This window comes from Brevibacillus halotolerans (genome assembly GCF_026891775.1).
In the GTDB taxonomy this organism is placed as follows: domain Bacteria; phylum Bacillota; class Bacilli; order Brevibacillales; family Brevibacillaceae; genus Brevibacillus_B; species Brevibacillus_B halotolerans.
The window spans coordinates 1-56,518 of sequence record NZ_JAPTNK010000002.1 but is presented as its reverse complement, the minus strand read 5'-3'; the positions used below and the strand labels follow the sequence as shown (position 1 = coordinate 56,518).

At 40.3% G+C, this 56,518-nt stretch carries 64 protein-coding genes, 1 rRNA gene and 1 riboswitch (1 of these 66 cut by a window edge); of the genes, 19 read left to right on the top strand and 46 right to left on the bottom strand.

Annotated features, from left to right (window positions below):
* Positions 1-964, top strand: partial view of a coiled-coil domain-containing protein gene (locus O0550_RS03125; protein WP_258425613.1) — the 3' portion only. The gene continues 14 nt to the left of window position 1, outside the view; the window shows 964 of its 978 coding nt (coding positions 15-978); the start codon falls outside the window, past its left edge; it ends in the stop codon at positions 962-964.
* A gap of 83 nt (positions 965-1,047) precedes the next feature.
* Here the strand turns inward: O0550_RS03125 and O0550_RS03120 are convergent, their stop codons facing one another.
* Positions 1,048-1,683, bottom strand: coding sequence for an MBL fold metallo-hydrolase (locus O0550_RS03120; RefSeq protein ID WP_003336655.1), 636 nt, complete (start codon positions 1,681-1,683; stop codon positions 1,048-1,050).
* A gap of 94 nt (positions 1,684-1,777) precedes the next feature.
* On the opposite strand from O0550_RS03120, the gene O0550_RS03115 reads away from it, so the two are divergent.
* Positions 1,778-2,281 (top strand): hypothetical protein, encoded by a 504-nt coding sequence (locus tag O0550_RS03115; RefSeq protein WP_258425612.1) that lies wholly within the window; start codon positions 1,778-1,780, stop codon positions 2,279-2,281.
* 73 nt (positions 2,282-2,354) lie between these two features.
* On the opposite strand, the gene O0550_RS03110 is transcribed toward O0550_RS03115, so the two are convergent.
* From O0550_RS03110 to O0550_RS03100, 3 genes are all read right to left on the bottom strand, one after another.
* Positions 2,355-2,930 carry a hypothetical protein gene (locus O0550_RS03110; RefSeq protein ID WP_003342592.1) on the bottom strand — a complete coding sequence of 192 codons (576 nt, stop codon included), beginning with the start codon at positions 2,928-2,930 and terminating at the stop codon, positions 2,355-2,357.
* A 116-nt stretch (positions 2,931-3,046) separates the two neighbouring features.
* Complete coding sequence (locus O0550_RS03105; RefSeq protein ID WP_003336651.1) at positions 3,047-3,484, bottom strand: hypothetical protein; 438 nt, start codon at positions 3,482-3,484, stop codon at positions 3,047-3,049.
* 433 nt (positions 3,485-3,917) lie between these two features.
* Positions 3,918-5,252, bottom strand: a complete 1,335-nt coding sequence (locus O0550_RS03100) for a PhoH family protein (protein ID WP_003342585.1) — start codon at positions 5,250-5,252, stop codon at positions 3,918-3,920.
* 266 nt (positions 5,253-5,518) lie between these two features.
* Here O0550_RS03100 and O0550_RS03095 point away from each other — a divergent pair, with 266 nt between their 5' ends.
* The 4 genes from O0550_RS03095 to O0550_RS03080 all read left to right on the top strand — a co-directional run bounded on the left by O0550_RS03095 (position 5,519) and on the right by O0550_RS03080 (position 10,517).
* Complete coding sequence (locus O0550_RS03095; RefSeq protein WP_003342581.1) at positions 5,519-6,187, top strand: YhcN/YlaJ family sporulation lipoprotein; 669 nt, start codon at positions 5,519-5,521, stop codon at positions 6,185-6,187.
* 203 nt (positions 6,188-6,390) lie between these two features.
* Positions 6,391-7,434: an aldo/keto reductase gene (locus O0550_RS03090; protein ID WP_003336646.1), complete on the top strand. Its 1,044-nt coding sequence runs from the start codon at positions 6,391-6,393 to the stop codon at positions 7,432-7,434.
* A 302-nt stretch (positions 7,435-7,736) separates the two neighbouring features.
* Positions 7,737-8,993, top strand: a complete 1,257-nt coding sequence (locus O0550_RS24480) for a tetratricopeptide repeat protein (RefSeq protein WP_003342579.1) — start codon at positions 7,737-7,739, stop codon at positions 8,991-8,993.
* 255 nt (positions 8,994-9,248) lie between these two features.
* Positions 9,249-10,517: a helix-turn-helix domain-containing protein gene (locus tag O0550_RS03080; RefSeq protein WP_003345507.1), complete on the top strand. Its 1,269-nt coding sequence runs from the start codon at positions 9,249-9,251 to the stop codon at positions 10,515-10,517.
* 203 nt (positions 10,518-10,720) lie between these two features.
* Here the strand turns inward: O0550_RS03080 and O0550_RS03075 are convergent, their stop codons facing one another.
* On the bottom strand, positions 10,721-11,185 hold the full coding sequence (locus O0550_RS03075) for a pyridoxamine 5'-phosphate oxidase family protein (RefSeq protein ID WP_003336643.1): 465 nt from the start codon (positions 11,183-11,185) through the stop codon (positions 10,721-10,723).
* 118 nt (positions 11,186-11,303) lie between these two features.
* Here O0550_RS03075 and O0550_RS03070 point away from each other — a divergent pair, with 118 nt between their 5' ends.
* Positions 11,304-11,642 (top strand): DUF5665 domain-containing protein, encoded by a 339-nt coding sequence (locus O0550_RS03070; protein WP_003345509.1) that lies wholly within the window; start codon positions 11,304-11,306, stop codon positions 11,640-11,642.
* Between the two features lie 69 nt (positions 11,643-11,711).
* Here O0550_RS03070 and O0550_RS03065 read toward each other — a convergent pair whose 3' ends face one another.
* A complete protein-coding gene (locus O0550_RS03065) occupies positions 11,712-13,172 on the bottom strand; it encodes a hypothetical protein (protein WP_258425611.1) in 1,461 nt (486 codons plus the stop codon).
* A gap of 130 nt (positions 13,173-13,302) precedes the next feature.
* Between O0550_RS03065 and O0550_RS03060 the strand changes: the two genes are divergently transcribed.
* On the top strand, positions 13,303-13,476 hold the full coding sequence (locus tag O0550_RS03060; RefSeq protein ID WP_003336640.1) for a hypothetical protein: 174 nt from the start codon (positions 13,303-13,305) through the stop codon (positions 13,474-13,476).
* 130 nt (positions 13,477-13,606) lie between these two features.
* Here the strand turns inward: O0550_RS03060 and O0550_RS03055 are convergent, their stop codons facing one another.
* The 4 genes from O0550_RS03055 to typA all read right to left on the bottom strand — a co-directional run bounded on the left by O0550_RS03055 (position 13,607) and on the right by typA (position 17,048).
* The gene (locus tag O0550_RS03055; RefSeq protein WP_003336639.1) at positions 13,607-13,879 is read right to left on the bottom strand and encodes a hypothetical protein; all 273 of its coding nucleotides are present in this window, start codon (positions 13,877-13,879) and stop codon (positions 13,607-13,609) included.
* Positions 13,876-14,214 carry a YlaH-like family protein gene (locus O0550_RS03050; protein ID WP_003336638.1) on the bottom strand — a complete coding sequence of 113 codons (339 nt, stop codon included), beginning with the start codon at positions 14,212-14,214 and terminating at the stop codon, positions 13,876-13,878. The genes O0550_RS03055 and O0550_RS03050 overlap by 4 nt, the downstream gene beginning before the upstream one ends.
* 21 nt (positions 14,215-14,235) lie before the next feature.
* Entirely contained in the window at positions 14,236-15,066 is an 831-nt protein-coding gene (locus O0550_RS03045) for a deoxyribonuclease IV (protein WP_096885971.1), read from the bottom strand.
* A 155-nt stretch (positions 15,067-15,221) separates the two neighbouring features.
* Positions 15,222-17,048, bottom strand: a complete 1,827-nt coding sequence (gene typA, locus O0550_RS03040; RefSeq protein ID WP_003345512.1) for a translational GTPase TypA — start codon at positions 17,046-17,048, stop codon at positions 15,222-15,224.
* Between the two features lie 194 nt (positions 17,049-17,242).
* Between typA and O0550_RS03035 the strand changes: the two genes are divergently transcribed.
* The 3 genes from O0550_RS03035 (at position 17,243) to O0550_RS03025 (ending at position 20,724) form a co-directional block, all read left to right on the top strand.
* A complete protein-coding gene (locus tag O0550_RS03035; RefSeq protein ID WP_258425610.1) occupies positions 17,243-18,559 on the top strand; it encodes a hypothetical protein in 1,317 nt (438 codons plus the stop codon).
* A 101-nt stretch (positions 18,560-18,660) separates the two neighbouring features.
* On the top strand, positions 18,661-19,848 hold the full coding sequence (locus O0550_RS03030; protein WP_258425609.1) for a hypothetical protein: 1,188 nt from the start codon (positions 18,661-18,663) through the stop codon (positions 19,846-19,848).
* 51 nt (positions 19,849-19,899) lie between these two features.
* Positions 19,900-20,724 (top strand): YhcN/YlaJ family sporulation lipoprotein, encoded by an 825-nt coding sequence (locus O0550_RS03025; RefSeq protein ID WP_258425608.1) that lies wholly within the window; start codon positions 19,900-19,902, stop codon positions 20,722-20,724.
* Positions 20,725-20,839: 115 nt separating this feature from the next.
* Here O0550_RS03025 and speD read toward each other — a convergent pair whose 3' ends face one another.
* The 4 genes from speD to O0550_RS03005 all read right to left on the bottom strand — a co-directional run bounded on the left by speD (position 20,840) and on the right by O0550_RS03005 (position 23,835).
* Entirely contained in the window at positions 20,840-21,244 is a 405-nt protein-coding gene (gene speD, locus O0550_RS03020) for an adenosylmethionine decarboxylase (protein WP_258425607.1), read from the bottom strand.
* A gap of 324 nt (positions 21,245-21,568) precedes the next feature.
* Entirely contained in the window at positions 21,569-22,165 is a 597-nt protein-coding gene (locus O0550_RS03015; protein ID WP_003336631.1) for a hypothetical protein, read from the bottom strand.
* A 342-nt stretch (positions 22,166-22,507) separates the two neighbouring features.
* Positions 22,508-23,014, bottom strand: a complete 507-nt coding sequence (locus tag O0550_RS03010; protein WP_022584266.1) for a DUF4446 family protein — start codon at positions 23,012-23,014, stop codon at positions 22,508-22,510.
* Positions 23,015-23,232: 218 nt separating this feature from the next.
* Entirely contained in the window at positions 23,233-23,835 is a 603-nt protein-coding gene (locus O0550_RS03005) for a hypothetical protein (RefSeq protein ID WP_003345517.1), read from the bottom strand.
* Between the two features lie 405 nt (positions 23,836-24,240).
* On the opposite strand from O0550_RS03005, the gene O0550_RS03000 reads away from it, so the two are divergent.
* Positions 24,241-24,873, top strand: coding sequence for a YktB family protein (locus tag O0550_RS03000; protein WP_003345518.1), 633 nt, complete (start codon positions 24,241-24,243; stop codon positions 24,871-24,873).
* Between the two features lie 104 nt (positions 24,874-24,977).
* Here the strand turns inward: O0550_RS03000 and O0550_RS02995 are convergent, their stop codons facing one another.
* Positions 24,978-25,961 (bottom strand): NAD(P)H-dependent flavin oxidoreductase, encoded by a 984-nt coding sequence (locus O0550_RS02995; RefSeq protein ID WP_003345519.1) that lies wholly within the window; start codon positions 25,959-25,961, stop codon positions 24,978-24,980.
* Between the two features lie 164 nt (positions 25,962-26,125).
* Here O0550_RS02995 and O0550_RS02990 point away from each other — a divergent pair, with 164 nt between their 5' ends.
* Positions 26,126-27,598 (top strand): aminotransferase class I/II-fold pyridoxal phosphate-dependent enzyme, encoded by a 1,473-nt coding sequence (locus O0550_RS02990; protein ID WP_003345521.1) that lies wholly within the window; start codon positions 26,126-26,128, stop codon positions 27,596-27,598.
* Between the two features lie 162 nt (positions 27,599-27,760).
* The gene (locus O0550_RS02985) at positions 27,761-28,282 is read left to right on the top strand and encodes a hypothetical protein (RefSeq protein ID WP_003345523.1); all 522 of its coding nucleotides are present in this window, start codon (positions 27,761-27,763) and stop codon (positions 28,280-28,282) included.
* An 82-nt stretch (positions 28,283-28,364) separates the two neighbouring features.
* On the opposite strand, the gene O0550_RS02980 is transcribed toward O0550_RS02985, so the two are convergent.
* From O0550_RS02980 to O0550_RS02965, 4 genes are all read right to left on the bottom strand, one after another.
* Entirely contained in the window at positions 28,365-30,308 is a 1,944-nt protein-coding gene (locus tag O0550_RS02980) for a TolB family protein (protein ID WP_003336623.1), read from the bottom strand.
* 179 nt (positions 30,309-30,487) lie between these two features.
* Entirely contained in the window at positions 30,488-30,610 is a 123-nt protein-coding gene (locus O0550_RS02975) for a GapA-binding peptide SR1P (protein ID WP_081476759.1), read from the bottom strand.
* Between the two features lie 294 nt (positions 30,611-30,904).
* Positions 30,905-31,201 carry a DUF3055 domain-containing protein gene (locus O0550_RS02970; RefSeq protein WP_003336622.1) on the bottom strand — a complete coding sequence of 99 codons (297 nt, stop codon included), beginning with the start codon at positions 31,199-31,201 and terminating at the stop codon, positions 30,905-30,907.
* A 215-nt stretch (positions 31,202-31,416) separates the two neighbouring features.
* A complete protein-coding gene (locus O0550_RS02965) occupies positions 31,417-31,941 on the bottom strand; it encodes a MarR family winged helix-turn-helix transcriptional regulator (protein WP_003336621.1) in 525 nt (174 codons plus the stop codon).
* Between the two features lie 182 nt (positions 31,942-32,123).
* Between O0550_RS02965 and O0550_RS02960 the strand changes: the two genes are divergently transcribed.
* Together O0550_RS02960 and O0550_RS02955 are read left to right on the top strand one after the other, a co-directional pair.
* Positions 32,124-32,552 (top strand): DUF1885 family protein, encoded by a 429-nt coding sequence (locus tag O0550_RS02960; protein WP_003336620.1) that lies wholly within the window; start codon positions 32,124-32,126, stop codon positions 32,550-32,552.
* A 128-nt stretch (positions 32,553-32,680) separates the two neighbouring features.
* Entirely contained in the window at positions 32,681-33,328 is a 648-nt protein-coding gene (locus O0550_RS02955) for a glycoside hydrolase family 73 protein (protein WP_258425736.1), read from the top strand.
* 48 nt (positions 33,329-33,376) lie between these two features.
* On the opposite strand, the gene O0550_RS02950 is transcribed toward O0550_RS02955, so the two are convergent.
* The 17 genes from O0550_RS02950 to O0550_RS02870 all read right to left on the bottom strand — a co-directional run bounded on the left by O0550_RS02950 (position 33,377) and on the right by O0550_RS02870 (position 46,649).
* A complete protein-coding gene (locus O0550_RS02950; RefSeq protein WP_003345537.1) occupies positions 33,377-33,742 on the bottom strand; it encodes a DUF4912 domain-containing protein in 366 nt (121 codons plus the stop codon).
* A gap of 96 nt (positions 33,743-33,838) precedes the next feature.
* Positions 33,839-34,432, bottom strand: coding sequence for a hypothetical protein (locus O0550_RS02945; protein ID WP_003336617.1), 594 nt, complete (start codon positions 34,430-34,432; stop codon positions 33,839-33,841).
* 334 nt (positions 34,433-34,766) lie between these two features.
* Positions 34,767-35,909: an N-acetyldiaminopimelate deacetylase gene (locus tag O0550_RS02940; protein WP_258425606.1), complete on the bottom strand. Its 1,143-nt coding sequence runs from the start codon at positions 35,907-35,909 to the stop codon at positions 34,767-34,769.
* A complete protein-coding gene (locus tag O0550_RS02935) occupies positions 35,910-37,130 on the bottom strand; it encodes an aspartate aminotransferase family protein (RefSeq protein WP_258425605.1) in 1,221 nt (406 codons plus the stop codon).
* Between the two features lie 74 nt (positions 37,131-37,204).
* Positions 37,205-37,915: a 2,3,4,5-tetrahydropyridine-2,6-dicarboxylate N-acetyltransferase gene (gene dapD, locus O0550_RS02930; protein WP_003336613.1), complete on the bottom strand. Its 711-nt coding sequence runs from the start codon at positions 37,913-37,915 to the stop codon at positions 37,205-37,207.
* Between the two features lie 135 nt (positions 37,916-38,050).
* A riboswitch (Lysine riboswitch) is annotated at positions 38,051-38,235 on the bottom strand.
* Between the two features lie 74 nt (positions 38,236-38,309).
* Entirely contained in the window at positions 38,310-38,576 is a 267-nt protein-coding gene (locus O0550_RS02925; RefSeq protein WP_003336612.1) for a hypothetical protein, read from the bottom strand.
* Between the two features lie 131 nt (positions 38,577-38,707).
* A complete protein-coding gene (locus O0550_RS02920) occupies positions 38,708-38,908 on the bottom strand; it encodes a hypothetical protein (protein WP_003345545.1) in 201 nt (66 codons plus the stop codon).
* Positions 38,909-39,048: 140 nt separating this feature from the next.
* Positions 39,049-40,221 carry a WG repeat-containing protein gene (locus tag O0550_RS02915; RefSeq protein ID WP_003345547.1) on the bottom strand — a complete coding sequence of 391 codons (1,173 nt, stop codon included), beginning with the start codon at positions 40,219-40,221 and terminating at the stop codon, positions 39,049-39,051.
* 316 nt (positions 40,222-40,537) lie between these two features.
* Positions 40,538-41,281: an amino acid ABC transporter ATP-binding protein gene (locus O0550_RS02910; protein ID WP_022584256.1), complete on the bottom strand. Its 744-nt coding sequence runs from the start codon at positions 41,279-41,281 to the stop codon at positions 40,538-40,540.
* Positions 41,282-41,296: 15 nt separating this feature from the next.
* Positions 41,297-41,977 (bottom strand): amino acid ABC transporter permease, encoded by a 681-nt coding sequence (locus tag O0550_RS02905; protein WP_003345549.1) that lies wholly within the window; start codon positions 41,975-41,977, stop codon positions 41,297-41,299.
* Positions 41,978-41,992: 15 nt separating this feature from the next.
* Complete coding sequence (locus O0550_RS02900; protein WP_003336607.1) at positions 41,993-42,820, bottom strand: amino acid ABC transporter substrate-binding protein; 828 nt, start codon at positions 42,818-42,820, stop codon at positions 41,993-41,995.
* Between the two features lie 113 nt (positions 42,821-42,933).
* Positions 42,934-44,172: an MFS transporter gene (locus tag O0550_RS02895; RefSeq protein WP_258425604.1), complete on the bottom strand. Its 1,239-nt coding sequence runs from the start codon at positions 44,170-44,172 to the stop codon at positions 42,934-42,936.
* Between the two features lie 139 nt (positions 44,173-44,311).
* A complete protein-coding gene (locus O0550_RS02890; protein WP_003336605.1) occupies positions 44,312-44,626 on the bottom strand; it encodes a YbjQ family protein in 315 nt (104 codons plus the stop codon).
* Positions 44,627-44,705: 79 nt separating this feature from the next.
* Positions 44,706-44,855 (bottom strand): hypothetical protein, encoded by a 150-nt coding sequence (locus tag O0550_RS02885; protein WP_022584253.1) that lies wholly within the window; start codon positions 44,853-44,855, stop codon positions 44,706-44,708.
* 179 nt (positions 44,856-45,034) lie between these two features.
* Positions 45,035-45,445, bottom strand: coding sequence for a phage holin family protein (locus tag O0550_RS02880; protein WP_003336602.1), 411 nt, complete (start codon positions 45,443-45,445; stop codon positions 45,035-45,037).
* A gap of 64 nt (positions 45,446-45,509) precedes the next feature.
* A complete protein-coding gene (locus O0550_RS02875) occupies positions 45,510-46,286 on the bottom strand; it encodes a HipA family kinase (RefSeq protein WP_003345555.1) in 777 nt (258 codons plus the stop codon).
* Positions 46,287-46,433: 147 nt separating this feature from the next.
* Entirely contained in the window at positions 46,434-46,649 is a 216-nt protein-coding gene (locus O0550_RS02870; RefSeq protein ID WP_035319185.1) for a hypothetical protein, read from the bottom strand.
* 207 nt (positions 46,650-46,856) lie between these two features.
* On the opposite strand from O0550_RS02870, the gene O0550_RS02865 reads away from it, so the two are divergent.
* A complete protein-coding gene (locus tag O0550_RS02865) occupies positions 46,857-47,093 on the top strand; it encodes a hypothetical protein (RefSeq protein ID WP_003345559.1) in 237 nt (78 codons plus the stop codon).
* 70 nt (positions 47,094-47,163) lie between these two features.
* Here O0550_RS02865 and O0550_RS02860 read toward each other — a convergent pair whose 3' ends face one another.
* From O0550_RS02860 to O0550_RS02830, 7 genes are all read right to left on the bottom strand, one after another.
* On the bottom strand, positions 47,164-48,261 hold the full coding sequence (locus O0550_RS02860; RefSeq protein WP_035319186.1) for a glycosyltransferase: 1,098 nt from the start codon (positions 48,259-48,261) through the stop codon (positions 47,164-47,166).
* A gap of 20 nt (positions 48,262-48,281) precedes the next feature.
* A complete protein-coding gene (locus tag O0550_RS02855) occupies positions 48,282-49,103 on the bottom strand; it encodes a glycosyltransferase family 2 protein (RefSeq protein ID WP_096885945.1) in 822 nt (273 codons plus the stop codon).
* On the bottom strand, positions 49,093-49,959 hold the full coding sequence (gene rfbD, locus O0550_RS02850) for a dTDP-4-dehydrorhamnose reductase (protein ID WP_003336596.1): 867 nt from the start codon (positions 49,957-49,959) through the stop codon (positions 49,093-49,095). The genes O0550_RS02855 and rfbD overlap by 11 nt, the downstream gene beginning before the upstream one ends.
* A gap of 27 nt (positions 49,960-49,986) precedes the next feature.
* Positions 49,987-51,042, bottom strand: coding sequence for a dTDP-glucose 4,6-dehydratase (gene rfbB / locus O0550_RS02845; RefSeq protein ID WP_258425603.1), 1,056 nt, complete (start codon positions 51,040-51,042; stop codon positions 49,987-49,989).
* A 14-nt stretch (positions 51,043-51,056) separates the two neighbouring features.
* Complete coding sequence (locus tag O0550_RS02840) at positions 51,057-51,512, bottom strand: dTDP-4-dehydrorhamnose 3,5-epimerase family protein (protein WP_003345570.1); 456 nt, start codon at positions 51,510-51,512, stop codon at positions 51,057-51,059.
* Between the two features lie 23 nt (positions 51,513-51,535).
* Positions 51,536-52,270: a sugar phosphate nucleotidyltransferase gene (locus O0550_RS02835; RefSeq protein ID WP_003345572.1), complete on the bottom strand. Its 735-nt coding sequence runs from the start codon at positions 52,268-52,270 to the stop codon at positions 51,536-51,538.
* A gap of 160 nt (positions 52,271-52,430) precedes the next feature.
* Complete coding sequence (locus tag O0550_RS02830) at positions 52,431-53,387, bottom strand: glycosyltransferase family 2 protein (protein WP_258425602.1); 957 nt, start codon at positions 53,385-53,387, stop codon at positions 52,431-52,433.
* A gap of 262 nt (positions 53,388-53,649) precedes the next feature.
* Here O0550_RS02830 and O0550_RS02825 point away from each other — a divergent pair, with 262 nt between their 5' ends.
* Positions 53,650-54,345, top strand: coding sequence for a glycosyltransferase family protein (locus tag O0550_RS02825; protein WP_003336591.1), 696 nt, complete (start codon positions 53,650-53,652; stop codon positions 54,343-54,345).
* A gap of 142 nt (positions 54,346-54,487) precedes the next feature.
* Here O0550_RS02825 and O0550_RS02820 read toward each other — a convergent pair whose 3' ends face one another.
* The gene (locus tag O0550_RS02820; RefSeq protein ID WP_003345576.1) at positions 54,488-55,186 is read right to left on the bottom strand and encodes a class I SAM-dependent methyltransferase; all 699 of its coding nucleotides are present in this window, start codon (positions 55,184-55,186) and stop codon (positions 54,488-54,490) included.
* Between the two features lie 167 nt (positions 55,187-55,353).
* Here O0550_RS02820 and O0550_RS02815 point away from each other — a divergent pair, with 167 nt between their 5' ends.
* Complete coding sequence (locus O0550_RS02815; protein ID WP_003336588.1) at positions 55,354-55,917, top strand: class I SAM-dependent methyltransferase; 564 nt, start codon at positions 55,354-55,356, stop codon at positions 55,915-55,917.
* A gap of 79 nt (positions 55,918-55,996) precedes the next feature.
* On the opposite strand, the gene O0550_RS02810 is transcribed toward O0550_RS02815, so the two are convergent.
* Entirely contained in the window at positions 55,997-56,119 is a 123-nt protein-coding gene (locus O0550_RS02810; protein ID WP_258425601.1) for a hypothetical protein, read from the bottom strand.
* A gap of 291 nt (positions 56,120-56,410) precedes the next feature.
* Positions 56,411-56,518 (bottom strand): 23S ribosomal RNA (locus tag O0550_RS02805); the annotation flags it as partial.

The following is a 56,518-nucleotide window of genomic DNA, read 5'->3' as shown; positions in this document are numbered from 1 at the left end:
TTTGCAGCAGCATCTAACCCAACTGGAGTTAGAACGTAATCTTCAGCTTTTAAAGCTGGATGAGAGCAAACTCAATCGGGATTTGGCAGAGCTTGAACTAGAAGCAAAGAAGCAAGAACTTACGATCTCATCCAAACGCAAACATGCTGGAAAAGTAGCTAGAGCCTATTACATGGGGAAACGGAATGATTTGTTAACCCTGCTGTTTAGTGCAGACGATTTTAATCAGGTGCTGACAAACGCACGGCTTTTGGAAATCATTTTTACCAGTGACATGAAAAAACTGGAGAGTTTTCAACTAGAGCTAGCTCGCGCCAATGACTTGTCTTTACAAAAGCAAAGTCAACTTAAAAAGATTAGAGAATTACGGCAGATGTATGAAAAACGTCTTGCTGATATGATTGCCATTAAACTGTTGAAGGAGGAGAATCTGCAAAAATTGCCTGATTCCTCTTCTGTGGAAGCATTAATGGAAAATCTAATTAAGGATTGGCGTTCGCGCGGTTTACCTGTGTTCCAAGACTTTTTTGGCGTTCTGGCTAGAGTGATGCAGGATCTTCCTCAACTGATTACTCCGGATCATATTCAGTCCGAAGGCTTGTTCACTCACAAGCTAACGATTACAGAAGAGGAATTTAATAAGTTCTTGCTTTCAAAAGATCCGATCTTCCAGCATGCGTACTTTTCGTTTGACCATAACCAGCTGGAAGTAGTAGGTAACTACAATCAGGTGAATTTGAAAATTATAGGTTCTTACGAAGTAGTCTCGCCCACAGAATTAAGGTTTCATATTAACAAACTAATGTTTGATGGTTATGAGCTTCCAGATAGCACAGCAGAGGAAATGGCAAAGGAATATAACCTCAGCTTTTATCCTGCGTTAATCAACCCAAACATTCACGTTCAAGAAGCCACTTTGGATGAACACAAGCTTCAAATTAAAGTGAAATTCAATATCTTGTAGAAGAATTCAATTTCCATACAAGTAAAAAAGCTAGCACAGGAACCAATATCCTTGCTAGCTTTTTGCTTTTCGAAATAGAACAGTTATCCAAGCGAACCAGAAACATACGGATTAAATGTTTTTTCCCGATCAATTGTAGTCAGTGGTCCATGCCCCGGATAGACAATTGTCTCGTCAGGCAATTCAAAGAGCTTATCTTGGATGCTTCGAATCAATGTATTGTAATCTCCACCTCTTAAATCGGAGCGTCCGATTGAGTTAGCAAATAAAACATCTCCACTAAAACAATGCTGACCGATTACATAAGTAGCACTTCCCGGAGAATGTCCAGGTGTGTGTAACACTTGAATTGACAGACCTGCTAGTTGAAGCTCTTGCCCTTCTTCTACCATGTATTCAGCAGGTTCACAGATAATTGGTGTAAATCCAAAGCGTTGTGAACCATTTAATTCAGGATCAGTCAGCCAGCTCTGCTCGATTGAATGAATGTAGACAGGCGCTTTCGTTTGCTCTCGAAGCTCTGTCAGTCCACCAATATGATCTAAATGAGCATGAGTTAGTAGAATAGCCACTACCTTCTCCGACTTCATTGCTTGCAATAAGGGTCCAGGATTCATACCTGGGTCAACCACGATCGTCTCCCCAGTCTCCACATTTTTAATCATATAAGCATTTGTCTCAAACGGTCCCAATTCAACAGAACGCACTTCTATGTTCATAAAAAACTCCTTCCCTTGCCTTAGCCGTTGTCTTTACATACAATGGCAATAATTGCTACAGTATTATAGTATCAGAGAGATAGGAGGCAAAACAATGGTACCTCTTGTATATGGTGTGGAAATAGAAATGCCCAAAGGAAAGCTCCCTGGATTTTATGCACAATTCGTACATAAGATTGGCGAACAGGTTAAAGTAATCGATCGGGATAAAAAATTAATGATCGTGTCCACCGAAGACGACCAACAGCAATTATTGCAGATCGCTGCCAAATATCAGGCGGAAACCGAATGTTTCTCCATGTGGTTGCTTCCAGAGGGTGTGACATGCCCGAGGCTGGGCGATTATGGTTTTATCAGTTTACATGACCGTCAATATGTCTATGCTAATCTCGGGAGCTTTTTTCGGTTTTCAGACAATCCTCTTACTCTTGATCATCAGGAAGCATATGAACAAATGGAGCAGTATATTCTGGTTTCCTTTACCGCAAAGGATCAAACCATCTATATTGTAGACACTAATCACAAGGAGCTACTAAATCAACTAGCTAGCCGTTATAAGGTTATACTGGATTGGCATCCAGGCATTCCTTCTGCATAAATTCGAATGAACCATACACAAAAGAAAAATAAAAAGCATCTCCGCCAGTAGGAGATGCTTCTTTTCGGTAAAATCAGCTATTCTGAGCCATCATATCGAAGCGATAGCCAATGACCTTACCGTTATTTAGACTAAATGTCACCTGATATTTACTCCCTTTATACGTAAGCTCCTTATCCCCAGCTACTTCTCCATAGCTCTGCTTAACCTTGTCTATACTGTCATACATTGACAATCCTCTGTTGGTTTTAAATTTATCACTTTGCTCCTGTGGTATGCCACCGACCATGATACTGGTTACTACTCCTTTTTGGACTGTTACCAATACCTGCGCCTGATCTGCAAATAAAATGCCCGTAGTAATATTTCCTTCACCTTTTGCTAACTGTTCAACCGTTAGCGATTCTCGGCTAATCATATCCATAAATTCATATTTTTCCGGCTTCAAGGCATCCATGACTTCTTTAATTCCTTCTCCAACATGTGCTCCGCGAATCCCAAACTCCTTGGCATTTTCGGGATCGAATGCAGGAGCAAGGGTTGTGTTTTCTGTAGGAGCTAAAGATGTGGTCCCCGTAGGCTGACAGCCTGTCAACGCTACAACAGATGCAAGTACAGCACTTCCCACAATCATTTTCCAATTTCTCATCTTTTATGTTCCCCTACCTTGGCATTCATCGTATGTTGTTACGTATAATCAAAGCAATATCGATATCTTACCCTAGGGCGAATCAAGTTCGCAAGTTTTTACATAATTTGATTTCGTTACTTCCCACTAATTTTCTGCTTTGGCTTAGGAGGTAAATGGTTGCTAACAGTCTGCTGGTATCCTTGCAGGATTTTTAAGATGGCATGAAAGAATGGCGAACCAAACACAGCCACAATTCCCCATGTCCAAATACGGGCTCCCCAAGCATCAGCTACATAGGCTGTATCTGCTCCCATAAGGATTTGTGCGGGATCTAAACCTAATTCAGCAAAGATACAGCCTGCCGCTACAACAGAGAATACGAGATTAAATAGCTTTTTTAGCTGTTGTTTTTTACAAGCCTTACAATGTGCCTCACAGCTATCATTTTCTGGTACATAATCATACGTAAGAAAAGGAATAGCGCTTTTGGCTATCTCTGTTACCCCAGCGGCAGCACTGGAAACGGCGGTTATATAGATCAAAAAGGAAATGGTTGAATCTAATGTCACCATGGTAAAGTCCCTCCTTGATACATATGTATGTGCAAAGAAAGATGGGCATGTCCACAATATTTTGTTATATTAGCCCATTTTTCCCGCTATTACATAACCTAACAGGAATTACAAAAGCCGCCTCTTTAAAGAGACGGCCTTTGGTCGGGTTGTTTTTACATGCTTAGGCAATCGTCACTCTTCTTTCGTTCATCCACCTTTTAAGAAAGCGATTACTAAAGAAAAATGATCAGCCATTTCATTTGGGGTAATAACGATTTTTGCGTACGACCCTTCGCCTCCTAATTAAAATAGGCACTTCACTAGCAAAGGCTAATGAAATGTCGCCTGATTTCTCTGGAGTGATCCCACACATTCGTTACCAACAACCTCAACAAATATATTTTACCTAAGACACCCTGATCTTATACATTCTTTTACATTGACATACACCTCAGAGAATATCAGCAGCCAATTGAGCTAACACGCTGCGCTCCCCTTTTTCTAGCTTAATATGACCCGCTAGCTTTTGATCCTTAAACATTTCAACCACATAGGTAAGCCCGTTATTACTTTCATCCAAATAAGGGTGGTCAATTTGCTCTGGATCGCCCATTAAGATAATTTTAGAGCCCTCTCCTACTCGGGTTAAGATGGTTTTGACCTCATGCTTTGTCAAATTTTGCGCTTCATCAATAATAATATATTGCCCCGGAATAGACCTCCCCCTGATATAAGTCAGAGCCTCCACCTGAATGCTTCCCATCCCATCTAAAATTTTTTCTAGGTCACCAGATTTCTTTGTGTTAAATAGATACTCCAGATTATCGTAGATTGGCTGCATCCAAGGACGAAGCTTCTCTTCTTTTTCACCGGGAAGGTACCCAATATCTTTTCCCATCGGCACAATCGGTCTTGCAATCAGCAATTTTTTATACTTTTGTAAATCCTCAATTTGCAACAAACCTGCGGCAAGTGCAATCAGGGTTTTGCCCGTTCCCGCTTTCCCTGTCATGGTTACTAAAGGAACATCATCTCGCAATAATAATTCAATAGCCATTTTTTGTTGAGCATTGCGGGCCTTCACACCCCAAATGGAATCATCATTGGAGACAAGGGGCTCATAATATCTCGCTTCTCCATCAATTTTACCAATAGCAGAAATAGATGGATTACATTCGTCCTTTAAAATCAGGAATTGATGGGGATAGAAGTCTTCATTAGGGAAGACTGTCTCCAGACTAAGACGGCGTGTGTTGTAAAACAACTTAATTACATCTGAGGGGACCGTTCGGTTTAGATAGCCAAGATAAATGCTTGAATACTCCCGAACCACTCGATCCGATAAAAAGTCCTCCGCGGTTAACCCTAATGCATCTGCTTTAACTCTCATTAAAGCATCCTTGCTAACCAAAATGACAGGACGTCCTTGGCCAGTGGTCCGTTCTTCCTCTTGTAGATTAAGTGCGACTGCTAGGATTCGATTGTCATTCGTCATCTCATGGAATTGTTTCTGCATGTTTCCCATCGTAGAATGATTTAATTCCACCCGTAGAGTAGCCCCCGTATCCAATTGTATCCCCTGATGCAAATGACCACTGAGTCGCAATCGGTCTAAGAGCCGGGATACATGCCGAGAGTTGCGACCAATTTCATCCATATACCGTTTTTTTGAATCCACCTCTTCTAATACGACTGCCGGAATGACGATATCGTTGTTGTGAAAGGAGTAGATCGCCATTGGATCTTGCAGGAGTACGTTGGTATCAATTACATAGATTTTTTTCAAATCATGATTCGCCTCCCCTTACCCATCTTCCATATTTTATGCACAATTTGTCATCTTGTTTGCTGGATTTCCTTTCTTTCTTCGCTTTTTTTAGGGTAACCTGACCTACAGGAAGAGCTGTAAAAGTTATCTAATAGTCCATATCTATGTAGCAAGAATAAAAGATAGACGAACTCCTTGTCCGTTCGTATAAAAAGCAATAGGGAGCAAACACTAGTGGCATACCTACTCGAAAGTAAGTTCCCGTGGAAAGGATTGGACAAAACATGAGACGACTTATCTATACCCTAGCTTGTTGCTTAGTACTTACAGCTTGCCAAACCAATAATCAAAAACCGCAGACACAAGGAGCAGGAACCCCTAAAGGCGTTCAAAATGTAGCAGGTTCCCAGCAAGGCAGTCATCCAGCTAAACCAAAAACACAGCGGGTAGAACAAACACAGCCTACCCCTCACTATGATCAATCTCCGCAAGCTACAGCCGATCGCTTGGTTAAACTGGCAAACAGAGTAAAAAACGTTAAAAATTCTACAGCCGTTGTATTAGGCAAATATGCCATTGTAGCTATCGATGTAGACGAAAAGCTAGATCGGCCCGAAGTAGGGGTTATTAAATATTCTGTAGCCGAGGCCCTCAAGGAAGATCCGCAGGGTGCTACTGCCTTAGTAACTGCTGATGCGGATTTGCGTCAACGGTTAGTAGAAGTACAAGCTGATATGAAGAGTGGCCGACCTGTAGCAGGCATTCTCGAAGAAATGGCAGATATCACGGGACGTATTATTCCTCAATTCCCAAGTAATGTTAAAAGGAAGAAAGAGCCATATCAAAATGGACAACAGCCAGGTACCAGATCACTGAAGCCCGGAGCTAATAATATGAAGCGACCTGGAAAAGAAACTAAGCAAAAGCCAGGCCAGCCCTATATGAATCAATAAAGCATACCCTACAACCTATCCCTGCCCTAGATCACTGGCTTTGGATAGGTTGTTTTGTTGCTTCCTGCTTTTTGTCAGATTGACAGTACTTGACACCATTCAGTCACATGTAAGTATATAAGAACTTTCAAAGCGTAAAACAATCATGGTAAGATAAGGCATAGTTGATTATTATTCTTATTATTAAGAAGGAGAGATTATCTATGAAATACAGAACTCTTCCCGGCACAGATCTTTCTGTCTCTGAAGTAGGTTTCGGCGTATGGTCTGTAGCAACTAAATGGTGGGGCGTTTCTGATGTAGAAATGGGAAAACGCTTGCTTCGCTCTTCTTATGATGAATATGGGGTAACTTTTTTTGATACAGGCGACGTATATGGAAATGGTTTAGGAGAAACCATCCTAAAAGATGCACTTGGTGATATTCGCGACAAGGTTGTCATTGCTACGAAATTTGGCTATGACATTTATAATATTCCTGGTGAACGAAAAGGGCATTCTGAATTGCCGCAAAACTGGTCTAAAGAAAATATTCGCTATGCTTGTGAGCAAAGCTTAAAACGACTAGGTACTGATTATATCGACTTCTATCAACTACACAATCCACGTATGGAATCCGTACTAAGTGACGAGATTCATGAAACATTGGAGCGTTTGAAAGAAGAAGGAAAAATCCGCCATTACGGAGCAGCAATGGGACCTGATATCGGCTGGGAGGATGAATCCATCGCTGCCTTGAAGCGTCCAGGCTATGCTGCCATTCAAATTATCAACAACATTGTAGAGCAAGACCCTGCACGCAATCTATTCCCAATTGCTGAACAAGAAAAGCGTGCGCTGATCGTTCGCGTGCCTCACGCTTCCGGTTTATTGGATGGTAGCTATGACCCTGATAAACACTTTGATAAGAGCGATCATCGTAGTCATCGCCCTACAGCTTGGATGCAAGCTGGTGTTGAGGTTGTACAGGAAATGAAACAAAAAGGCCTATTTGATGGCAAAGATAGAACCATTGGGCAATTAGCAATCCAGTTCTCTTTATTTAGACCAAGTGTAGTAAGCGTTCTTCCTAACATTACTAGCGATGCAACGTTGAAAGAATTTGCACTAGCTTCTGAAGTAGCGCCACTTACAAAAGAACAATTTGAAATGATTGATGCACTCTGGATAAATGGGTACAACGAACGTCTGAAACAGCATATGTCTAATACTCAAACGAAACCAACACCTATTTTGCATGAAGCATAATTGGCTCCTTGGGTAATTGACTTGAAAACCGTATGCTTTACACAGACTGAAAAAAAGTTCCTCACTAGTAGTGAGGAACTTTTTATTAGATCGAGAGGATCAATAAAATGGCGGTAAAATTAACAATAAAAAATAAGCAATTAGCCCCAAGCGTCGGATCCGAGCTTCTTCATAAAAATGCACCCCCATTGACCTTTTGCAATTTTGCTTACAAATATATCTTATAATAGTAAGAAAAATATGTCAATTTAGTAATTTCTATGTATAATAAAAAATAAAAACGGGAAAAGGTGGATATATTTGTGACACATGTTGGTAAGCGTTTACGTTACTTCCGTAAAAACCTACGTATGACTCAAGAAGAATTGTCTGTTGGTATTTGCAACCGTAGTTATGTTAGTCAAATCGAAAAGGGAAATGTTATACCATCACCTGAAATTCTTGATCAATTGGCTAAGCGTTTACAAACCGATTTAAAAGAACTGTGGACTGAATCGGAATCGCCTATTGGATTTTCTGAGGTAGAAATTCAAAATGCATTGCGGCATGTTGTGAACCGCTTAGAAGCAAATGATATTGAGATTTCGCGCAAGTGGATCTTTAAATTAAAAGGTCAGCAGCTACGAACGGAGGATCAATGCATTTATTTATGGGCCAAAGCAGAATTAGCCTTACATGATCAGCGGTTTGAGGAAGTAGAGGAGCTATTGCTCGAAAGCATCTCTCTTGCTCGCGACGTAGATGATCCTGTTTCCTTAGTGCGTAGTCTTCAATCCCTAGGAGATTACTATGGAATGACTCGTCAGGCGAAAAAAGCGATACCATTCTTAAGCGAAGCATTACAATTGGTGAATCGTTTTGAGATTGGTGGTTTATTACGCATTTCCCTTCTATATACGTCTGCTAAAATGCATGGAAGTTTAGAAGAGTACTATTCAGCCATCGAGCTACTAAACCAAGCAGTCCAATTGAATGATGCGTATGGAACCATGTACAAGAGTACCTCTATTTACATGGGCTTAGCTATTTGTCATCTGCATCTACACCAGCATGAGCAGGCTGAAAAATATAACCTTCTCGCCCTGGATGTACTAAAGCTCGTACCAGATGAAAAGTTAATTGCTAATACCTACAATAACTTAGGCATCTTGTATCGGGTAACGAAATGCTATGAAAAATCCGAAGAGTACTTGTTAAAAGCTATTGATATTTTACAAAAATTAGACCAAAAGCATTGGTTTAACAATGCTACAAACGAGCTAGCTCATCTTTATCGGGATATGGGTTACTACCAACGCGCAAAAGGACTCTGTGAAAGCATCATTCACAATTGCAATAACTCACATTTATTAGCAGAGATCAACCTGAATTATGCTAATATTTTGACCGATTGTGAGCATTATGAGCAAGCACTCTATCATTTAGAACAAGCTATGCAATATTTTACGGCTGAACGATCTACTCAGTATGTGGTACGTTCCTATGAGGTGCTTCTTAGAATCAGTACGCATTCCCAACAACCCGAAAAAATTGCTCGTTTATCTTTGCTACACAATTAAACGGATGAGCACTATAATGAATTTATTATATCAATATACTTTTAACAAACACGAAAAAGAGGCTTTATATCGCCTCTTTTTCGTGTTTGTTTATATTTGCTAATAAAAAAAGACTGCTTACTTAGACTAAAACTTTAATTTTGATACTGTCTTTTTCTTTCACAACCTAAATTTAATTGTTACATTTTGTATAATAAGTTGTATAATGATAATATTCACGAAACAATCAAAATTAATAACAAGGGTGTTTGCTATATGACGCAAGTAGGAAAAAGACTGCGCGAATTCCGCAAAAGGCTAAAGATGACACAAGGAGATTTGGCAGAAGGCATTTGTAATCGCAGCTATGTCAGTCAAATCGAAAAAGGTCAGGTTATTCCTTCGCCTGAAATTTTGGAACAATTGGCAAAACGACTACATACCGAAATTAAAGAATTATGGACTGAAACCGAAAACCCTTCTTTCACGCTTGTCGAAATTCAAAATTCCTTACGCCACATTATTAATCGTATTGATGAACAGGAGTGGGAAATTGCCCGTAAGTGGTTGTTAAAGCTTCAAGGTGCTGTTATTCCACAATCTGAAGAGGGTGTGTATCTCTGGGCAAAAGGAAAGATAGCTGAAGTGGACGGTCGCTTGGAACAAGCAGAAGATCACTATAGCAATAGTATTGTTCTCACCCAAGATTCAGATAACCCTACTGTCCTGATTCGCGCTCTAGACTCCCTCGGTCACTTCTATTGTGAGCACGATCAACCGGAAAAAGCCGTTCATCTGTTGAACGAAGCACTTCAATTATTAAATCGATATGAAATTAGTGGCCTATTGCGTATTTCTGTTTTGTTGCATGTAGGAAGTATGCATAGTAAATTAGGTGAATTTTATTCAGCAATTGAGCACTTACAGCAAGCAAAGGAATTAAACAAAAATTATGGGATCTTATATAAGAGCGGCGATCTTTATTTATCGCTAGGAAATTGTTATCATCAAATTCAACAATATCAAGAAGCAGAATCCTTCTATAGACAAGCCCTATCTATTTTTGAAATCGCCAACAATCCGGTTCGTTTAGCGGAAGTACAATTGAACTTAGGGCTTATGTATAAAGAAACAATGGTGTACGATAAAGCAGAAACCTGTCTGAAACAAGCTCAGAAATTCTTAGCGAATCAACTTGAAGACGAGCTTCTGAATTTTACACGTATCGCTCTAGCTGATGTATATCGTTTACAAAAATGTTTAGACGAAGCAAAAGCCCTTTGTCAATCCGTGATTTCTTCTGATAATGAAAAAATGCTGGCTGAAGCACAATTTATCTTAGCTGAGGTAATGTTGATGCAGGGAGAAGATGATGAAGCTCTCATCCATCTAGAAAATGCAAGAGGTTATTTTACAATCAAGAATATGCAAGCGTTTTTAATTAAAACCTACCAATTATTGGGTCACATCCATTTAAAGAATCAGCGCTTTGAGCAAGCAGCTAAAATGTATGAGCGTTCTATTACTTTTACAGCAGAAGCTTAATGTTTCCTGATTTCTGCGTATGAAGTAATGGACAGAGGGATAACTATCCAGCTTATATGACTAGTTAGCCTTTTTTATTGCCTACGTGATATTTTTTATGTATATAAAACAAAAAGAAAGATGGGATAACCATCTTTCTTTTTTGTAAACAATTATTATTGTTTTTTTAAAAGCTTGCATGAGGCCGAATCTTTTCGCTTATGCTAAGTAATAGCTAATGTTCGAAGAGCTGTCATTACCTGTTGATCTAGCTTAGCCGCTGCATTTTGATCATAGGTCTTTTCATATTGTGGCTCTACACTGATACGAGAACCATAAAACATAATATCTCGTACGCTTTCAATTTTGACTTCTAGCATGCCTAATTTTAGCGGCACGCCTTCCATTTTGTCTGCTATAATCTTAGCGATTCCATTAATCGCATAAGTAGAACCACAGCCAATTAAATTAAGCACTACTTTTGGGTCCTGACTTACATTTGTAAGAATCCGAGAACGACTATCCAGAGCAATTCGAATCGTATGATTATCTAATGCCACTACCCAGGATATCGCACTTAAAACTGGGGCCTTTGTCTCGTAATCAATGCTTCCTACTGTTACATAACGTTCATGTTGTAGATATTCAAACAATTCTTCAGATAATGATTGTGCTACTGTTTCTGCCATATCATCATCCTCCTCTTTTCATTACATATTGTTTATTGTACATGGGCTTACGTGCTCTAGCAATGATGACATATTAAAAAGATACCATTCTTATCACAAACATAAGGAGGAGAGATTTATGAGCACCCCACCCGCTTCCCCCGATCGTCTCGTGCAAGAATTAGAAAAGGCAATAGAGGAATTGCAACAGGTTCGCCAATTGAATGTTACTCTGCACAAAATAGGTCTGTTTTTGGAAGAAATTCGATTGATTGATATCATTATTAATTATACGACCCCGAAACGTTTAATCTGGACGAATTTTGTCGCAGGCTTAGCTAGAGGATTAGGACTAACCATTGGTACGGCCATTGTTCTAGCGTTTTTAGGTTCTCTTTTATCAAAATTTTTGTCCATTCCTATTATTGGAGATTTCATAAGGGAAATTATTGCGTATGTACAATCTTATCGTCCATAAATGTTTCAACTAAGTCAAAAAGCCAGGACATAGCCGTGTCCTGACTTTTTCTATCCATTTTGCTCTACTTTATTTGTCTCGCCAATGACTTTCCCACTTTTCTTTCAAGCTCTTTCGTTTTTCCTGCTCCTTTTCTTTCTTTTTTTGCTCTTTCTCTTGCTTTTTTTGTTCTTTTTGCTGTTCTTTATCATATTGAGGGGTATCAGTTGACTTTACCTTCGCATAGTTTTTAACCTCTACGTCTTGCTCATACAACAAGTTATCCCCATGATAAAAAGCAACATGTACTGCTGTAATCTGATGATTAGAACCCTTGAACGGGAATTTTAACACATACTCATCACGATTCCCCTGTTCAATGATAGCTTCTATTTTTTGTTCATGCTTCTTGCCATCCGGGAAGGTTACTACTACTTTCATTGAATCTAAGGCCTGTTTCGGTAATTTCTCTAATTTTTCCCTTAGCTCATCCCATTTCCCCTTTAAACGAAGCATCTTATCTTTTTTATCGAAAAAGGCATCCCCCTGCCATTGTTTAAACATATCCCAGACTCCATCAACACCCTTCCAGATATTTATGACCTGAATGGTTTGACGATCAATGAGCCTCCCCTTAGAAAAGACCTCCACACTAGCAGAAGATGGGATTGTATCACCTGTTACTGGCAATAGCCATGAGAAGGAACCTACATAGCTCCAGAATTGTTTGATCGGGATTTCTTTAGTTATTCCGTTATACGTAATTTTGACTTGATCAGCGGAGCTCTTTACTTTCCCTTGGAAGGAGATCTCGTTCTTTTGTGAATTATATTTTGCCAGAGAATAAATCAATGCATTTTCGGTACGTACAGGTGCTTCTTTAATTCGCAATTTAGCACTTTCTACTAATTTATTCTGCTGATAAGCCTGTAGTGTTAGCAATTCCCCTGCAGATGCTTGCGGCATGCTTACACGAAACGTCTGCTTTGAAGAGAATTGAAGCACTTCTACCTTATTTCCTTTTTCAGAAGTGATAACCACCCTTGTTATACCTGATTCCACCTTGCCAGCGACTGTCGTTATACCGTTTGTTGTTTCTTCCGAGTAGGAATCAAACCCTTTCTCTAACGCCCGTACAGACAGATAAATATGGTCAAAATCTTCTTTGAAAATACTTTGCCACTCATCTCCATACTCTTCAATAACATCCTTGAGCTTTTTCTCAAAGTTCATATTTGGGTCTTTTACAACAACATATAGACGATCCTTATAATCTTGTAGGAGCATCTGCAAAAACAGCTTATTTTCCTTTTCTAGATTCTCTATGTTATATAAATAATTTTCCCTTACTTGGCCTGCTGGCGTCATATTTTTTGCATGGCTGGATAATAAAGGCGTCTCTTTATCTGTGGAAGCCGTTGTTTTTGTAGCTGAGGTAGCTGTGTTAGATAACTTCATTTCGTTGTCAGCGTTAGCCATCATCGGAACAACAGCAAAAAGTACGCCAGCGGACACAACTCCTACCGATAAAGTCATTACTTTTTTATTCATGAAACCTGCCCCTTTGCAAATGATCTGTTCCCTAGACGGTTCTTGGTCAGGAAAGGTTGCGCAAAGTAAGCCAAAACTTACAGGAGTGGAGAATAATTAGTGTGTCATACTAAGCTCGGAGGTGATTTCGATGCCAAAGGGAATCGTCCCAATCCTGCTTGGTACAATTGTAACTGCTGCTGGACTTAGCTTCGTAAAAACAAAATATAACGATAATGGTTATACGAACCCTTATGCCTGGGGTGTAGCAGGTTTTGGACTAGCCCATATCGTATTAGGTACGATTAATGCATTACGCGATTGATTGTATTACTCAAGACGAGAGGCATTCAACAAACAAAAGCTCTGCCGCTGTTAAGCTGGCAGAGCTTTTAACCTTATTCCTTTACCATGATCGTTTTGCGTTTTAAAAGACTTGCAAGGAATGTCTTCCCTTACTCTGCATATGTAGGTTCATTCTCAATTGCAGTCAACAAAGCGTCTACAGCTTCACGATCAAAAGACATTTCATGCAGCTCGTTATCAATTGTATACGTCACAAGATATCTAGCTTCTTCCATTTGGACCTGAAGTTGATCTACCTTATGATCCTCACGCAAAATCTGCTGAAAAAAAGCCTCTGTATCGCTTGCAGAACGATCGTTATTTCGAAAATCCACGACGACTCGAATTTGCAGCCAGTTAAACAAAGCATCGGCTAGTCTCATGATTTCGCCTCTGTATCACGAGTACGCTTGGTACTCGTACGTAATTTGACAATGGTCAGAATAATAATAGCTACAAATAATCCACCACGCACCGGTAGTTGTGTATCTAGGATGGCAAAAATAACAGAACCGAGCAAGAGTAGGATAATCAATAGAGCCGTTTTTAGTATAGGCATGCGTATCCTTTCCGCAAACCCCAGATAATAAACAAGTAATAAATACACAAAAATGATCCAATAACGTTGTAAATCAGCCCACATAAAAAAATGATCATACCATGTTAATACCTCGGGATTTGCAGGGTCATAAATGGACGCTAGCTCTAATAACTCCATTCTCTACCTCTCCTTTTATTCTTATCCTTTTAGGTCACGAATGTAAATCATTTCCTCTGCGTATTCCTGTTCATCATCGACTGGTGTTTCAAGAACAACAGGCAAATGCTGCAATTTTTCAGAGCGCAAGAATTTTGCTAATGCATCGCTACCAATTTCACCTTTCCCAATCTTTTCGTGTCTGTCTTTTCGACTACCATAAGGAACTTTACTATCATTAAAATGGATGCAAACTAGATGATCCAAATACCCGGTCTGCTCCATGTCCTCCAATAATTTATCAAAGGATTCTTCATCCCATTGTCCTGCAGCAAAAGCATGACATGTATCAAAGCAATATCCAATTTTCTCTGGATATTTAGTTGCTTCGCGAATGGCAACTAATGCCCGAATAGTTAAACCAAGCTCGGTGCCTTGTCCAGCCGTATTTTCCAGTAAAAGCTTCACAGGGCCATTGTATTGCTCAAGAATTAAATCAAGGGTTTCAACCATGCGCTTGGTACCGTATTCCTCGCCTTCTCCCACATGCTTACCGCAATGAACTACAGCGCCAACGGCACCATACGCTTCGGCAATGTGCAAATCCTCAGCGATGGAGCGAATGGTTACTTCCTGTAAATCCTCTTTCGGTGTTGAGAGATTGGTAATATAAGGCGTATGGCACACCAGCGTAATGCCATGCTTGGTCATAATTTCTACGCCTTTGTTTGCATCTTTGTGGTCAATTTTTTTAGGTTTAAGTCCCCGTGGGTTCTTCGTGAACACCTGAAAGGATTCTGCTCCCAGATGAACGGCTTGCATAGCAGCCTTTTCTAATCCTTTTGCAACACTAATATGACATCCAATTTTCAATCTATTTCACCTCGTGGTTTTCTTGTCTATGAGCTTTATGTCTAACATGTCTACTGTAGCAATCTTTGCTTGCCTAGTCAAAAGAAAAGCCGCCTTGGAGTGCTTCCAAAACGGCTGATTTCCCTCATTTATTTGTACGCTAGCAAGACGAATTTTTAATCAAAGCGTCTTGTTTTGTTATAACGTTCACGATCTGACTTATTCAAGTATTTTTTACGTAGTCGAACGGATTGAGGTGTTACTTCACACAGTTCGTCATCGTTTAAGTACTCAAGTGCTTCTTCCAACGATAAGATACGCGGAGTTTTCATTTTAACTGTTTCATCCTTGTTAGCAGAACGAACGTTGGTAGCGTGCTTTTCCTTGATGACATTAACAGTCAAGTCATTATCACGGCTATGTTCTCCAACAATCATACCCTCATATACATCAGTACCTGGGTGGATAAACATGACGCCACGATCTTCTACTGACATTAAGCCATATGTGCTTGCAGTACCAGTATCATTTGAAATCAATACACCTGCACGGCGGCCACCTACGATACCAGGTACAACCGGGCGATAGCTATCAAAGGAGTGATTCAGGATACCGTAACCACGTGTAATGGTCATGAACTCGGTACGATAACCGATCAATCCGCGAGAAGGAATTAGGAATTCCAAACGAACTTGTCCAAAACCATTGTTAATCATGTTCACCATTTCAGCTTTACGAGCTCCCAATGTTTCCATTACAGGACCCGTGTGTTCTTCTGGAACATCAATGATAAGGCGCTCAGTTGGTTCCATTTTCACACCATCAATTTCACGGATGATTACTTCTGGTTTGGAAACTCCTAGCTCGTAGCCTTCACGACGCATGTTTTCAACCAAGATAGACAAGTGCAACTCACCGCGTCCAGAAACAATGAATGCATCTGCTGAATCAGATTCTTCAACACGCAAGGATACATCTGTTTCAAGCTCAGCCATTAAGCGATCGCGTAGTTTACGAGAGGTAACGTGCTTTCCTTCTTTACCAGCAAATGGACTGTTGTTAACCAAGAAGGTCATTTGCAGTGTAGGCTCATCAATTTTCAATAATGGCAATGGATCTGGCTTATCAGCGTTGCAAACCGTTTCCCCTACGTTAATATCCTCTAAACCAGCAACAGCAATAATATCACCTGCACGAGCTGTTTTTTGTTCCACACGGTTCAGACCTTGGAAACCAAATAGCTTCTGTACACGCATTCTCTTAATGCTGCCGTCGCGTTTTACTACGGATACTTGGTCATTTAGATTGATAACGCCACGATAAACGCGACCAATACCAATACGACCTAGGAAGTCGTTATAATCAAGCATCGTTACTTGGAATTGTAGCGGCTCCTCTTCATTTGCTTCAGGAGCTGGAATGCCTTCAATAATTGTATCAAATAATGGTTTTAAGTCTTCTGATAAGTTATCTGGCTCTTTACCAGCAATTCCTTTAATACCAGAAGCATATACGATTGGGAAGTCCAATTGCTCTTCTGTAGCATCTAGATCAATAAATAGATCATAGACTTCATTGATTACTTCTTGTGGGCGAGCGTTATCACGGTCGATCTTGTTCACAACAACGATTGGCGTCACATTTGCTTCTAATGCTTTACGTAAAACGAAACGAGTTTGCGGCATGCAACCTTCAAAAGCATCAACAATCAACAAAACACCATCTACCATGCTCATGATACGCTCTACTTCTCCACCGAAATCGGCGTGTCCAGGCGTGTCTAGGATGTTAATGGTGTAATCCATATATTTTACAGATGTGGTTTTCGCTAGGATTGTAATTCCACGTTCACGTTCTAGATCGTTGGAATCCATCATACGTTCAGCCACATGTTGGTTGCTACGGAATGTACCGGACTGAATTAGAAGTTTGTCAACCAGTGTCGTTTTCCCGTGGTCAACGTGGGCAATAATTGCGATATTACGAATATCAAGGCGTTTCATAAGTTCCTCCTCGTGTTTGCATACACTCCATAATAACAGGTAATAGGCTTATTTTACAATCTATAAAATGTGGAGAAATACCCGATTCTTGTCGAGAACTTTCGCTATTTCCTCCGTCATGCTTTGCCATATCTTGACTGCAGCACATGTTACACTGAACGAAATGGCTCTATAGCACGGAAGGAGGAATTGATATGCCCCATGCCACCGATCCATTTGTCCGACCGCCTACCTTATCATCCATTTGTTCAAGATTATTACGGCTTGCTGATCAATTTGGCTTACTGCTGACTATTCACATCACCGAATGTCAGTCTCAGACCTTCTCCTGGAGCAATGGACTTGCTGACTTTCAACAATCCTGCATGCATAGTATTTTACGCGTAACGCTCTGGTCAACAAAAAAAGAGATGGGACAAGCCACCATCTTTCACCTAACCGAATCCGCTGCAATTGCCGCCTTTCATCAAGCGCGTAATAACCTTGCCTTACATGAGAATAGATGGAAAATCTTCCAAAGGTTTTGCGAACATGAAAAACAGCTCCCGCCCCCAACTACTTTAGAGACGTTAGGTGAATTTTATGATTGGCATTTCCTAATCAGTAAAATGGCCTTAGAGCATAAACGATTTTTCCAAGAAAAATTACCGAACACGTTGCAGTCTAAAATAAAAATACAACAAGAGAAGCATTGGCTCTGTCGTAGTGACGGTTGCTTTTATGAGTCGCAATTTTGGCGAGTGACACTACACGCTACATCTCAAGTAAGACCTCAAGCTAGATTCATGCAATATCAAGATGGTGCCACCTTTTTTGATCAATGGCACCCTACTATGAACTCGCTTATAACAAATTTGTATACCCAACTGGCAAATCGGCTCTCCATTACTCAGATCAATCATAGAGATCAACAGAAAAGAGTAGCCCCATCCCAATTAAATGTCCCCCAGCTTTTCTGGGTTGATACCGAAATTTTTGCAGGTCTTTTGCGACTCTACTTGCAGCAGCCTTCTCATAGACGACAATTATTACACACGGCATCACGATTACAGCTTGCTTCATTGGAAGGCCATAAGGATTATCAACCATTTCATTCCATCGGGACCTTATACCCCTCTATCTCCATATTAGAGGAATCTGCCGTTGATCTGGACGAGCCAGAGGACTTAACAGGGGCCCATTTCCTTTATTCCTTACCAACGCTGTTATCAGAGGACGAAATTCCTTCGCCGCCACTTCTTCACATGGATGAAAAAGTCCCTCCTCTTATATTGAGCGGTTATCAGCATCTATATCACAGCGAACAAATGGACTGTTATTTTTTATTAGTCCGAGACTGCTGTCATCCTACCGGTTTTAAGCAGATGCATACGGGCTGGATTCATGGTCGAATCAGCAAGATTTTTTCTTCCATTATTTGCGGCTGGGGAGCGAATCGTACAGTAACCGAGCCACATTCCACTACATTTTGTGTAACAGCTCCTGCCTATCTGTTAATTGAGCTAGGATAAAAAAGTACATGTTTCACCTACTCATCTTACCGTTTTTTGGTCGTAAATGAAGTGGATTTTCCGTTACATTTGTTTAAAAATTCTGTAAAGGAGGCTTTTATTTGAATAGCTCTCTACTTTTTCATGAAGAAATTGCTACTGATGTAATCAATGCTTTCCAAGAAAAGCTACTGGCTACTTTAGCCGATTCTTCCAAAGGCTTAGCTGCTTTTCGCTTTTATTTGGAAGAAGAGCACCTTCTTCCCTCTATCGTTCACAACCAGTTATCATTTCAGGGAGAGCTTGGCTTGATTTGGCAAGATGGGAGCATTTCCTTACACGCCATTACCCCAACTTTATTGCAGCAGCCAGAACTGCCTTTAGCAAACTGGGCTTCTTACCGTTTTTTTCATTCCGATCATCGATACCTGGTTTCACACAATATAAATTATGGATCTCCCCGTATATTTGACCGCTCCTTAGCAGAGCATATCAGCAACCATTCATTACCTGATCCGCCTGAAGGCTTTACAGCAGCTATCTCTATGCATAAACGTACCTATGCTGATTCAAGGCAGGTCCAAATTTTCGAGCAAGAAACCCGTTTATACCTAAAGCCTTTATTTACGAATCCTTTTTCCTACGAATTTCGTAGGCTGCCCGACAAAGTCGCTTGGGAATATATGCAAACAGAAGCGCTCTGGTTTGCTAGCTTTAATCCTTTGCCGATTTCATTTTTTACCCCAACAAAGCAAACGATTTGCTTGTTAAGTCCTAACGCCTTACAGGATTTGTTACTCCCTTGTTTTTTATCACAGGATTTTCAAATAGCGTATCAGCAGAAAAAATCTCCTTCTCCCAGATTAAAAGCATGGTATGAGCCAAAGCGCCGGTCAGGTATAGGCAGTCTTCGTTTTGATCGAAGGGGCAGTCCTCTTGTTAGGTTTTCTCTTGGTGAACAAAACCCCTATCCACTCCCTGACTTACCAAAACAGGAGATAGCACTTGGTTTAGTAGCACAAACAAATAACCGAGTAAGCTTTCGATCTTGGTTACTGAGCCAGCCAGAAGTGTTGTTTATCCCTACATTAGAGCATCCTGATGATTACCATCCATTGCAGACAGACCAGCTTTTTTGTCCACAAGCTACTCTGTTTTGTTATGGTAAGCCAGTTCTGCAAACCGCCTTGCTACTGTCAGTTTCGTGTCCTAGACTAATTTCATCCAAAAATCTAACTTCTGTTGATAAAGCCCTTTGGGATGTACCTGGACTGGCCTTTCCTGCTCTTTCCTTGGAGTGTACTTCCTAAGTAATTCGGTCGCCTTCTGCTAACACTACCTAATGGAGGTGGCCAATAAACATGAAAAAAATCCTGTATACAGCTTCATGTCTTCTACTGTTAACAGCGGTTACTGCTTGCGGAACTGCTCCAAAACAAGGTGCTCAAACCCAATCTTACAGAACGAGTGGCTATGGAACGTTAGGTACTGGTAACTACAATGGCTATGGCATGAATGGTTATGGTACAAGTGGTTACGGCATGAGTGGTTATGGTACGAGTGGTTACGGCATGAATGGTTATGGTACGAGTGGTTATGGTACGAGTGGTTACGGCATGAATGGTTACGGCATGAATGGTTATGGCACGGGTGGTTATGGTATTAATAATTATGGTGTCAATAACTATGGCTTTAATGGATTCGGTAGAGCAACTTATCCGTATACGGGCTTTTACCAATCTGCAGACACACGTATGCGTGGCTACGCAAACAATGGGTCCCATTCCCTAACCTCTTCCCATCATGTTCATAACCGTGAGCTTGCTGATCGCATTACAGCATCTGCTAAGAAGGTTAAGGGCGTTCAATCGGCTACCACCGTTGTCCATGGAAATGAAGCTGTTGTTGGTATTGAATTGAAGGATCATAAAAACCGCAAGACCATTGAACGCGAGGTAAACCATGCTGTTGTTAAAGCAGCTCCTTATCATCGGGTTTATGTTACATCCGACTCCAAGATGATACCTCGTGTAAAAAGCATCGATAACAGCTATCGCTCATACTCGTCCCACTCTAATATGATGAGTGGACCAAACACAGTAACAGGCAGTCTCAGTAATGTTGGTAGAGATTTTGGAACGCTTGTAACTGATCTTGGACGTACTGTAACTGCTCCATTCCGGTAATGAAGACAAAAACAGGGTGACGTTGTTCGTCTACCCTGTTTTTGTGTAAATAAAAAATGAGACGTCTGCTCCTAGCTAGACGCCTCTGCTTGTTTGTGTTCGATAATGGGTTGTCTTATACGTTAGTTGTTGCGGAAAGCTTCATTTCTGGTTCCACAACTTCTAATTCACCTAAACCACGAATTAGTTTTTTAGCAAAGACTTTCTCCGGTTTTAATACAGAAACCATGTAATCAATGGCAACCTGCGGATCCACTGTCTCCCCGCATGTGTAGCAATCCAAAGCGGCAAATCCGCGCTCTGGGTAGGTGTGGATGGAAAGATGGCTTTCCGACAAAAGAACCAATACAGTTGCTCCTTGAGGTGCAAATTGTTTAGACTGTACACTTAGAACAGTCGCACCGCATGCTTCTGCTGCTTCTACCATTTGTTTTTTCAAGAAATCTGCATCATTTAGTAAATCAAATTGTACTCCCCATGTGTCAATGGCAACGTGTCTTCCGAAAGTAGAATATTCCATTCTTCCGGTTCCCCCTTCCTAGCATGTGTGATAATGAAACATCGCTAGGACCTGCGTCATTCACTAACGGGGGCGGGTCTTTGGTCCACCCTTTGAAGTGAATCCTGGTTCCTATCTAGTTTTTCCAACGAGATTTAAATTATCATGGTTTTGAGAAAAATACAATACTTTTTTAAAAATAAATTTCTGGAAATACCAAATTTTTTCACAAATAATCTCAAACAAATATCAAAAAACCTGAACGAACGAAGCCTATAAGGCAATAGCAGCGATCATTTTTATACAAAAAATGGGCACCAGCAGTGCCCTTTTTTTGATTTACTTTTATGCTTCTAGTACAAACAAACGATGTGAAACAGCAGATAACTTTTGATCAATTACGGAAACCGTGTCTGGCTTGTGTATCCCTACCCAATTACGAAGATCAAGGAGACGATCCGTCTCTTCGCGCAACTTGGTAATTTCCTGTTCACTAGACGTTTGTGCATATAGATGTTGCAATTCCTTGGCGTAGTTTGCGCCGTCCTGCTCAAAGATGATGGATTCTTCGGTGTCATTTACTTCTTCAATCTTTGTCACTGAACCTTCGTCATAATGATAAATAATCGTGAAGTTTTCGTAAATTCTGTGCACAACAGCGTGACCCCTGAAGGCTTTCATCGCTTTTCGCATCACGTTGGCAAGACTGATATCTTTGATTGTATAGGAACTGTCGCAAATAAAGTGGTTTTCAAATCTCTGGAAGGCAAGATGTATTTCGGAACTACCATCCACAATGACGATGTCACGATCCCCATTTTCAAATATCTGTTCCATTAAGAGAACTCTTTCCTTTGCAAAGAGTTGAACAAATTGATTTAATTCCTGCTCTGTCATTGTAAAAAAGGCGTTTGCGTAATTTGTAGCTAAACGCTGTGCCATACAAATCTCCCCAATTCATTGTTTTTCCTAAATACCAATCGGCTACGTATGTGTATCTGGTTGGTTGACTGGTAATGCGGAAAAGGGAGCTAAGTATCCACAAAAGATCGCTGTAGAACCTGACCTTGCCGCCCCGTGAGTTTAAACTCAAAATGGGTAATGAAGGCGGATCACCTACTTTTATCTTTATACACTTCTCTATTCTTTATTATACACAAAACAAAAATAAAAATCCTGCCTAATAAATACAGGATTCTAAAGAAAACAGCGATTTAGAGAGTTTACAGACGTTTTCATGGAAAAACCTCCTATATTATCACTATCTCGCAGATTTATACAATTTTATAGAACGGACACAGAAGAAGTCATCGCTTTTTTAATTACCATCAGCTCTTCTTCTGATAAATGGTAAACAGATGTTCCTTTTTCAATCGGCTTCGCATACGTCCGTGATTCTTCTCGACCATAAATACTGGTAATCACTACCCCGTTTTGTTGTTCATCCAAAAATGCCAAGGAAAAACTTAAATCACTTCCCATTTCTCCAAAGGCATTGTACCGATGCACCGCAACACTCCCCGCTTGTGTCGCCATTTTTTGGGACAATCGATTCACTACAAATTGCTGATCACTGAGCTTTCCTTCCCATGCATCCATATCTACAAGCAAGCGATTTACCATTTCTTCGAGGTTGTCCCCCTCGCCTCGAACAAAGAAGCGATTCATTCTTTTTCGTAAACGATTGATTTTAGTATGTAACACGATAATATACACGAGGCTCAGCACTGTAAATCCGCATAATCCCAGAAGAACATACGGTGACTGAATCGCCAGTAAAACTTGCTGCATAGAAATACTTCCTTTCTCGACCAACTTCATATTACCCCATTTTACCGCCAAGCCATTAAGAGATCAATTGCTTGAAACGGTTTCCAGTAAAAAAGTTACACATTTTATGCTCCATAACAAGAAAAACGGCCTCTCTTCCTAACGAAGAAGCCGTTTTTCATCTAAACGCCGTGTCTTGAAGGTTCATTCTCACCCTGCCCATTCCATCATGATTTCAGCTATACTTCCAGTAATAACATTTCCTTACGCAGTAATCGTAATTGTGCCTTTGAGCGTTGCATCTGTTCCTTATTTCTGTTTTGCATGGCATCGTATAGGGTTGCTAATTCATAGTCAAGCTCTAGACGTAATACAGGAATTCTTTCTTCGGCATCTCTTCTTTTCAGGGCAGCAATCACTTGGTCCATGGTCACATTACATGCTTTTTCATAGATCACTTTTTTCTCAGCTCCTTTAATCTTAACAATTCGTACAGCTTCACCGTATCTGATGTTCTTCACTAGGATTTGGTGCTCGTTAATGATTTTGACCACTGCATGCCCTTTTGCCTGTTCAATAAATTGATACAAGATCATCGCTAACCTGATGTCCCGAACAGCATAATGATATTCCTCCAGCTTGTAACGTTCTCCGCTTTTAACTAAAACGAGCTGATGTCCACCACTAGCTGCTGTAATATCCATTCGAATTGAATGAGTTGCTTCTTTAACTCTGACAGATAATCCATTTTGATGAAGCGTATCCAATAATGAAAGGAAGGTAGTTCGGTCAAACCAGACAATGATATTGCTGTACTCTAACTCGTTATAGGTTTTTTTCATACACTTCATCCCCCAAAAATATACTGAATAATCAGATTATAAATAAGCCCTTGGGAATGGGTTGTATATTCTATTACTGTTTAGCTATTTTTGTTACACTCCCATTCACGTATTTTTGTCTTTTTCAAGAAAAACCAGTGAGAGGTGGAATTTATTTCCTTTCTATTGGATACGAATGGGAATGCTGTTTTATTTCTTACTTACCCCGTTTTTCGTTCAAGAAACCAAACTAGTTACATTTCGGGAAGGTCCCCTATAGTCTGCTTATCGGTGTGGTATGATATCATATGGAGAGAGATTCGCTTTCTTCACGGCTCTTACGCCCTTTTTGTTTTGTGAGAAAGGAAAGAGGCATTTGAAAATACGTAGAACACATCGTGCACTCAATTGAAAGGAGTTTTACATATGACTACTTTTTCTGGCTTTCATTCTGAGGATTTTGAGGTATTTTCCATTGAAGGATTAGACGAAAGAATGGAAGGAATTAAAGATCGAATTCGGCCCAAATTAACCTTTCTGGGAGAACATTTTGCTCCTCATCTTGGACTAGCACTAGGAGATGAAATGTTTTATCATGTCGCTAAGCATGCGCGGCGTACAGTTAATCCACCTAAGGATACATGGGTAGCTTGGGCAAATGACAAGCGCGGATACAAAAAACATCCTCATTTCCAAATTGGATTGTGGGGTACTCATCTGTTTGTTTGGTATGCCCTTATTTATGAGTCTCCGTTTAAACAGGAAATCGGGCATAACATGGAAAAGCATTTGAAAAAAATCATGTCCCTTGTGCCAGGACACTTTCATTGGTCACCGGATCATATGCAACCGCATAGCACTTCACAAAATGAGTTAGGTGAGGAAGGACTATTGCAGCTTATTCAGCGCCTACAGACGGTAAAAAAAGCTGAAATTCTTTGTGGGATCACAATTAATAAGGATGACCCTATTCTAAGAGATGGTGACTTGCTACTAGCTCGCCTAGAGGAAACATTCCAAGTCCTTACTCGTTTGTACATGTTAAATCGCAATGAATAGAAGCGTTTGCTAGGAATTCAAGATGCTTTCTACTATCTATATGCAAAAGAACAGGTCCTTTTTCATGTTATTGTAAAGAACCTGTTCTTCTTTTTAATAAAAAATTAACAACATCGCTGTTGCTTCCCTTGAAATATTTTTTGCATATTTGCTTGAAATGCATTGACATCCTCCATTATTCGATCGAACAATTCCTGAACACTAGGAACATCATGGATTAAGCCGACCACTTGCCCTGCCCAACCAAACCCGTGCTCTGCATCCCCCTCGTAAATAAAACGAAGATTGTTTCGACCACTAATATATTCTTGCAAGCCCTCATATCCTACGCCTTGTTTTTCTAGTTCAGAAATATACGCAGAGCCTTTTGTATTTATCACACGCGCTGGAGTACCTAAAGAACGTTTAATAACGGTGGTATCATGCTCTGTAGCCTGAATAAGTGCCTGCTTGTAGGCAGCATGTGCGTGGAGACACTCCTTTGTAGCTATAAACCTAGTCCCCATCTCCACACCCTCCGCTCCTAATGCAAGCGCTGCCAAAAATCCACGCCCATCACCAATCCCACCACTTGCAAGTACAGGAATACTGACCGAATCAACAACACGCGGAACAAGTACTAGCGTTCCAATATCATCCCGTCCTAAATGTCCTCCTCCCTCCTGACCAACTGCCATCACCGCGTCAGCCCCAGCGGCTTCCGCTTTTTGTGCCTGTCTGACCGTTGACACGAGCACCAAGCGTTTCATATCATGTCCATCCGTTCGGCGAATTAACGGCTCAGGGTTTCCTCCCGTAATACTAATAACGGCAATCCCTTCTTCTATAGCCACATCCAACATTTCTTCAAATGGCCGATCATGTTGACCAATAGCAAAGTTAACGCCAACAGGCTTTGCTGTTAACGAGCGCACCTTTTGAATCTCAGTCCGCAAAGCGTCTGGCGAAGGAAGTGACATAGCTGTTATCTGCCCTAATCCTCCTGCCTCAGAAACTGCGGCTGCTAATTCGGCATACGCCAGATGTGCTAATCCTCCTTGTACAATGGGATATACTATATTAAGTAATGAGGTAATTCTGGTGTTCATTCCAAATCCCTCCTTTCTTTATTCTTAAACTTTCTGCTTATAAAGGGATAAATCCTGCTACTACAGGGATTAAGCAAAAAAATACTTGCTTTCCCCCCTTAATTTGCTATACTCAATTTTGTTGTTTTTCAAACAATTATAAAATAAAGTGAGGCGATACGATAATGAAACAGGATAAAACCCCCTTATTTAGCGGATTGGTGGCACATAAAGAGAGGAATCCCATTCAATTTCATATTCCAGGCCACAAAAAAGGAACGGGAATGAATCCTACGTTCCGAGAATTCATTGGAGAGAACGCGTTATCGATTGATTTAATCAATATCGCCCCACTAGATGACTTGCACCATCCTAAAGCAATGATCAAGGAGGCACAGGATTTGGCTGCAGAAGCCTTTGGTGCGGATCATACTTTTTTCTCTGTACAAGGGACAAGCGGTGCGATCATGGCCATGATCATGGCGACTTGCAATCCTGGAGACAAAATTATTTTGCCCCGAAATGTGCATAAATCTGTGACGGCTGCCATTATTTTCGCTGGTGCCATTCCAGTCTTTATCCATCCAATCATGGATGAACAGCTAGGGATTGCTCATGGTATTACGCCAAAAGCGGTGCGAAAAGCACTAACTGTACACCCTGATGCGGCTGCTCTATTAGTCATCAATCCAACTTACTTTGGCATCGCGGGAGATTTACAACAAATCGTAGAAATAGCCCATGAGTATAACATCCCTGTTTTGGTAGACGAAGCTCATGGCGTTCATATACATTTTCATGATGATATGCCATTATCTGCCATGCAGGCAGGCGCAGATATGGCTGCTACCAGCGTTCACAAGCTGGGTGGCTCTCTTACCCAAAGCTCAATTTTAAACGTAAGAGAAGGGCTTGTAGACGTTGACAGAGTGAAAACCATTCTGAGCATGCTAACAACCACTTCTACTTCTTACATTCTACTGGCTTCTCTAGATATGGCTAGACAGCACTTGGCTATACATGGAAAGCAAATGATCGAAAACTCCATTCGTCTAGCTAACACTGCTAGAGATGCGATTAACAAAATCCCTCGACTACGTTGTGTAGGAAAGGAAATACTCGGTATGCCAGCCGAATACGCAATGGACCCGACTAAATTGCTGATTCATGTGCGCAGTCTCGGTATTACTGGTTGGGAAGTCGAGAATTGGTTGCGCGAAAAATATAATATTGAGGTTGAGATGAGTGACCTCTATAACATTCTTTGCTTTGTAACCGCTGGGGATACAGAAGAAACGATCGGTACACTAGTAGCTGCCCTACAGCATTTAGCTGTTGAATTTGCTCATGCACAGCCAAGTGATTTAATTGAAATTTCACTTCCTGAAATTCCAGTTATCTCTCTGTCTCCTCGTGATGCTTTTTATGCAGAAACGGAAATTGTACCTCTGGAACACGCGGAAGGCCGTATTATTACGGAATTTATCATGGTGTATCCTCCTGGAATTCCAATTTTATTCCCCGGCGAGGTTATTACAGCAGATAACATTCATTACATCAAAGAAAACCTCCGTGTAGGTTTACCTGTTCAAGGTCCTGAGGATGAAACCATTCAAACCATCAAGGTTGTAAAACGCCAAGCGGCCATACATGAATAACAAATAAAATGAAGTCCTCTCCTTGCTACTATTGACAAGGAGAGGGCTTTTTTGACAATCATCTAATAAACTTCGAAACTTTTCTAGACTCTATGACGTATAGTAAATAGATAGATCATACATAAGATACGCCCTACGTCGCCTGAGAAAAGGAGAAATGACATGAACACTACTACCACATCCACATCCACCACCACGAATCCCTATTCCTACCTGTTATGGATTGGATACCTTATCCTTGCTATAGGCGGCTCTGCCTTATATGGAGCTAGTCTCAGTTTACACTTTGAACATTGGTCATTTGATCTCGGTGCGTACTGGGTCATCATATCCGCTAGTTGTAGTTGGATTCTTTTATTTGGAACCACCTACCTGATAGGCTATAAAAAAATCAGTCTGCGTTGGCTAATCCAGATTAGTTTAGAGACTGTCGTATATGGGGTTACTGTACTGATTGCTGCCTCGTTAGTTAACCTAATTGCAAAAGGACTGCATTTTCCAAGTTTACTGATGGTGACTCCCAATATCTTACTCGTCCTCTTCTCCAACATCTTAATGGCCGATCACTATATTGGCGAAATGAAAACGCAGCATTTTTCTCCGCCGCTATCTCTTTTGCTGTGGCTAACCCTGTTAGATGGATTCGGCATTTTCTTTCTATACTTTTTCGGTAAAATGTTTTAGTTTCAAGGATAGCAATTTGCTTACTAGATAGATAAAAAGGCTGATAGGATATCATATCCTACCAGCCTTTTTGAGTTTCATCTTAATCTTTGCCGTAAAAATAATCATAATCATCATCGTAATCATCATCGTCATCGTCGTCATCACTGGAACCAAGTACAGATGTATAGAGACCTTCCTCATCATCACGGTCATCCAACCATACTAAACGATTACCGCCAATTGCGATCTCAGATGGATCAGCGTCACTGCCAAATGGAGCTCTAAAACGGTGTTTATCCCTGTCATACATGACATATTTATCTACTGCGTCTCCGCCTTTTTCTACTTCAGTCTCATAGAAAATGATATTATTTGAAACGATTGGATTCTCTTGATCGCCTTCTTCTTCATAAAGAAGATCCGTACGATTCAGTTTAAAGGAATATACGAAAATGTCCTTGCTCTTTGTATCGCTATTGTAAGCAGACCAAGCTGCAAATTTGTCGCCAAGACCGATTCCTTTAGCACTTTCCGCTTCTTCTTTCATAATGCGGCCGCCATCTACATAATCGTAAATGACAATGTCTTGGTAACGATCGTCCTCTCCATCAATCAACGCCACAGCCTGATTATTGATAGCTACACTGCGAACGCCAAGTTTGGAGTCATGAAGCTCAGAAGTTTTATTCTTTTTCAAATTCGTTAGGTTAACAGTATTCGAACGCTTTCCACCGCTCACCCAAACAAGATGGTCTTTATAAATAGCATACAATCCTTCTACTACGTCAGTTTTCTTCGTCGTAATTTTGGTTGATTCTCCCGTTTCGATATCGTAAGACACCAACGCCCTATCATCATTATCGTAGTAAACGACATAAGAATCACTTACCACTGGATGCTCAGCTTCGTGTTTTTCTGGAGAGATCGTAATCGTTTTGCGATCTTTTACATTATACAGCATTACGCGAGACTCTCTTTTGCCTTCCTTCACGAAAGCTACATAGTTTTTGCTAGCTGCCGGCGAAGCCATATTTTTTATGTTTTCGTCCTTACCTAGCGTTTGGCTCTTCTCTTTTTTCGTATCAAACAATTTCAATGTCAAATTATTCGTTTTACCAGTAGCATAAAGCACGTAACGTCCACTCATCACAGGAGGCAATTTACGATTGAAATCATTGTTGATTTTAACCAAATCATCTTTGTTTGTATCTAAATAATACAATGTGCTACCTGATCCATATACCAGATAACGTCCGTTAAAATCAAACAGCTCTTCGTCTCCTTTTTCATGAGTGAGCACCTTGCTTTTACTACTCTCTACTTGTGTTTTTTCGATATTACCGCTTGCTTCGTTCAAGTAAACGATGTCATCATCAGAAATGATCGGTTTTGCTGTTTTAGCTTTTCCCCAGTACGTTTTAAATTCTTTAGAAGAACCTACTTTATTTTGATACAATTCGGCTCTTCCATTACGCTCATCCTGCCAAACAATTTGGTCGTCATAAATGGAAGGATGGCTTGCTTTTCCGCCTGTAGATATGCGATATTCCTTGTCATTTCTTACTTCAAGTGCATAAATATTCGTTCCACCATCGCGCTTGTCTTTCCAGGCTACAACACCGTCCTTAAAGGCAATCTCTTCAGGATCAGTTACTCTTGCATGCTGGTTTGTAAGAACGCGTTCTTTATTCTTTTTCAGATCGTACGCATATAATTCATAGCCATTTTTCTCTTCTTGAGCCCACACTACCGTGTTTCCTTCAATACGTGGAGCTACTTTCTTAGAACTATTGCTAGAAATTTTCTTCGCTATACTTTCGTCATCTACATCATAAAGCACAACGGAATAATTCTTACCAGATTCCTCTACCCAAACTGCATAATCCCCATCAAAGTCCATGCCATAGGCAGTGGCTGTCGTATCGCCATTTACTGAAATTTTTTCTTCATCATAATTAGCTGCGAAAACGGGGTTCACACTACTAATTAATGTCGTCGCCATGGCAAAAACAGCTATCCATCGCTGAAAGCTCTTCTTCCTCATACTGTAACTCCTCTCGACAAAATATTTCCATTATCTCTATCCTTCTTATTATTTATCAATTAAATGGAGAAGTAAATAAAAATCTTTGAAAGAGGGAATGAAAAAGCAAAAAACACACTCATAAAGAGTGTGCTAAATAATCAAAGAAATTGATATATTCGAAAATACATCTTCAAAATCTATTCATGTTCGTTATCATGCTGATGGCACGGGCAGTCACATAAACCATAAAGCGTTTTCACCTGAGGTGATTCTAAATGTTCAATGATGTCTCCGCATTTCTGACAAACGATTGTCGTCATGATAAGCCCCCTATGAAATAAGTGTACTCACAAAATAATGTGAATCAAATTAATATGTCACATTAGTTCTATAAATGTGTTACATTAATCTTAATACGACATACTTTAACTGTCAATAGGCTAATGAACACAACTTCTATCCTCTAATTCTTTTATAAACTCAATCCAAGTAACCTTGACACCCCAAATTAGTATGTCACAATTATGATAAAGCCATCTTATTCATCTAAAGAAACAGCCCCCTTCACAGAATGAAGGGGGCTGTCATATTGCCAGTTATTAACTGTATCTAGGCTAGTATTGATCCTGAAAAGGCATGGACGGTAAGTTATCACGAAAGAATTGAGAGAGCTCTTTTGCTTGGGTAAGACAAGTCAATTTAAAGATTTGTTGCAAATGTTTAGGATTTATTGTGTCTTCTGAACTTAGTAACGTTGATTGCCCTGTCTGCATACATACCACCAATGGTTTCCCGAAAAAACGATGTGTATACACGATTCCAAAATCATAACGTGTCGTGTCGGTTGTATAGCCCAGAAAGCGAACCTTGGCATCTTCGTTCACGTCATACAACAATTCCATGGCTTCCATCGCGATACCCTCCCATCTTGTATGATTTTTTATCTCTTCATCCAGACTAGTCATAAGCCCTATGATGGCTTAATTAGAATATGAGAAGAAGATAAAAAAATTCCTTTCGATCAAGCCCATTTCTTACATGTAAAAAAAATGCACTTTCAAATGTAACCTTTTTTACATAATTTGAAACTTTTATCTTTATATCCCGTACTTATTACAGAAGATATTCATCCGGCAGAGCTTTGATTCTCAGGAAAGCGCTCTTCACCTTCCTGAATCCATCTCACCTTATCTGCACCGTGCAAGGTTTGAGCAAGGAATAACATGCACTCAAAAAACAGTTCTACTACCACAACGGAGTATCGTTCCTTTAATTTTTCTAAAGCCTCAGTCAAACGGAATAGACTGGGCGTATTTTTCCTACTTTTTTCAATAACCTCACGACCTGCGCTTGTAGGATAAACATGAACAACCCTTCCATCAATATCGGATTTTTCAATGCTTACTAATTGTTTTTCCATCAGCTTTTTTATATGAATGACAATAGATGAGGGATGCCAAAACGTCCAATCAGCAATCTGCGTAACACGTACTCCTTCGTAGCAGCAAATGATCCACAAAATATTTAATTGTACGGATGAATCCAAATTCGCTGCCTTGGCAGCTCTTTCCCAATCGTCTTTGTTTACAACATTGATTGCTCGTAATGTATTTAACGCTTCATGCACCTGTCGTACCGCTGTATCCTTCATTTTCCCATTCCCCCAACTGATTTTTGTCTCTCTACAAGTATAAATTTTCATCATTGTACTATTTTCAGAAAATATAATCAATTGCTTTCCGTATTTTGTGTCCGCTTGCAGAAGCCTAAACTGTAATGCTACACTAAATGTGGAAGAAAATTCGTATTTTTGATATGGGAGTGAACTGATTCGTGAATATGCAATCCGCCTATGTATACCTAGTAGATGGTTCCATCGCCTCCACGGTTACTCTTGAAGATGTCAAAACATTTTTACAAAAATACCGAAAGAAAACCAGTAAAACAGGACAACAATTGGATTGGAACTATACAGATGCCTCCTTTCCCTATCATATCGAAGAACCTGCGGAAGGAAAAGACACATTTTTCATTTTAAAGGGCAAAGATCAGAATCTTTATAAATATGTGATCATTGGCGTAGGCACACGTCTAAAAGACAATCAGGAGCGGGCATTCATTCAGGTTAGTATTCCCGACACAGCTACTCAGAATGATAAAAGTAAAGGCAACGAATACTGTCGTTATTTAGCCCGCGAAGTAAAAGGAGAGCTTCACCTATTCAACGGCAGAATTCAATATTTTCAGCCACGCAAGCCTTAAATTCGGATTTTTCAAACAGATGTCCAAGCAAAATGGCACCCTTCCAATATGATACATAGTGAAGGTGCTTATCTCACTATAAGTACCTTCTTTGACTCCACCATCCGGTTATAAGGAGGTGCTTTTTTATAGAACGCTCTGATTTCATTTCGCTTGTACGTACACCGGCTCAGATCGCCTTTGAAAAGTATAATATTTACGCCTCTATAACCATTGCTCAAGCCATTTTGGAATCTGGATTTGGTAACTTTATTCCAAAGGACACTGCTACAGGTCGGACATCCTATAATCTTTTTGGAATAAAAGGAGTAGGTCCCTCAGGCTCTGTTCATGTAGAAACCAAAGAATATCTTCAAGGCTCCTGGGTTACAAAAACACAAGAATTCAAAGCCTATCATAGCTTTCTTGAATCCATTGAAGACCACTCACAGCTCTTATTACGTCCTCGCTATCAATCCGTTATTCAAGCAACTACTCCTTATCAAGCAGCCCAACAGCTAGAACAAGCCGGATATGCTACCGACCCAGACTATGCGGAAAAGCTACAAAATATAATCAAAACCTATAATTTAATTCAGTATGATCAAAAAAAGTCCCCCTCTGAGAATTTTGTAGCTACTTGGAAGCTAGAAATAGGTAAGCGTGCCCTCGCAGAAGGAATTATCACGTCTCCAGAATGGTTGCATGACTTAGATAAGCCTATGCCTGTCTGGGCTGTACTAGCAGTGGCGCTGCGTGTGTATGACAAATGTCGTGAAGGTAAGGAAACGCAATGAAAAACAAAAGACAGGTTCCCTGATCGGGTCCTGTCTTTCCTATAGGTGCTACGAAAGTATTTCAGATCTGGTTAGCGAATAGAATCTTCCGTCTACCATACGTATGCCAAGATCGACACAATATTTACACCCTTCCATTACTCCGTAGAGAATCCAATTGCTTGCTCGATAGTTGATGTCATAATCTGTATAGCTGTCTAGCCCGTCATTTTTAATTTCAGTCCGGTACGTTACATCATACAGACGCAGAACTAGCGGCAGCTCATGGAATGGAATGGAAAATTCTTGCTCAATCTCTTGCTGGTATTCCTCCGTCACAAGCCAAGAGGCTAAAATCGATTGGGGGTCTTTCCAGGCAATACGTATACTCGGGCCGTCTGTATCTGTTGATGACCGCGTGGCTTTTGTCTTCATTCGCTTTCATCTTTCCTTTCTTACATTACATAATAGTAATTACTTCTAACCATTATATCATCAGGTAGCTAATTTTGAAAACGGTGGAAGAGCATTTTATCTCCCTACTGTAAAGGAATTCTCTCCCACAACGATCATGTTTGCATCCTTTTCTTTTTTCATTGTTAGCTGTACTTTATACGTACCGTTCTTTTTTAACTTTGTGGAAACAAAGGGTTGGGAGAAGAAGAATCCGCCATCGCGTACAGAGTAGGATTTCTCCTTGCTGCTATCCACCACATTGCCATCCGGACCGATAATGTTGACTTTGACGCTCATATCCTTAGCATCAATGATATTATCTACCTCTACATATACGCCAAAGTTACGCGGAATGTTTTTTTCCAGAAATCCTGTTACGGGATTAGTCAGCACAATATCATTATTTTTGTTTTGCTGAACTCCTTCAAGTACCATAATATTGACATTCGGCTTATCGATGAACAGTTTACCTGTCTCTCTATCATAAGTAGCAAAGCCACCAAGGCTAGTAATCAATTCTTGCGTCATATCAAGTGTTGAAGCCGTAACCTCTATTTTAGTATTGCGCTCTCCATTGAAATATGTACGTATGCTGGTATCTCCCCATGCAGTTGTAGCTGTAGCTGCAACAATGACAGTTGCAAGTCCTGCTATCCATTTCTTTTTCATCACAATTCCTCCATCAATCATAATATATAGAAAGCCGAAGCTTATACTTGTATGCTTTCAGATCAAAAGGATATATGTTCCTTTTTGTTTTCTTTATATCTTAGACGCATTATTTCTTAAATAGTTGTGGTTAAAAAAGAACTTTTTTACCTTCATCCACAGTATCCACAGTATGTTCTCAAATTTTATGCACAAGTGGATAATAGTGATTTGAAGCTAATTCTGATAGCAAAGCTTCCTTTTCTCATTGATGACTTAGATTAGATTGTGGATAACCAATCGGATATTTGTACATATAGCAAAAGACGACCCACAGGCCGTCTTTGGTTGCTTTTTAGTTGTTTTCATTTGACATTGCATTTTCATATTGGCGAAAGAAACGGGTGACGATTTCGATTGCATGCTCGATAGCTTGTTCGTTTGGTTCTAGCTTAGCATGGTGCAAGCCATAAGGAGTGTCTACACCGAGCCAAAATAAAAAGCCAGGGATTTCTGCCAAAAAGTATCCGAAATCTTCACCGGTCATCGCTTCGGTGCACCGAACCAATGTAACATCATCCTGACGATCCAACCAGCTCATAAATCGTTTGGACAGCTCTGGATCATTATACACCTGACAGTACATGGCACCATAATCAATTGTTGCTTCACAATCGAAGCCTATTTCTATCCCTTGGACGATCGCTTCAATCCGCTGTTTAATCTTACGCATCGAACCCTGAGACAGCGTGCGAATCGTTCCTTCTAGTCGAGCTACCTCGGCGATAATATTTTGCTTTGTACCGCCTTCGATTTTACCTACCGTAATTACTCCAGCATCTAACGGATTTACATTTCGAGCAACAATCGTCTGTAATTGGGTCACAAGCTGTGCCGCTACAACTACCATATCATTGGCGAGATGCGGATAAGCTGCATGCCCCCCCTTTCCCTTCACCTCAATAAATAATTCTGAAGTGTTGGCAAAGAAAACTCCTTCTTTCATTGCAATGGTACCGACTGGATATTCTGGTGCGATATGCAGAGCAAAGATAGCATCGGGCTGATAGCAACGAAATTCAGGGCTGGCTAGCATTGGTTCCGCGCCGCCTGGTCCCTCTTCTGCTGGTTGAAAAACAAACAATAAATCGTCTTCAGCAGGACTTTTGGCAAACTCACTTAGGATGCCAAGCCCTATAGCCATGTGTAGATCATGTCCGCATGCATGCATATAGCCCTGATGTTGGGAACGAAAATCATAGCTGGTCTCCTCTTCAATCGGCAGTCCATCCATGTCAGCACGCCAAGCTAGCATTCGCTTCGGAGATGTCCCGTTTACTTTAACTAGCACACCTGTTTTCCAAGTTGTTACCTCAAGATGCTCCTGAGGTAACTGGGCAATAAATGAAAGCAAAAACTGCTGCGTTTTAAACTCGGCAAAACCAGGCTCCGGGATCTTGTGCAACTCACGGCGAATAGCTACAAAAGGGGGTGTCATTTACATAACCTCTCCCTTCACGCGGGCCGCCTGCTCTAACACGTCGCGGAAACACACCATAAGGCGGTCGATCTCCTCGCTGGTTAGGGTGAGCGGAGGCAATAGTCGAATAATCGTTTTCTGCGTAACATCAATTAAAAAGCCGGCCTCTAGCATCCCTTGTTGGATATGGCTAACCTCTTCTGGAGCTAGCTTCGTCTGAATGCCGAGCATCATGCCTTTGCCTCGAATATCAGATAGAAGCTGTGGATATTCATCAACTAAATGAGCTATACGAGCCCATAAATACTCTGCTTGCTTTTTCCCCTCTTCAAGCCATCCATCTACCAGCAGAGCTTCCATAACCGCATTGCCCAATGCTGCACTTAAAGGGGAGGGGGCAAATGTTGTCCCATGGTCTCCAGGTTTGAAAAGATTCGCCAGTTTTTCTCCAGCAATCACCCCACCAAGCGGCAATCCACCGCCGACACCTTTGGCAAATAAGATAAGATCAGGTTCCACAGTCGTATGCTGGTAAGCAAACAGTTTACCAGTTCGCCCCATACCTGTTTGAATTTCATCCATAGCAAATAGCATGTCATGTTCTTTACACAGAGCAAAAGCTGTTTGCAAAAAGCTCTCCGAAAGCGGAATAACTCCACCCGATCCGAGAACTGGCTCCATTAATAAGCAAACAGGTGAGTACGTCGTAATAATCTTTTGCAATCCTTCTATATCACCAGGAGCTACCTCATATACAGGAAATGCCGGCAACGGGTAATCCTGATAAACATGAGCTTGTCTTGTAAGCTTGACAGCTCCAAGCGTCCTACCGTGGAAGCTATTTTTTAGCACAACAATCCCAGCATTCTCTTTTCCGGTCATTTTGGCCCATTTATGCACAAGCTTGATCGCGGCTTCTGTTGCTTCAGCTCCTGAGTTACTAAAAAAAACTTTTCCCGGAATCGTATGCGTAACTAACTGCTCTGCCAATGTGATGGCTGGCTTGTTCAAAAAAATGTTGGAGATGTGCAAGAATTTCTCTCCCTGTTCTACAAGAGCTTCTACAATTTTGGGATGAGAGTGGCCCAGAACAGAGACAGCCAGACCAGTAAACAAATCAAGATAAGCTTTTCCCTCTGTATCAAGTAAATAATTGCCCTCTCCCTTTTCAATTGCAATCGGCAATCGTTTGTAGGTGGACATCAAATAGGTTTCATCTTTTTGTAGCCAATCCGTCATGGGAAGACGCCCCTTTTATTCAGCACAATCAATGACTAGCTGATATGATATATATCTTACAGTTTCTTACACGCTTATAGCTGACGTAGTTCTTGCATAATCTCTGTTTTGGATTTGGTTTTTGCATCAATTTCTTTTAGGATTCTTGCCGGTGTCCCAGCCACTACTACGTTTGCAGGAACATCCTGTGTTACAACAGCTCCCGCAGCAACCACTGAGCCTTTACCAATCCGCACACCCTCTAAAATAACAGCATTTGCTCCAACCAATACATCATCCTCAATAATTACAGGTGTGGCAGAAGGCGGCTCGATAACACCCGCTATGACAGCTCCTGCTCCAATGTGGCAATTATTACCAACCGTACCGCGTCCGCCAATAATAACGCCCATATCGATCATAGTACCTTCTCCGATAGAAGCACCGATATTAATTACTGCACCCATCATAATTACTGCATTATTTCCAATGTGTACTTGATCACGAATGATAGCACCTGGCTCAATACGCGCTTGAATTTCCTTTGTATCTAGCATCGGGATTGCAGAATTGCGACGATCGCTCTCTACCACATAGTCCTCAATGCTGTCCTTATTGGCTTCAAGCACAGGCTGTACGTCCTTCCATTCGCCAAACAATACACCTACATTGCCTGTAATAAAGGTTTTTGTATTTTGACCAAAATCAATTCCTTCTAAATTTCCCTTTACATGCACCTTCACAGGCGTCTTCTTCTCGCTCTTTTGAATAAAGCTGATAATTTCGTGGGCATTCATCATGTTCATCGAGTGTTTCCTCCTACCAATTTGGTTTATGTAATCGCTATTGCAAAATTACTGTTTTGAAAAAAGAATAACCCCTTGATAAGCAAAAAAGCAACGAGTGGATTCGCCTACTCATTGCTGGTTCTACCTTGGCAACTCATAAATAGCGCTCCACGAAAGGCGCACCTTTCATGACAAGACGTACGTTATTCACGTACACCCCAGCCGTAGATTGCCGGTCAGCAACGACTTCGGCGCATTGACCTTTTATCCTGTCCTCATCGTCCCGGCGATGTAAAGCAAACAGGATGACTCATCCGCTGCGCACCTCTATTTTGGATTATTCCTATATAATTTTCACTTCACTTTATCAGATAAACCCTTACCTGACAACCGCTTTGTACAAATGGATTTTTTAAGCAAATCGGTATAAAAGAAAAATCGAAACGGGTACGATCACAAAAGCCGTAGCTACAATCCCAACCCAACTGATCCATTGCTTTGATCGTTCACCAATTAATAAATGAACGAAGCTAAAATAGATGGGAAAAACGCCTGTACCAAAAGCAACTAATAAAAATAAAGTGCTAAATTGTTCTCCTCGGTAAAAGTTTAATCCATAGAGGAGCCAGACAAACCAAACAGCTAATAACACAAGGCCAATAAGATATGGTTTACGCATGGACGCTCTCCTTTTAAAAAATTGACAGCTTCGAAGCCTTTCCATTTAGTTATAACATACAATTCAGGAAATTTAAAAATTACATAAGTAAAAAAGCACCCCTTAAGAGGAGTGCTCCAACCATTTTGTGTTTACATATTCTGATTACTTTTTGCCTTTTTCTGCTGTGAGTGAGGAGTCTCCTTCATAAAGCTCGTATCGTAATCAACCCATACATGCTCCTCATCGTGCTTTGTTGTATCCTTCATAATTCCTTTATACAAGTAGTAGAACAAGATGAAAGAGAAGACTAAGACCCCTATGATCGGATACATAGCAATGCCGATTTCCATGGTTTTATATCCCCTTTCCAAATCATTACCAATATTATACTTTATTTAACAGAACATTCAAATGACTTTAGACACATTTTAGACATATTTTATTTCACAAAAAAGCTCTCGCTACCAATATCGCGAGAGCTTCGGCACAATTAATCCAAATCCCCTGGAAACTCCTTCATTACAGAGCTTTTCCAAATGATTTCACCTTGTTTATTGACATAACAAAAGCTATATCCTTGTTCGTCATGTGTTACCACATAAGCCAAACCGTTATGAAATACACCGCCCGATTCAAATTGAGGCTTAATTACCATTTTTCCTTGCTTGTTGATAAATCCATATTTGCCATTCACCTTAACAGAAGCAAGTCCCTCGGAAAAAGGCAATGTACGTTCATAAGTAGGTGGAAGTAAAAACTCACCTTTTTTGTTAATATAGCTTGCTTTAAAATCCCCATCCACAGCAACCATCACATCGGCTACTCCTTCTGAAAAGCTCCCAGGCTCAAAACCCTCTGGTTTCACTACCTCCTGACCCTGCTTGTTGATGAGACTATATCCCTTCTTCTCACCCGCATAGACTAGGGCCAGCCCTTCTTGAAATGGATTCGCAATTTGATAAGTAAAAGGAATGATGACCTTTCCTGTTTGATCAAGATAACCTGCTTTTCCATCCTTATAGGCTACAGTGGTACCTTCTTGAAAGCCCCAGACAATCTCATATTCTGGTTGAATCACGATTTGTCCACTCTTATTGATAAAACCATATTTATGATTTTCACCTATAGCAGCTAGACCATTTTGAAAGCTACGAGCAAATTGGAACTTGGCTGGGATCACCATCTTATTTTCTTTATTGATAAAACCAAAGCGATCCCCTGCTTTAACAGCAGCTACTCCTTCTGAGAACGAATCGGCTTCCTCATACTGAGGTGGGATTACAAAAGAGCCATGCTGGTTGATAAACCCGTATTTCCCATCCTTCTTAGCAACGGCAAGCCCTTCATGAAACTCACCAACCACTTCAAATTGGGGAGCAATGACTACCTTTCCCGTTGCATCAATAAAGCCATGCTTATCTTGATCCTGTATAGAATATAGGCGAACTTCTTGTTTATCCTCGACTGAAACAGATTCTTCTGTACCGGCGGATTTGGTTGTTTGTGTGCCTTGTTGACCAGCGCCTTTAGTCTCCTCGGACACCTGAGCTACATATACCGGTTTCTCAGCCGCCTGCAAAAAATGCTGTGAACCTGCTGCATGTATGAATGGTAGACAAAGAACTGCTACAATACCTGTTTTTGTCCATTTTGAGATGTTCATTACTCTCCACCTGCTTCCTCGAATTTCATATTGTTATTGAAGAAGAGACATGTCAATTTACTAAGCTACTTGCTATGTATTCTTTCCATAAAAATAAGTGCTACCTATAAAAAGCTGTCTCGGACTTTTGTGCTCGTCTTTTAGGCTTTCCTGTTTACTTATTTATTAGACGTACTTAGATGCCAAAACGTTTTCATCTTTTTTTTACCAATTTCTCTTACATCTTGCCTTATATACAGTAACCCTACCCCTACTATTTAAATTAAAGCTCGATCTTGGTAAAAAAAAACACTGGAATAGCTCCAGTGCTCAATCGTTATGCTTGTATGCGCCGTAAAAATTGTTGCGTTCGTTCGTTTTTTGAATGCTCAAAGACTTCCTCAGGAGTCCCCTGTTCCAAAATGACACCGCCATCCATAAAAAGGATACGATCGGCTACATCTCGTGCGAAATTCATTTCATGGGTAACGATCACCATTGTCATTCCCTCTTCTGCTAGCTGTTTCATCACCTTCAATACCTCACCAACTAATTCCGGGTCTAGTGCAGAGGTTGGTTCATCAAACAGTAGCACTGCTGGATCTAGTGCCATCGCACGGGCAATACCTACTCGCTGCTGTTGTCCCCCAGATAGCTGATGGGGATACATGTTCATTCGATCAGCAAGACCCACTTTTGTAAGCATTTCCTCCGCTCTCGCCTTGGCTTCTTCCTTCGAACGTTTTTTTACAATAACTTGTCCTTCGATGACATTCTCTAGGGCTGTCATATGCGGAAAAAGATTATAGCTTTGAAAAACCATGCCTGATTGCTTACGAATAGGAAGCAAATCCTTTTCCTTCATTTTGGTAGCAGGTGTAAAGTCAAGACGTTGATCTCCTATTTTCATGCTTCCCAACGTAGGTATTTCCAAAAGATTCATGCATCTAAGCAATGTAGTCTTTCCAGAGCCTGAGGGGCCTATGATAACGACTGCCTCCCCTTTTTTAATCGTTACAGATATATCCTTTAAAACATCAATTTGTTGAAAGCTTTTATGAAGTCCTTTTATCTCAATCATGATGCTTCTCTCCTCCTACCTAGCCATACGGCGTTCCAGACGATGTTCCACACGGCTTTGCAATGCTGATAATATCGTACTGAAAAACAGATAGATAATCGCGACCTCACAATAGAGCACCAAGGGTTCGTATGTCATCGCAGTAATCTGTTGCGAAATCTGAAACATCTCTGTCACTGTAATAGTAGCGGCTAGAGAGGTATCCTTCACTAGACTAATAAACGAATTACCAAGCGGTGGTATCGCCACACGTAGAGCTTGAGGAAGAATAATTCGGCGTCTTGCCTGATTTTTGGTCATCCCAATTGTATAAGCCGCTTCCCACTGCCCCTTAGGCACTGATTGAATAGCTGCACGGATCACTTCGGAGTTATACGCTCCTACACTCAAAGAAAAACCAATAATGGCAGCCGGAAATGGATCAATAGTAACACCTAGCTTTGGTAGGCCATAGAAAATAATGAATAATTGCACTAATAATGGAGTACCTCTGATAACCCATACATAAAAGCTGGAAATTCCATACAACAATTTATTCGTTGATAAACGAGCAATCGCAGTAAAAAAGGCAAGTATTAATCCAATGATAAAAGAAACTAGTGTAAGAGGTATCGTGAACAAAATTCCCGCCTTTAACAGCGGGAAAAATGAATCCACGATAATACCGATAATACGATCAGATTGTTCCACTTCCATTCAGTCCTATCTGTATTATTTGGAGACGTCTGCACCAAAATATTTCTCGGATATTTTCAAATAAGTACCATCAGCCTTCATCTCTTTTAACGCTTTATTTACTGCTTCAATTAGTTCAGGATGTTTGCCTTTTGCAAACATCATTCCATTTTCAGTAGCGTTAGGATGCTCGGCTGCAATTTTTATTTTCACATCAGGCTTTTGTTTCTTAAAGTCGAGGAAAGATAGCCCATCGTTAACAGTTGCATCTACTCGCTTGGACAATAAAAGCTCAATAGCCTGATTAAACCCTTCCGATTGTACAATTTCAGCCCCATTCTCTCGTGCTAGGTCTGTTAAATTACTTGTGAGGGTTTGCGCTGATTTTTTTCCTTTTAAATCTGCAAAAGTCTTGATTTCATTATTATCCTCATTAACAATTAACACCGCTTTTGACACGATGTATGGGTCGGAGAAATCAAATTTTTCTTTCCGATCTGGTCGTATACCCACCTCATTTACAACCATTTCAAAGCGATTTGCTTCCAGTCCTGCAATCATGCCATCCCATTTGCTTTCAATGAATTCAGGTTCTACCCCGAGACGTTTTGCAACTTCACGAGCGATTTCCACATCAAAGCCTGTTAGCTGTCCTGTAGAATCATGGTAGGTGAAGGGTGCGTAAGTGCCTTCTGTACCAATTCGAATCTTCCCAGCCGTTTTGATCGCTTCCAAGGAGTTTTTCGCTGTTGTGTTTCCTCCTTGCCCGCCTGTGGCCCCCTGATTAGATGACCCACAACCAGCTACAAATAGAGAGAGCGCTAAAATAGAAACAAGTGCAGTAGAGTACCAAGCTTTCTTCATTTGTTAAACCCCCAGTTATCTTATCGGATTTTACCCCTTTGAAAATCATAGTAACATTTTAACGACTTGTCAATAATGAGTAAAGCAAATTTTTGCATGAAATGTATTTATCATTATTTTGGTTCATTCTGTGATCCAAGATGTGTTACCACTAGGTTTTGTCTTTTTCCGTATAGGTATGTAAGTAGCCCCGTACATACCGTGAAAATACTCATTAGGATAAGAAAGGGGGAAACCCCAATAAAATCCAGGCTTGCTGATGTAAGAAGCATAGCGACCTGAATAATAATCCGGTCCACGATTTCTTTAAAACTAAAAAATCGTCCCTGGACCATTTCGGGCAGCCTTTTTTGAAACACGGTAGTTACCATCGGAAAAATAAAGCCTAGAGTAAAACCGAGCAATCCAAATGAAAGTAGCACCATCACCGGACTTGTACTAAATGACATGCCCCATTCTGCAATTCCGATGACAACTACAAGTAAGGAGGATACTCTTACTAAGTTTACTTGACTTACCAATTTTTGTACAAAAACCCCTGCAAGAAGTACACTTGCTCCTTCTATCGCATAGATATATCCCATAATCGTCGAGGAATCTTGAAGTTTTCCAAAGGCTAAAACCAATAAATTAAATCCGCCTAAGAAGAGTGTCACTACCCCAGTGCTAATCAGCCCAACGGTTACCGATGGCTCTTTTTTCATTATTTCGAAAACTTCTATAAATTTCAATTTTTCTGTTTGCTTACGTTTATGGTGTGACTTCGGAATTCGCACAAATAGCACAATAATTACTAGTATAAGAAAGCCGATAACCGCCCCCATAGTAACCGCCTGCATCGTAAACACTGTTAACAGTAGCCCCCCGACGGCTGTACCCGCAATTCTAGCCATGGTAGCAATGTTCATATACAGTGTATTTGCAGAGAGGAGATTAGCCTCCCCAACCAATGCCGGCAAGCCTGCCCGTACGGTTGGCAAATACATGGAACCAGCTACTTGATTCACAATTAACGAAGCAACTAGCCAGCCAATGGAGGTGTAACTAATGGCCAAATACATAAAAATAGGGGCCAAACACCTCAAACAGGAGGAAGCAATCAAAATCTTTTGCTTATCATACAGATCAATCATTTTCCCTACAGTTGGTAAAAATAGAATGCTAGCAAGCATCCCTGTCATGAGTAACAGGCCTGTTCCCAAATTGGTTTTCATTATCTGTGACATAAACTGTAGATTTAGCAACAGACAGACCCACATGGTAACTCCAGCAACAATTTCTCCTGACATTAATAACAGAAATGACTTGTTCTTGTGAATAGGTTGAATGGTAACCAGCTCCGTTATGTACATGTTGTATATTAACTTAATTGTAGTGATCTGAGCTTGTTTTGCAATGGCTGATTTTCTTCAATTTTATTTCATAAATAAAAAAGCCCTCTTCACGGTCGCAAAGAGTGGCCTTTCTTCCAATACGATTTAACAATAAAAATTACCGAATCCGAACAGCCGTTCCAGAAGCAACAACCATCAGCATACCGTTACCGATCGTTTCAAAATCTAAATGAATACCGATAACTGCATTCGCACCTATTTGAGCAGCCTTATCCTTCATCTCGTTAATGGCAATCGCTCTTCCTTCTGCTAGCTTATTTTCATAGGCACCGCTTCGTCCGCCTATAATGTCTCGGACCCCTGCCATGAAATCTCGAACAATGTTAGCAGCCATAATTGCTTCGCCTGTTACAATATCAAGATACTCCTCGACATCTCTACCCTGAACAGTATGTGTTGTGGTTATTAGCATGTTGTCCTCCTTAAGCTGTTAGATATCTTGTCTTAACAAGTATTACGTTTCGTAGTGGCTGGAGGTTTCAAATTTGTTTTTATAAACAATCTCTTCTAGCTGGAATCACAATGGTTTCTGTTGCATTTTGAACCTCTACAATAATGGGTTTTACATCTGAACTACCACATATCGGGCACCTTTGTTGATCATAAAAAATACTGCAGCAATGAATGCAAGTAAATTTCATCTGTCACTCCTCCTCCCAGTACGCTGTATTATACGCTCTCTTCCTTAAAAAAACTGTCTCTTTTTGTAAAACACACGTAATAAAATATTTTATCGTAAAGCTCTTTCTCTTATGTATGAACGAGGCAAGGTACTTTGTGCATGGACAAAGTACCTTTGATCGCTGAAACCAAAAGATAATCATTTCTTTTTGAGCTTTTTTACGCTTTCCAGCGCTCGCAATAAAAAATCGGGCACAGGCAGACCCAGCCGATGACAGTTTTCGATAATAGAAATCCCTTCATTCCCAATCATAAATAAAATGATTGTATCTCGTAAAAACCCTTGATTACTTCCACTAATTAAATCCAATTGGTTGGCTATAATGATAAAAGCAAACATACCAACCTTTTTAGCTATTCCTCGAAACCCTTCCTGGCTACTAAGCGACCTGGTATACCATGCAGCAAGTACACCCGTTATATAATCGACAACGATAAAAATGCAAAATGCCGTAAACAGCTTATCTATGCCACCCACTAAATAGGTGAAAATGGCAATTACGGCCCCAGTCCAAACGAGATGAGAGCTGTCTTCCCCCGAGTACATCATATTTTTAGCTACCTCCTCCTGCCTGTTGGCTAGGTATAAACCGAGGTACCTTTCTTTTCTTATGCTATATCTTTCCCTGATATTCCAATAACCAGCGTTCCACCAAGTGATGTAAGTTTTTTTGTCGATTCAATAGAACACGTTCAGCCTGCTGTTTTTGCGTCAGACTTAATAAAGAACCTGGAATCCGTCTTACTGTTTGTTTTATAAGCACAGGTGATAGTCGTTGAATCTTTTGAATAAACGGCTTTACTTGACTGTATTCTTGGATATAGTGGGTAAGACCCCGCAAGTAGTGATGATTATAGAGGGCAACATGTTCCCACTGCTTGGAATACCATGGAATTTTGCGAAAAGTAAAGGTTCCCAACAGAGACATACTATGATCAATAGCATAAAAGTCATATGCTTTCTGAGTAGGGAAAATTATGATGTTCTCATTATGGCGATCTACATTGACAATCCAAATATCAAAGACGAATAGCTCTATCAATCTTTCTGGGGATTGCAATTCGTTGATAGCCCTTGGCCCTTTTCGCCGATAGAACTCCTCCCAGCTATAAAGACGGCCTTTTCTTTTTTTATGAGACACTATGCCCCTTTTCCCTTGAATGGTGACCACTTCGATTTTTGCTACTGAGATGCCTAGCTTGCGAGCAAGTCGATAGGAAAGTAACTCCATAGCTAAAACAGGACCAAGCCTTTTTGCTGTACCTCTATTCATATATTTAAAAAATCCAATTTGTCGGTTTCCTTCCCTTCCTTTTCTAACCTGCCAAACAGGGCCTAAAGGGCGGTTATATTTTTGAACAGGTACCCAGCTTATCCCTGGCTTTCTCATAGCCATGACTCCTCTATTTATTATTATTTTCCTGCTGTAAGGTTTGGCACGGCTTATTCTCTACGAAAGCATAATTGATTGATCATCCGATTGTGGAAACAAAAAGCCATCGGCTACAGCCAATGGCTCCTTGTTACGTACACAAATTTACTTCTTAAAACCTTTATGTCTGGCATGAACCACTAGGGTTTCGCCTGGATTTAAAATCACTGTTACATGGCGATGACGACATTTTTTACGGGGCTTCTCATGATTCGTCCATACTGAACTAGTAGAGTTTTCCCAAGGAAGATCAGAATGACTTTCATGATGATGAGGATGACGATGATGACGCTGTCTACACTTGCAATGTTTTTTACTCATAAAAACACCTCCTACTGTGATACTTTAGAATATGAGTAAAAGATAAGCATTGCTTGGACGATAGAAACAGTAGATATGACCAATTTATAACCTCTCCTAAAGCACCTGATTTTCTCTTTACCTCATCATGCATACAAAAAAGCTCAGTAACACACACTTATGATAAAGAAACGGTCTTAACCGAATCAGAATGATGAGGTGAAAAAAATGAATGGCATGGAATTAGTGGAATTCTTACGAGAAACAGAAAATAAAATGATGCATATTCATAGAGCCATTGACCATATTAGCAATGAGCCTACCTTAAAGGAATCCGTAGCCGTTCTAACAGAAGTTATCACCGACTACCAGTCACAAACGGATAAGGTGAAGTCAACTTTAAGACATATGGATGTTAATCCCCATCAAGGGAAGCATCAAAACGAGGATGATAGCGAGGAATAATGATTTTTCCTTCAAAAAAACAGCGCTTTTCTCTTTATTACGAGAAGCGCTGTTTTTCCACTCTTTCAGTTTATGAAGGAATGGGAATCCCCAATTCTTCCAGACGATTGGTTAGGTAGGTACGATTGCTCAGAATAATTGGATCTGTTGGTCGGTATGCTCGTGCCAATTCATTATGTTTGTATGCCTTCTCAAACTGTTCTAAGCGATCATAGCAAACACATAGTTGCAAATGTGGGAGCCAGGTCCAGCATGCTTCTTTCCGGAATCCCCACGATTTAGGTTTGGATATTGTAGTAGCGAGATCATACCAAAAAAGCGCCCTTTTCGGTTCATTTTTTTGTAACCAATAATATCCTAGCCGACAGCATGCCTCAGCTCGTGGCAAGCCATATTCCAAACTTTTTAATGCATACTTGATTTCTTCTTCTGGAAGCTGTAGTCTCTCATAACAGAAGCATAGCTGCTCGAGTAGCATCCCCGGTTCCTCTACAGGTGGTAATTCTTTATTCACAAACTTCTTATAAATCTCGATAGCCTCTTCATATCTTTCATGATCCTTTAATTCATTGGCATAATAATATTTGTCCCTCGGGGATAATAAAATCCCATCTGCTATCGCACTTTCGTATAATTGCAAATTTCTGTTATGAAATTTTTGCTCACGTGGACGATGGGTAACGGCAATATCAACTTCAAAACACTTAGCATAGGAATACTGAATATACTCATGAACCATGCCTATCCAGGAATGCTTATGGGTTCGCTTTATCATTCTTTCACGAGAATAAGGAAGAATGATATTGCCAAATTCATCTTTACTAGTATGATAAGGCATGATGATTACATCAATACTCGGGTCAATTTTATGCTTATAGAGCTGTAGTTTTTTCCGATCAATTTCCTCCAGTACATCATCTGCGTCCATCCACATAATGTAATCCATGGTAGCTTGCTGAAATGAAAAATTACGTGCTTTAGAAAAGTCATTCACCCATTTGAAGTGAAAAATCTTTTTGGTAAACGCCTTCGCTTCCTTAATCGTTTTGTCAGTGGAACCGGTATCCACAATAATAATTTCATCAACTACTCCCTTGACAGAACGAAGACAACGGGCGATTGATTTTTCTTCATTTTTTACAATCATACATAGGCTGATCGTAGCCATACTTCACCCCCCACTCTCAATTACAAGGGCTCGACATGCTTTTGCGGATCAAATGTACCCACCCGTCCCACGATAAGGTTTGGATTATATCCCTGTGTCTCTAGCTGATGTATGCTCATAGGAAGTTGCCATTTTTCTATAAACCGCCTTGCGTTCTCCCAGGAATAGTCTCGGTACTTCACTTTATTTACTAAAAAGGAAGCATGGCCAAAGTGATAAATAAATACATCATTGGCAACCCATAGATTTTTCCCAAACAGACGAGCGCGTAGACAAAAATCATCATCCTCATAGTTGGCTGGATGAAAGCGTTCATCCAATCCGCCAATGTGCTCAAGCAGACTCCGTCTAAATAATATGCAATGGCCTACCAGCTTTCGACTATAGAAGCCTTGATTGGCATAACGTTTGGTCCAATCAATTGCAAACGAATCAACTGTAGCAAGCTCTACGATTTCTTCTGTGCTAATTTGCTGTCCAGGAGATACATTATTGGAACGGGGTCCAACCATACCTAATGACGAATTTTTATTTAACCAATTTATAAGTAATTCGCTCCACTGTGGAGTGACCAATGTATCATTATTTAGCATGACAATATACTCGCCCCGTGCTTCTCGAAATCCTTGATTATTGCCTGCTGCAAAACCACGATTTTCACCATTAGAGATAACGACTGCATGAGGAAGAGAATTCAGGTAGGCAACCGTCCCATCAGTCGAGCCATTATCAATACAGATTAGCTCATAATCTTTTGTATGCTTTTGAATACTTTCCACACACATTTTCGTAATAGGTAAGCCATTACGTGTCAAAATTACAATCGAGAGGTTAGGAGTCATAGCTCTCCTCCTTTATAGCCATACAATCTAGGCGGTACGCATGCAATGCATCACGCCAATGCCGAAGAAGTTGAAAATCCTGTAAACGAATAGCCATATGATCCATCACTGAATAGACGGGTCGGGGGGCAGGACGCGGAAAATCCTGCGTTGTTATGGGGACAACCTTTACTTTTTGCTGAAATTCGGCAAATATCGCCTCTGCAAATTCATACCACGAGCAACTCCCTTGATTGGAAGCATGGTAGATACCGTAACACTCGCTTTTAGCTAGCTGCATTAAAAATAGTGCCAGATCAACAGTATAGGTAGGGGAGCCAATTTGATCAGTGACAACTGAGACTTCTGTCTGTTTTTGTCCAAGCTGTATCATTGTCTTCACAAAGTTATGACCGCTTTTACCAAATACCCAGGAAGTTCGAACAATAAAATGCTTGTGGCATAAGCATCTTGTCAATTCTTCCCCGGCTAGCTTACTTTTTCCATAGACACTTTGCGGATCAGGACGGTCAAATTCAACATAAGGCTCACTTCCCTTGCCAGAAAATACATAGTCTGAGCTAATGTAAACCATTTTGGCACCTATCTCTTGCGCAGCAAGGGCTACATTACGAGTGCCCCACGCATTAACTGCATAGGCCTGGTCAGGTTCGCTCTCAGCCTGATCCACATTGGTATAGGCTGCAGCATGAATAATAACATCAGGCTGATAAGCCTGCACCTGCGCTCTTACCTGATCCAATTGTGTAATATCTAATTCCTGTCGACTGTATCCCTTTACATGATCCATGTCCTGTGAGCATGCAACCAAATCTTGACCTAGTTGCCCCTGTGCCCCAGTGACCAGCACTTTCACACTGCTCCCTCCCTTTTTGCTCCTACGCTAATGGGTATGGTCATGAATGATATGACCATATTGTTGCTTATAATATTCGCGAAAAGCTCCTGATTTAGCTCGCTTCCACCATTGTTCATTTTGCTGATACCAGCAAATCGTATTAGCAAGACCTTCTTCAAAAGTATGAATCGGCTCCCAGCCTAATTCTGTTCGAATTTTGGTGGAATCAATAGCATAGCGGCGATCGTGCTTCGGACGATCCTTGCTAAACTGAAGCAAATTCTCTTCACGATGTAACTCACGGAGCAATGTTTGAAGCAAACTCAAATTCGTCCATTCATTATTGCCGCCAATATTATATACTTCGCCGGGCTTGCCACTATGCATAACAAGATCAATAGCTCGGCAATGGTCCTCTACATGTAACCAATCGCGAACATGTAGTCCATCGCCATAAACAGGAATGTTTTCATATGCAATTGCATTGGTAATAGCGAGTGGTATTAATTTTTCTGGAAATTGATACGGTCCATAATTGTTAGAACAACGTGTGATATTTGTATACATATCATAGGTTTGATGATAGGAACGGACTAATAAATCAGCTGCTGCTTTGGAGGCGGAGTATGGGCTATTGGGGGCAAGCGGAGAATCTTCAGTAAACAATCCAGTCTCGTCTAAAGAACCATACACCTCGTCGGTAGATACTTGAAGAAACTGTTTGATTTTATATCGTTTAGCAAATTCTAGAAGCACCTGCGTACCGGTAATATTTGTTTTTACAAAGTAGCTTGGGTCTGAAATACTTCGATCAACATGCGATTCTGCTGCGAAATTAATAATAAGATCAATTGGAGTCTCATCATCAGAATATAAAGCTTTTTCTCCTGACAGAAGCTTTTCGACCAATTTCTTGTCATAAATAGAGCCTCTCACGAACCGATAATGAGGATGTTCCTCAATATCCTGTAAATTCTCTAAATTACCGGCATATGTGAGATAATCCAAGTTAATGATTTTATAATGGGGGTATTGATGCAGGAGATAATGAATGAAATTACTCCCAATAAATCCCGCTCCACCTGTCACCAATACTTTCATAAATGACTTCCTCCTTATTTAAATACCGTGTTCCAATTAAAATTAATGGTTTTATCATCATAGGCAATTCGATATTCATCTGGATCTTTGGGATCATAAGAATTGTTGGTTAAATAAGTAATGACGGCTGGCTGTTGCCCTAATACTCGATATCCATGTGCCACTCCTCGCGGGATGAACAAAGAGATTAAATGATTCTCACCCATATAATACACGTCGGTCTTTCCTTTAGTCGGCGATTCGTCTCTTAGGTCATGCAAAACGACCTGAGCATTGCCGGCGGGGAAGAACCAGATATCATCCTGCTTTTTATGATAATGGAACGCTTTAATCACACCTGGATATGTCAAGGAGGCTGATAATTGACCGAATTTTTCCAACAGCAAGTCGTCATCACGCCATACCTCCATAAAATACCCACGATCATCCGCAAACTTAATTAGCTTTTTGACTTTCACGCCTTCAATCAAGCTTTATCTCCTCCTCAACCTATCTATTCTCCTTCTAACTTATCCAGTTCTAAGGTGGCGGCTAATTGGTTTGCGTGTAAAATCGAATGGTGGGTTCCAGCATCTGTCCACCATCCCTGAAGTACATCATATGTCATCTCATTTCGCTCAATATACGCATTATTCACATCAGTAATTTCTAATTCTCCACGGGCAGAAGGCTGTAGGGTTTTAATAATGTCAAATACCTTCCAATCGTACATATATATACCCGTTACAGCAAATTGGCTGTCTGGGTGGGACGGTTTTTCTGTGATGGAAACAATTTTTCCTTCATCCAACTTTGGTACACCATAGCGCTCAGGATCAACTACCTGCTTTATCAGAATATTGGCTCCGTACCCACGTTCTTTAAACCTCTTCACATAGTTGGAAATATTATCAGAAAATACATTATCACCTAAGATAACCGTAATCAGCTCTCTATGTGCAAAATCCTCCGCCATTCCTAATGCTTGTGCAATTCCCTTGGGTTCATCCTGTACCTTATACGTGAATTGCATATTAAAATCTACTCCGCTTCCCAACAAATTTACTACATCTCCCATATGCTCACGGCTCGTGACAATTAATACCTCATGAATGTCCGCCTGTTTTAGCTTATGAATGGGGTGATAAATCATTGGATATTTTCCAATCGGTAACAAGTGTTTATTGGTAACCTTTGTTAAGGGATACAATCTAGAACCTGTTCCGCCGGCTAAAATAATTCCTTTCATGTATCGGCCTCCCTAAATCGTTTGACGTTCAGGTCAATCATGTATAGCACCGCTCAACATATCTGCACGATATGTTATTGTATGCTTACAGATAATATCCGCTCACGAAGTAAAGAATTCCCGCTTTAGCCCTATCACGAAAGCTGCACCATCAAAGATTTCATTGGGGCCCACTCTTCGTAGCTTCAAATAAATGCGCAGTAATTTTTTCTTGGTAAGCACGTAATTCTAACGTATCATCTGACTCCCGATCCGGATCAGTAACATAGAGTGCGCCATGAATAAATCGAAGTGTATTAACATAGGCCTTGATCAGCATATCTTTTTCCTGTAAATATCCAAGCAATGGTGCTGCATGTAAGACCAGATGTACCAAATCAATAGAGCCGCCAATGATGATATCATGTTGCTTGACTTGTTGAGCAGGATGCATGCGGAAATAGCTTAATGTATCCGTCATATAAACCCCTTTTCCATTTCGTAGCAACACGATCCAAGAGGCCATATCCACTGTGCACGTATATTTTCTATCTAATAAGGTTCCAAACGGTTCTGTTAAATATTTTTTTCGAAATAATACCGTTGTCGGCTCTCCAATGAAATTCCCCCACTGTAAACCAAGTAACATATTAATTAATTGATCACCATCTAAAATTGTATCCTGTAAGAAATCTGTTTGGGTTTCTGCGATATCAGGTTGAATGGCACCAGTCTCATTGATAATTGCCCGTTTAGAAGTGACCAAAGCGATCTCTTCTTGATGATCCATTTGAAAATAAACCATCATCCTACTAATTTTCTCTGGGTGAAATAGATCATCATCCATCAAAAAATTGATATATTCCCCACTTGCCAGCTCCAGTAGCTTTAGGTCATTTTCAAATTGCCCCAAATTTTGCGGATTTTTGGAATAGATAAGCTGTGGATGCTTCTCCAAATAAGGTTTTATTAGTTGCTCGGTTTCATCGTTCGTGCTGTCATCCCCTACGATAATTTCCAAATTGGAATAATTCTGAGCTAAGGCACTTTGCAATGCTAGTTCGAAATAATGTGGTCTATTATAAGTAGGAATCAGAATACTTACCTTTGGGAGCTCCTTAGAATCATCTTTTGTCACAAGCTTTCCCTCCTTTTCTAAACGTTTACCACCTTTACTAATGTATGTAATTGGGCAGAGACGGTTCTTTGTCAGGTGGAAGAAAACGAATAGGAGAAGGGAAGAAAATTCTCTAGTGTCGATTTTTCTTTAAGTGGAATATGGTAAGAGAAGGTATACCCTTGCTTAAAAACGCAATACCAATCAGCTTCGTATCATTCGGGAAGTAGTTAGCTATTAATCGGAAAAACACGCTTTTCCGTTAAAAAAGGAGAAATACGCAATGGAGAATAGACAGCTTTCTTTCGCGTTTATTAGTTGCGTGAACGACGAAGTCCTCTATAAAGAATGTTTAAATCACATTAGTCAACTATGGGTTCCCCCTGGATTCTCAGTGGAAATTATTTCGATTTATGATGCAGTTAGCATGACGGAAGGCTATAACAGGGCAATGCGACAAAGTAAAGCTAAATATAAGATCTATTTACATCAGGATACTTACATTATGAACACTAGGTTTTTAGTTGATTGCCTCAAGGTTTTCATGGATAAAGAAGTTGGAATGTTTGGAGTAGCAGGTACTAACGATCTCCCTCCCTCAGGGGTTTGGTGGGAAGGCAGTAGGCCTTTTGGAAAGATAATGGCTTATATTAACTCCTTTGGTCACCACAACTTTGGAAATGTTCCCTATCCTTTTCAAGAAGTCACTAGTATTGATGGAGTTATGATGGTAACTCAATATGATATAGATTGGGATGAGAAGATAAACAACTTCCATTTTTACGATGTGTCTCAATCAATAGCTTTTCGTAAAGCAGGATATAAGGTCGTCATCCCTCATCAAGAAGAAAGCTGGATCCTCCATTACTGTTTCGACGACATTAATTTTGAGGAATACAATAAAACAAAATCTATTTTTCTCGACCATTATTCCTTTGAGGATTGGAAGGACTTTAATTCCCCTTCCTCTACAAATTAAGAAAAACATAAAGCATGATTATACCTCCTCTTTTTCGGTCAGATCACCCTTTACTTATGGAATAAAAAACATTTTTAATCATGTAATCTACAAAAAAGAACCCATCTCAGGGTTCTTTTTTTGATGTTTATATACATAAGTCTTACATACCGGAAGAAGCAATCACATAACGGATATACGTATCTCTTTCAGGATCATTTTCATACATTACACCAAGTCCGTTTTCACTCGTTACCTTTTGGAAGGATAAGTTCAGACTACTATCCCGTAAAAAATCCTCAATTGCTGTAAGTACCCCATTTTTCGGGCCATTTTCAAATGCTGCATTGTATAAATTGTGATTTATTCCTCCTTCTTCCGCTAATTCGGACTGTCCCGGAATCATCCCTTTTAATGCATATGGCTTCAAATATTCGGCAGGGATCTGCTGTGGATTATAATACATATCACGACGACCGTATGGCCAATCTACATCATGGAAGAAAACGAGTGGAAATTTACCTGTTTTTTTGGAACGTTCCTCAATTGCTTTTAATTCAAAATAGACTGTATACCAATTATGATCACCGTCAATGAGTACCACGTCATATTCGGAAATCTGGGGTAATGCATCGTGACTAAGTAAACGAATCACTTCTAAATGTTTACCAAACGCATTTTGAAAAGCATTTACATCAAACTTAGGTAGTGGATCTACAACATACACTTTTGCATTAAGCCATTTGCAATATTCCAATATTCGTATGGTATTGAATCCGTAATCTGCACCAATTTCTACAATATTTTTTGGCTGTTCCTTTAGTAGTATAGGCCTAATAATTTTTTCCCAAAAACGATTCATTATTCCATCCCTCCTCTCAACAGAATATTCTTCAGATGCCATTTGATGAAAAATAATTAATATGAAGTAAGCATTTTTACACCTTCGAATTTTTTATAGAACTGACACCCTCCTATCTTTTCTTCATATAGATAAAGAGTAAATAAGCTTTTCAAGGAGGTTTATACATGCGTTTTTGCATAAAGCATTTTGTCCGGCTATGCTCAGAGGAACTCCCTCTCCTAGATCCCATCTATGAGTTTGGTTCCTTTCAAGTCCCTTCTCAAGAAATTTTTGCAGATCTTCGTCCCTTTTTCCCCGGTCGCACCTATATTGGATGCGATATGAGAGAAGGCCCTGGTGTAGATCAAATTTTGAATTTGCATAACATAGATTTACCTGATGAAACAGCAGGATCAGTACTTAGCTTAGATACATTTGAGCATGTGGAGTATCCGCGTAAAGCCATAGAAGAATGTTATCGTATCTTAAAACCTAATGGTGTCTGCGTTATCAGTTCTGTTCTTGATTTTCCAATTCATGATTATCCTTCCGACTATTGGAGATTTACACCAGAAGGATTCAAGAGCTTACTACAAGCTTTTGAGACCGTCATAGTGGAATCGTTGGGGAACCCTGAATTTCCTCATACTATAGTAGGAATAGGTGTAAAAGGGCCCCTAGCTGGTGATATAAAGGAGCGTTTACTAGAAAAACTTAGTCATTGGAAACGAACCTCTGATATAACGTAACTGTATGTATATGCCTTTTGATTAAATATGCAAAAATGCGCTTGTTCCTAATTGAACAGGCGCATTTTAATATATTGATTTAATTATTTTTCTTTAATAAAGTTGATTCCTTGAGCAATTCCTCACGAATTACTTGCTTTTGCCAGGCAATTTGCTCTTCTTTCTTTTTCGGACGTTCCATTACCACTAATTTTCTCGTCATAAAGTTCCCTCCTTTTTTATTACTTTCTCCTATTCACTTTACCCAATTTTCTGAGAATAACAACTCGGGTGTTCTAATTTTCACATAAATGTAATAAGTATTTGATTTATTTGTTTCATTGCTACTTTTGCATCTTGTTAGATTTTCTAAATACCTTTATTATCATTTGGTGTCTTTTTATCTAAGGAAATATGAATCTCATACAAATAAAAAACGTCCTTTCCTAATCAAGAAAGAACGTTTAGCTTTATTCTTTGAAAACTAGATAATGAAAGTCAGCATAAAGGCAATGTGGATAAGTCCTCGACCGATTAGTATTCGTCAGCTCCATGCATTACTGCACTTCCACACCGAACCTATCAACCTCATCGTCTATAAGGGGTCTTACTAGCTTGCGCT

Bases quoted from the DNA above. Each gene is read 5' to 3' on its own strand.
- O0550_RS03120 (WP_003336655.1), bottom strand. From the start codon at position 1,683: ATGAACATAGAAGTGCGTTCTGTTGAATTGGGACCGTTTGAGACAAAT.
- O0550_RS03115 (WP_258425612.1), top strand. From the start codon at position 1,778: ATGGTACCTCTTGTATATGGTGTGGAAATAGAAATGCCCAAAGGAAAG.
- O0550_RS03110 (WP_003342592.1), bottom strand. From the start codon at position 2,930: ATGAGAAATTGGAAAATGATTGTGGGAAGTGCTGTACTTGCATCTGTT.
- O0550_RS03105 (WP_003336651.1), bottom strand. From the start codon at position 3,484: ATGGTGACATTAGATTCAACCATTTCCTTTTTGATCTATATAACCGCC.
- O0550_RS03095 (WP_003342581.1), top strand. From the start codon at position 5,519: ATGAGACGACTTATCTATACCCTAGCTTGTTGCTTAGTACTTACAGCT.
- O0550_RS03090 (WP_003336646.1), top strand. From the start codon at position 6,391: ATGAAATACAGAACTCTTCCCGGCACAGATCTTTCTGTCTCTGAAGTA.
- O0550_RS03080 (WP_003345507.1), top strand. From the start codon at position 9,249: ATGACGCAAGTAGGAAAAAGACTGCGCGAATTCCGCAAAAGGCTAAAG.
- O0550_RS03075 (WP_003336643.1), bottom strand. From the start codon at position 11,185: ATGGCAGAAACAGTAGCACAATCATTATCTGAAGAATTGTTTGAATAT.
- O0550_RS03070 (WP_003345509.1), top strand. From the start codon at position 11,304: ATGAGCACCCCACCCGCTTCCCCCGATCGTCTCGTGCAAGAATTAGAA.
- O0550_RS03065 (WP_258425611.1), bottom strand. From the start codon at position 13,172: ATGAATAAAAAAGTAATGACTTTATCGGTAGGAGTTGTGTCCGCTGGC.
- O0550_RS03060 (WP_003336640.1), top strand. From the start codon at position 13,303: ATGCCAAAGGGAATCGTCCCAATCCTGCTTGGTACAATTGTAACTGCT.
- O0550_RS03055 (WP_003336639.1), bottom strand. From the start codon at position 13,879: ATGAGACTAGCCGATGCTTTGTTTAACTGGCTGCAAATTCGAGTCGTC.
- O0550_RS03050 (WP_003336638.1), bottom strand. From the start codon at position 14,214: ATGGAGTTATTAGAGCTAGCGTCCATTTATGACCCTGCAAATCCCGAG.
- typA (WP_003345512.1), bottom strand. From the start codon at position 17,048: ATGAAACGCCTTGATATTCGTAATATCGCAATTATTGCCCACGTTGAC.
- O0550_RS03035 (WP_258425610.1), top strand. From the start codon at position 17,243: ATGCCCCATGCCACCGATCCATTTGTCCGACCGCCTACCTTATCATCC.
- O0550_RS03025 (WP_258425608.1), top strand. From the start codon at position 19,900: ATGAAAAAAATCCTGTATACAGCTTCATGTCTTCTACTGTTAACAGCG.
- speD (WP_258425607.1), bottom strand. From the start codon at position 21,244: ATGGAATATTCTACTTTCGGAAGACACGTTGCCATTGACACATGGGGA.
- O0550_RS03015 (WP_003336631.1), bottom strand. From the start codon at position 22,165: ATGGCACAGCGTTTAGCTACAAATTACGCAAACGCCTTTTTTACAATG.
- O0550_RS03010 (WP_022584266.1), bottom strand. From the start codon at position 23,014: ATGCAGCAAGTTTTACTGGCGATTCAGTCACCGTATGTTCTTCTGGGA.
- O0550_RS03005 (WP_003345517.1), bottom strand. From the start codon at position 23,835: ATGAAAAAAACCTATAACGAGTTAGAGTACAGCAATATCATTGTCTGG.
- O0550_RS03000 (WP_003345518.1), top strand. From the start codon at position 24,241: ATGACTACTTTTTCTGGCTTTCATTCTGAGGATTTTGAGGTATTTTCC.
- O0550_RS02995 (WP_003345519.1), bottom strand. From the start codon at position 25,961: ATGAACACCAGAATTACCTCATTACTTAATATAGTATATCCCATTGTA.
- O0550_RS02990 (WP_003345521.1), top strand. From the start codon at position 26,126: ATGAAACAGGATAAAACCCCCTTATTTAGCGGATTGGTGGCACATAAA.
- O0550_RS02985 (WP_003345523.1), top strand. From the start codon at position 27,761: ATGAACACTACTACCACATCCACATCCACCACCACGAATCCCTATTCC.
- O0550_RS02980 (WP_003336623.1), bottom strand. From the start codon at position 30,308: ATGAGGAAGAAGAGCTTTCAGCGATGGATAGCTGTTTTTGCCATGGCG.
- O0550_RS02975 (WP_081476759.1), bottom strand. From the start codon at position 30,610: ATGACGACAATCGTTTGTCAGAAATGCGGAGACATCATTGAACATTTA.
- O0550_RS02970 (WP_003336622.1), bottom strand. From the start codon at position 31,201: ATGGAAGCCATGGAATTGTTGTATGACGTGAACGAAGATGCCAAGGTT.
- O0550_RS02965 (WP_003336621.1), bottom strand. From the start codon at position 31,941: ATGAAGGATACAGCGGTACGACAGGTGCATGAAGCGTTAAATACATTA.
- O0550_RS02950 (WP_003345537.1), bottom strand. From the start codon at position 33,742: ATGAAGACAAAAGCCACGCGGTCATCAACAGATACAGACGGCCCGAGT.
- O0550_RS02945 (WP_003336617.1), bottom strand. From the start codon at position 34,432: ATGAAAAAGAAATGGATAGCAGGACTTGCAACTGTCATTGTTGCAGCT.
- O0550_RS02940 (WP_258425606.1), bottom strand. From the start codon at position 35,909: ATGACACCCCCTTTTGTAGCTATTCGCCGTGAGTTGCACAAGATCCCG.
- O0550_RS02935 (WP_258425605.1), bottom strand. From the start codon at position 37,130: ATGACGGATTGGCTACAAAAAGATGAAACCTATTTGATGTCCACCTAC.
- dapD (WP_003336613.1), bottom strand. From the start codon at position 37,915: ATGAACATGATGAATGCCCACGAAATTATCAGCTTTATTCAAAAGAGC.
- O0550_RS02925 (WP_003336612.1), bottom strand. From the start codon at position 38,576: ATGCGTAAACCATATCTTATTGGCCTTGTGTTATTAGCTGTTTGGTTT.
- O0550_RS02920 (WP_003345545.1), bottom strand. From the start codon at position 38,908: ATGGAAATCGGCATTGCTATGTATCCGATCATAGGGGTCTTAGTCTTC.
- O0550_RS02915 (WP_003345547.1), bottom strand. From the start codon at position 40,221: ATGAACATCTCAAAATGGACAAAAACAGGTATTGTAGCAGTTCTTTGT.
- O0550_RS02910 (WP_022584256.1), bottom strand. From the start codon at position 41,281: ATGATTGAGATAAAAGGACTTCATAAAAGCTTTCAACAAATTGATGTT.
- O0550_RS02905 (WP_003345549.1), bottom strand. From the start codon at position 41,977: ATGGAAGTGGAACAATCTGATCGTATTATCGGTATTATCGTGGATTCA.
- O0550_RS02900 (WP_003336607.1), bottom strand. From the start codon at position 42,820: ATGAAGAAAGCTTGGTACTCTACTGCACTTGTTTCTATTTTAGCGCTC.
- O0550_RS02895 (WP_258425604.1), bottom strand. From the start codon at position 44,172: ATGTACATAACGGAGCTGGTTACCATTCAACCTATTCACAAGAACAAG.
- O0550_RS02890 (WP_003336605.1), bottom strand. From the start codon at position 44,626: ATGCTAATAACCACAACACATACTGTTCAGGGTAGAGATGTCGAGGAG.
- O0550_RS02885 (WP_022584253.1), bottom strand. From the start codon at position 44,855: ATGAAATTTACTTGCATTCATTGCTGCAGTATTTTTTATGATCAACAA.
- O0550_RS02880 (WP_003336602.1), bottom strand. From the start codon at position 45,445: ATGATGTACTCGGGGGAAGACAGCTCTCATCTCGTTTGGACTGGGGCC.
- O0550_RS02875 (WP_003345555.1), bottom strand. From the start codon at position 46,286: ATGAGAAAGCCAGGGATAAGCTGGGTACCTGTTCAAAAATATAACCGC.
- O0550_RS02870 (WP_035319185.1), bottom strand. From the start codon at position 46,649: ATGAGTAAAAAACATTGCAAGTGTAGACAGCGTCATCATCGTCATCCT.
- O0550_RS02865 (WP_003345559.1), top strand. From the start codon at position 46,857: ATGAATGGCATGGAATTAGTGGAATTCTTACGAGAAACAGAAAATAAA.
- O0550_RS02860 (WP_035319186.1), bottom strand. From the start codon at position 48,261: ATGGCTACGATCAGCCTATGTATGATTGTAAAAAATGAAGAAAAATCA.
- O0550_RS02855 (WP_096885945.1), bottom strand. From the start codon at position 49,103: ATGACTCCTAACCTCTCGATTGTAATTTTGACACGTAATGGCTTACCT.
- rfbB (WP_258425603.1), bottom strand. From the start codon at position 51,042: ATGAAAGTATTGGTGACAGGTGGAGCGGGATTTATTGGGAGTAATTTC.
- O0550_RS02835 (WP_003345572.1), bottom strand. From the start codon at position 52,270: ATGAAAGGAATTATTTTAGCCGGCGGAACAGGTTCTAGATTGTATCCC.
- O0550_RS02825 (WP_003336591.1), top strand. From the start codon at position 53,650: ATGGAGAATAGACAGCTTTCTTTCGCGTTTATTAGTTGCGTGAACGAC.
- O0550_RS02820 (WP_003345576.1), bottom strand. From the start codon at position 55,186: ATGAATCGTTTTTGGGAAAAAATTATTAGGCCTATACTACTAAAGGAA.
- O0550_RS02815 (WP_003336588.1), top strand. From the start codon at position 55,354: ATGCGTTTTTGCATAAAGCATTTTGTCCGGCTATGCTCAGAGGAACTC.
- O0550_RS02810 (WP_258425601.1), bottom strand. From the start codon at position 56,119: ATGACGAGAAAATTAGTGGTAATGGAACGTCCGAAAAAGAAAGAAGAG.